The organism is Streptomyces sp. NPDC001980 (assembly GCF_040296885.1).
In the GTDB taxonomy this organism is placed as follows: domain Bacteria; phylum Actinomycetota; class Actinomycetes; order Streptomycetales; family Streptomycetaceae; genus Streptomyces.
On sequence record NZ_JBEOYD010000019.1, the window covers coordinates 1 to 57,497 of the forward strand.

Below are 57,497 nucleotides of genomic sequence, written 5' to 3' on the forward strand. Positions count from 1 at the left end.
CCGGACCGCTTCGACCCCGACCGGCCGGACAACCAGCACCTCGGCTTCGGCAGCGGCATCCACCTCTGCTTCGGCGGCCCACTGGCCCGCCGCGAAGCCCAGATCGCGCTGACCGAACTGGTCCGCCGCCTCGACGGCCCCACCCTGGTCACCGACCCGCCGCCGTACCGGCGCAGCCCCGTTCTTCGGGGTCCGATCCATCTGCAGGTCGAGCAGAACTGAGCGCTCCGACATGCCGTCTGCCGACTGCGGCGCCGTCGTGGCTGGTCGCGCAGTTCCCCGCGCCCCTTCGGGGCGCTGCGGTTCCCTCAACTCTCCTTAATTCCTGGCGCCGTGACCCTGTGGGTGCGCAGCCTCGACCGGGCCCTCAACCCGTCGGAAGCCACCAGCTACCGGTTCTACGTCAGTCCCACGCCGCCCACCATCACCCCGGCCGACCCGTCGCCCGAGTTCGGCGACACGACCACGTTCACGCTCCGGCCCGACGCCGCGCTCCAGTCGAAGAGCCCGGTCGTCAGCTACTCCGTGCACACCATCAACGGCCCGGGCGGCGACAAGACCTTCGACGTCGCGGCGGCGGCCGACGGCACCGCGACGACGGAGCTCACCATGGACGGCATCAACGGCGAGCATGTCGAGGTGACCAGCAGGAGCGCCAACGGCTGGGTCAGTGATCCGGCGTTCTGGGACATCGACTACGACACGACACCCACCGTCGCCTCCGACGTCTACCCCGAGAACGGTTCCGGCGGCGGTGCGGGCGTCCCGGGCACCTTCACGTTCACGCCGAAGGTGAAGGGCGTCGTCAGCTACACGTACACCTTCAACGCGGAGCCTGAGGTCACGGTCGCCGCGGGAGCCGACGGCACCGCGCGCATCGACTGGACTCCGGACTCGGCCGGTCCCTACGACCTCCAGGTCTACGCGACGACCCGCTCCGGCATCCAGCTGGTCACCTACGACTACTCCTTCACCGTGAACTGACCCCGCGAACCGGCTTCCTCACCTTCCCGTGCGTCCGGTGTCCTGCTGCGTGTCGATGCGGTATCCGGCGCCGGGGACGGTGGCGATGATCCAGGGTTCGCCGAGCCGCTTGCGCAGCGCCGAGACGGTGATGCGCACGGCGTTGGTGAACGGGTCGGCGTTCGCGTCCCACGCGCGTTCCAGGAGTTCCTCGGCGCTGACGACTCCACCTTCGGCGCCGACGAGGACTTCGAGGACGGCGAACTGCTTCCGGGTCAGCGCGACATACTGCCCGTCCCGGTAGACCTCCCTGCGGAACGGGTCCAGCCGCAGTCCCGCGATCTCCCGTACGGGGGGCCTGCTGTGGGCGCGTCTGCGGTCGAGCGCTCGGAGCCTGAGCGCCAGTTCCTGGAGCTCGAAGGGTTTCGTGAGGTAGTCGTCGGCGCCGAGTTCGAAGCCGGACGCCTTGTCGTCGAGGCGGTCGGCCGCGGTGAGCATGAGGATCGGCATCCCGCTGCCGGAGGCGACGATGCGCCGGGCGATCTCGTCCCCCGACGGTCCGGGGATGTCGCGGTCGAGGACGGCGATGTCGTAGCTGTTGACGCCCAGCAGTTCCAGCGCCGTACCGCCGTCCCCCGCGATGTCGGCGGCGATCGCCTCCAGGCGCAGGCCGTCGCGGATGGCCTCCGCCAGATAGGGCTCGTCCTCCACGATCAGCACACGCATGCCATCGAGGCTACGAGCCGGCACCTATGGCCGGCGTATCGGAATCCGCATACGCGCCGGCAACACCGCGCCGCCTTGGCTGGAGGCATGTCCTACAGCGAACCAGCACGAACAGCGGCCGGTGCGGCCGGCGGACCACCGGGCCCGACCGCGCACCACCGAGGCGCCCGGGCCGCGGACGGGCGGCTGAGCGTCGGGCCGATCAGCGCCACCGAGCACCTGGCGTTCGTGCGGGCACAGCGGTCCGTCAGCTTCCTGCAGACCCCGGCGTGGGGCCGCGTCAAGACCGAGTGGCGCAACGAGTCCCTCGGCTGGTTCGACGGCCGGCGGCTGGTCGGTGCCGGGCTCGTCCTGCACCGCCCGGTGCCGCGGCTGGAGCGCTTCACGCCGGCCTACCTGTCCGGCGGGCCCGCCGACCCGGTCGGCGCCCACGTGACCGGCGGGCTCCGGGACGCCGGCTGGCTGCCGCAGAGCCCCGGGGACGGCTTCGGGGTCGGGCATCCGCAGTTGGTTACCGCCCGCAACGCGCCGTGGACTGCTTTCTGCGCTGGTCACAGCAGCCGGAGGACGGCCGGACGAAACCGCGGCACTATCCGAACATCGACAGGGCCCAGATGTTCGACAGGGGATACGTGGCCGCCAGGTCGGGCCACAGCCGGGGAAGCACCGTCGACCTGACCCTGTACCACCTGGCCACGGGTGACCTCGCTGCCATGGGCGGCGGCCATGACCTGATGGATTCGATCTCACATCACGGAGCGCAGGGGATCACGCGGGCCGAGGCGGCGAACCGGCAGTGTCTGCGCTCGGTCATGGCGGCCTCCGGTTTCGGCTCGTACGCGTGCGAGTGGTGGCACTACACGCTGAAAGACGAACCTCATCCGGACACCTATTTCGATTTTCCCGTCACCTGCTCGACCGCCTCCGGAATGACCTCACCGCTCCGGGGAACCCGGCAACCCGACAGAGATCACAGAGCTCATGGAACGCACTAGGAGGTACGGTCATGATTGCTCTCGGCATCATCCTGCTCGTCGTCGGATTCTTCACGGGCATAGCGATCCTGTGGACGCTGGGCATCATTCTGCTCGTCGTCGGGGCCGTCTTCTGGATCATGGGATCCATGGGGCACGCGGTCGCCGGCCGACGTCACTACTGGTGAGCGTGACAGCGTTCTGCCACCCGGCTGTCAGGAGGTGAGGACCGAGATGCCGTCTCCCAGCAGCTTCAGCCCGAGGACGAAGAACAGGACCGCCATCACGGCCACGTTGTGCTGAGCCGCCCAGTCCTTCCAGTTGCCGAGCGTGGTCCTGGCCCGCTCGCCCCCGAGCAGGAAAACCCCCAGTGGGACGAGCAGACCGAGGGTGGCGATCACGACGAAGACCGCCAGGGCCCCGATCTGCTGCCCCACCGGCAGTCCGGCCGAGCCGATCGCGGCGCCCGCGGCGATCGTCAGCGGGGCGTTCTTCGCGTTGAGCGCGGCCAGGGCCACTCCCAGTGCGAAGACCTTGACCGGGGTGAGGCGGTCGATGGCGCTCATCCACTTCGGCAGCCGGGCCTGTGAGGGGTCCCTCGGGCGCCGGTGCCACTGCAGGGCACCGAAGACGACGAGGAACAGGCCAAGGGCGAGCTTGAGGGCGCCCACCCAGGTGGCCGGGTGGCTGTGCGCGGAGGCGTGCGCGGGGGAGGCGATCGCCAGCATGATCGCGCCCAGCACCGCGAGCCCCAGGATCCAGCCGACGGTGAAGAGGACGCCGTTGAGGCGTCCCCGGGGCGTGGCGAGGATCAGGATGATCGCGATGATCGGGAGCGGGCTGACCGCGACGGCGGCCGCGAAACCCAGGACGTCACCGAGAACCGCGCCCATGGTTGCCTCCGACGTACTCGGCACACTCCATCACCTCCATCCTCCTGCGCCCGGCCGGATCTGTCCTCGGGAGCCTGCCGGGCGCCCGGGCCGCACGTCGTGAAGGTCAGCTCCGGGAGCTGTCGCAGAGGTCGAGGATCCTGCTGAACGGCCTGCGGAGCACCACGGCCATCGGCTCCCTGTCGGCCTCGGCGTACCGGGCCAGTCCGGCGCGGGCGGCGGCCGTGTCGGCGCGCGGATCCCGCCCCGCGAGGATCGCCTGCAGGGCGCGCCCGGTGGCCTCGGCGACCGGGAGGAGAGCGGCCCGGGCCCGGGAGAGCGCCGGGGCGGGCCCGTCGCGCACGCTGAAGAACTCGGCCTCGGCGGCCAGGGAGAGGAGTTGGGGCACTGCCCGGACGGCGAGGTCGATCCGGTCGCCCAGTTCGGTCACCTCGGCGCGGTGGCGCCGCCGCAGCGGATTGAACCGCATGGCCTTCTCCGCCTCCCGGGCCTGTATCCCGTAGCCGCGCAGCCGGTCCGCCGCCGCCTGTGTCGCCGCCCGGTTCGCGCGGGCCGCGTCCGGTGACCCGATCGCGCGCGTGCTGTCCACGAGGCCCTCCGTGAGACCGTCCGCGCACTCCCGGGCCAGCGCCGCCACCTCCCTGCGGGGGTCCCGCGGCCAGAGCACCGGAGCGAGGACGGCGGTGACGGCACCGCCCAGCGCGTTCTCCCACAGCCGGGCGACGCCGTACGACTCCGGCGAGGGGTTGGCGAAGACCAGCAGCGAGGTCACGGCGACCTGCACGTTCAGCGTCGTCCCGGAACTGATCACGGTCCCGCAGAGCAGGGCCAGCCCGATCACGACGGCGAGGACGAGCGTGCTCGGCCGGAAGAGGCCGACCACGATGACGCCCAGGGCCACGCCGGCCATCACGCCGAGGATCCTCAGCAGCAGTGCCGTCAGGGACGAGGCGGAATCACCGCGCAGGCACAGCAGCGGAACGATGGCGGCGAACACCGGCGGCTGGTCGGCACCGGCCCACAGCGCCGTCTGCCAGCAGAGCACCGCGATCACCAGGATCCGGGCCGCCGTCGGCCCCTGCACCCGGAGCCTGCGGCCCACCCGCGCCCACGGGGAAACGCCCGTCACCTGCCCACTTTAGGCACACGTCACGACCTGTCGCCCTCCGGTGACACCCCGTGGCATCGAGTCGGCTCAGTCGCGCGCGGAGGCCGGCGTGATCGGCTGAAGGAGCCGTCGTGGGGTGTTGATCGCGTCGGAGACGGGGTCGCCGCCGGTGCCTGCCGGCCGGTGGCCGGGGCCGGGTTCGATCCGGATCTCCGGGACCGGGACGGCCGTACCGCAGTCCCGGCAGCGCCCTTCGGGGTCGAGGAGTCCGCCGTCCAGGTCGTGCCGGAGGAGGCGCTTGACCCCGTTCGGGGAGTAGAAGGCCTCGCCCCAGTTCATCAGGGCGCGCACGGCCGGCCACAGCGCGACGCCCTTGTCCGTCAGCCGGTACTCGACGCCGGCGGCCCCGTCGCTCTCGCGGCTGAGCACGCCCTCCTGGACCAGCGACTTCAGCCGGCTGGTCAGGACGGCCCGCGGGATCCCGAGCTGGGTGGCGAAGTCGCCGAACCTGCGCACCCCGTAGAACGCGTCGCGGACGATCAGGAGCGTCCACCGCTCTCCGACGACCTCCAGCGTGCGTGCGAGGGGGCAGTTCCCGTCCGCGTAGGTGTTGGGGAGGGTCATGCCCGCAATGCTACCAGCGGCGGTTCACTCACTGAACTGGCGATGCTACGGTGTTCACCAGGAGCAGTTCAGTCACTGAACCAGCGGGCTGGACTGTGTCGACCGTGAGGAGAGCGGCCCATGTACCAGTTCCTCGTTTCCTTCACCGTCCGGCCGGACCGCCGCGACGACTTCGTCCGGGCGGCCCGCAGGACCGCTCGTGACTCTCTCGCGAACGAGCCCGGCTCCCATCGCTTCGAGGTCATCGCGGACGAGGAGAACCCGGACGTCTTCTACCTGAACGAGGTCTACGCGGACGTCGACGCGTTCGAGGCGCACGCCGCCGGCCCGTACTTCGCCGCGTTCTTCGCCGAGGCCGGCGCGTACGCCGAGGGCCCGACGTGGCTCATGAGGGGCAACCTCGTCGGCGACAAGGCCACCGCCTGAGCCACCGGCCACGCAGCCGTCATCCACGCAGCCGATTTCCACGCAGCCGATATCCACGAAAGACGAGGCGCATCATGTCGTCGTCCGTGCTCATCACCGGTGCGTCCAGAGGCATCGGCCGGGCCATCGCCGTCGAGCTGGCGGGCCGGGGCCACCGGGTGGTCGCCACCGCCCGCCGGCCGGAGACCCTGGCCGACCTCCCCGTCGACCGGCGGCTGCGCCTCGACGTCACCGACCAGGAGAGTGTCGACGAGGCCGTCCGGGCCGCCGGTGACATCGACGTCCTGGTCAGCAACGCCGGCGACACCATCCGCGCGCCCCTGGAGAGCGTCCCGCTCGCGGAGGTCGAGCGGCTCTTCCAGCTCAACACCCTGGGTGCGCTGCGGGTGACCCAGGCCGTGCTGCCCGCCATGCGGGAGAGGAGGGCGGGCCGTCTCGTCTTCGTCTCCAGCATCCAGGGGCGCCTGGTGCTCCCCCTGATCGGTCCCTACGGCGCCAGCAAATGGGCGCTGGAGGCGCTCGCCGAGACGCTCGCCCTGGAGACGGGCCACTTCGGCGTCAGAGTGAGCGTCGTACAGCCCGGCGCGGTCTCCTCGGGCGGCGCCGAGCGCGCCAGGGTGTTCCTGGGGGAGGACGATCCCTACGCCCCGCTCGCCGCGGCGCTGCCCGTGCTCCGCGGCGAACTCGTCACCCCCGAGGAGGTGGCAGCCACGGTGGCCGACACGATCGAACATCCCGAACCCCCGCTGCGCGTCCCGGCCGGCGCACCCGCCGAGCGGATCCTGCGGGCCCGCAAGGAGGCACCGGAGGACGCGCCCTTCCTGGCGGCCGAGATCGGTTGGTAGGCGTTCCCGCGTTCCGTCCGGCCTACCCGCGGCGGCGGACCGCCGCGGCCTGTGGCAGGTTGTCCGTGCCGCCCAGGACGACGACCTGGAAGGCGGCGCGGAGATAGGCGGTCACGAAGCGGGAGATCCTGCGGGTGCTGCGCATGGCGGGTCACCTTCCTGCCGGGGCGGTCCGAGGGCCGGTGCTGCGAACGAGTGCCGGTGCGTTCGTCACCAGTTGATGGCGTCGTCCATCGACTGCTGCCAGTACGTGACCTTGAGCGAGTCGTCGACGTAGACGCCCTTCGCGGGCAGCGACGGGTGGGCGCCCGTGCCGACGCTCTCGTTGCCGGAGCGGCCGTGGAAGTAGACGTCCAGGGAGTTGACGGTGTGGCCGTTCGTGCCGCTGCCGTCGGTGGCGGACAGGTTCACCGAGGCGTAGCCGGACTCGCCCGGCGCGAGCGTGACGACGGCCTGCGGCTGCGAGTCCTCGATCACCGGGGGGACGGACTGGGCCTCGCCGAAGCGGACGGCCGGGTAGAAGTAGAGGTAGCAGGTCCTGCTGCCGGTGTTGGTCACCGTGAGGAGCATGTGGTTCACCGGGCGGTTCAGCGGGGCCGCGACCGTCTTGGTGTTGGACCCCTCACAGGTGACCGGCTTGCCGGCCGAGGTGGGCGCCTTCGCGGCGGGGGTGCCCGCGGCGGACTTCGGCGTGCCGGTGGTGGTCCCGGCCTCCGGGGCGGAGGTGGCGGAGCCGGAGGACGGAACGGAGGACGGAGCGGAGGAAGAGGCGTGCGCGGTGGGGGTGGTGGCCGCGACGCTCTCGGCGTGGACGCCCGTGCCGTCGTTGCACGCGGTCAGGGACAGCGCGGCGAGTGCGACGGTCGTGGCGGCGCCGGCGAGACGGATGCGGGAGGTGCGGAGGCTGGACATGTGGACGTGCCCCTTCGGTGTTCGGGTGGCGGTGGTGATTGGATGACCGAAGCCTGCGCGGCGATCTGTCCCAACTGCCAGGCACGGCGGGCAGTTGGGGACACTGGAACGCGGAAACGGGCTCCGACCAGGGCGAACACCGTGGCCCTGGAACGTGGGACTGGAACGCGAGGGGATGGGGGAACGGGTGTCAGGGGCAACAGGGGCCGACGCGACGGAGGCGTTCGCGCTGCTGCTGCGCGAGCTCAAGGACCGCTCGGGGCTCAGCTACGGGGTGCTCGCCAAGCGGCTGCACATGAGCACGTCGACGCTGCACCGGTACTGCAACGGCACGGCGGTGCCCGTCGAGTACGCACCGGTGGAGCGCCTCGCACGGCTCTGCCGGGCGACGCCGGAGGAGCTGGTGGAGCTGCACCGGCGCTGGATCCTGGCGGACGCGGCACGGGGGAGCCGGGCGGACCAGGCCACGGCGACGGGTGCGCCGCAGAAGGCCGATGCCACTGCGTCACCCGGACCTGGCGACGGCGGTGAGCCGGTCGCCGTCGGCTCCGACGCGCCCGGAGTCGGCGACGGCGGTGAGCCGGTCGTCGTCGACCTGCCGCGGGAGCCCGCGGCGCCGCGTCGGCGCCGTACCGCACTGATCGCCTCCGTCGCGGTGGCCGCCGTGCTGGGGGCCGTCGTGTTCGCCGCGCAGCTGTCGCTCGGCGGCGGGCACGGCGGCGCGGGCGACCAGCAGGCGGCCGGCGACGCCGCCGCCGTCAGCGGTACACCGGATACCGGGAAGACGTTCCTCTCCCCGCCCCCGAGTGCGACCGGACGCAAGCCCTCCGCATCGGCCTCCGCCACCCCCACCGAGTCCGCGGGGACCGGCTCCGGCGGTTCGGCGGACGACGGCAAGCAGGGCGGCGGAGCCCAGGACACCGACGGCGGCACCACCGGCACCGCCGTCCCGCTCACCGTCAACACGCGTCCGTACGTCTACGACGACCCGTGCAGCCAGCACTTCCTCGTCGACAGCGAACCCGCGCAGGTCGGCCCGCCGGCGAGCGAGCAGGACGCCCCGCGCTGGGCCGCGGCGTACGGGGCGGTGTCCTCGGGCGAACAGGAGATCGCCCTCACCGTCCAGGGCACCGGCACGGAGACCGTCGTCCTGGAGGCGCTGCACGTGCGCGTGCTCAGCAAGGGCGCACCGCTCGCCTGGAACGACTACTCGATGGGCGTCGGCTGCGGCGGTGGCGTCGGGACCAAGTCGTTCGACATCGACCTCGACAACGGCAGCCCCATGGTCACCGCCAAGAACGGCCAGCGCGACTTCCCGTACAAGGTCAGCGAGTCCGACCCGGAGGTCTTCTACGTCTTCGCCCGCACCAAGGCCCACGACGTCCGCTGGGACCTCACCCTGGACTGGTCCAGCGGCAGCCGCCGCGGCACCGTCCACGTCGACAACGCCGGCACCGCCTTCCGCACCAGCGGCGACGCGGGCCGCCCGGGCTACGACTACCCGCTGGGCGGCAGCGAGTGGATCCCGCGGGAGGGGGGCTGACGGCGCGCGGCGCCGTCAGCTCACGTGTCGTAGCCGCCCGGACGCGGAGCGCGCCGGCGGCATGAACGGATGCGGCCCGGGGGTGATGGAGCCTTGCCGGTTTGGTGTTATATGAGCCCTATGCGCCATATGCTCCGGCAGCTGCGGTCCTCGTACGGGATACGCAGCGTTGCCGGTCAGATGTTCCTTCTGCAGGTCGGAGTCGTCCTGGTTCTCGTGGCGACGGCGGTCGCCGCCCTCCTGCTCCAGTCGCGGACCGACGCCGAGCGGGAGGCCCGGAACCGCACGCAGGCCGTAGCCTCCTCCGTCGCCGCGGACCCGACCGTGCGCCAGGAACTGGCCGGCGCCCATCCGACGGCCGCGCTCCAGCAGTTGGCCGAGGAGACCCGCCGGCACACCCACGTGGACTTCGTCGTCGTGATGAGCCCCGAGGGCATCCGCTACACCCATCCGAACCCCGCCGAGATCGGCCGCCGCTACATCGGCAGCATCGGGGCGGCGCAGCGCGGCGGCACCGTCACCGAGACGACGACCGGGACGCTCGGCCCCTCCGTCCGGACCGTCGTGCCCGTGACCACCGCCGAGGGCAAGGTCGTCGGGCTGGTCTCCGCGGGCATCACCGTCCACCAGGTGAGCCTGGCGGCCGCCCGGCAGGTGCCGCTCGTCGTGACGGGCACGGGGCTGGCGCTCGCGGCCGCCACCAGCGGCACGGCACTCATCGGCAGGCGCCTGTGCCGCCAGACGCGCGGTCTGGGGCCGGCGCAGATCACGCGCATGTACGAGCATCACGACGCCGTTCTGCACTCGGTGCGCGAAGGCGTCCTGATCGTCGACCGGCAGGGCCGGCTGCTCCTGGTCAACGACGAGGCGCGGCGGCTGCTGGGGCTGGCCGCGGACGTGGACGGCCGGCCCGTCACCGACCTGGGGATCGCCCCCAGGGCCGAGGAGTTCCTCGCGTCCGGCAGGCCGGCCACGGACGAGGTGATCGAGGTCGGCGACCGGCTGCTGGCCGTCAGCCAGCGCCCCACGGACGGGCCGCCCGGACCGGGCGGCTGGGTCGCCACCCTGCGGGACACCACCGAACTCACCGCGCTGACCGGCCGGATCGAGGTGGTCCAGGAACGGCTCACGCTGCTGTACGACGCCGGACTGCGCATCGGCACCACCCTCGACGTGACCCGCACCGCCGAGGAACTGGCGGAGTTCGCCGTGCCGGGATTCGCCGACTACGTCACCGTCGACCTGGCCGACACCGTGCTGCGCGGCGAGGAACCGGACGAGGCGGACGCGGCCCAGCTGCGCCGGGTCGCCCTGCACGGCATCCGGCAGGGCGTGCCGCTCTATCCGCCCGGCGCGCTCATCCACTTCGACCCCTTCACCCCGCAGGGCGAGGGCTTCGGTTCCGGGCGGATGGTGCTGGAGTCCGACATGGCGGCCTTCTCCGGCTGGCAGGCCCAGGACCCCGACCGGGCCCGCCAACTGGTGGCCTACGGCATCCACTCCATGATCGCCGCTCCGCTGCGGGCCCGCGGCGTGGTCCTCGGCGTGGCGACCTTCTGGCGTTCCAAGGAGCCGACCTCCTTCACCAGGGAGGACCTCTCACTCGCGGAGGAGCTGGTCGCCCGCGCGGCCACCAGCATCGACAACGCGCGCCGCTTCACCCGGGAGCGCACCATGGCGGTCACCCTGCAGCGCAGCCTCCTGCCGCACGCCCTGCCGGAGCAGAACGCGCTCGACGTGGCGTACCGCTACCTGCCGGCCGGGGCGGGGCTGGGCGGCGTCGGCGGCGACTGGTTCGACGTGATACCGCTGCCCGGAGCGCGCGTCGCCATCGTGGTCGGCGACGTCGTGGGCCACGGACTGCACGCCGCCGCCACCATGGGCCAGCTGCGCACCGCCGTGCACAACCTCTCGACGCTCGACCTGCCGCCCGACGAACTCCTCTGGCACCTCGACGAGTTGGTCACCCGCATCGACCAGGACCGGGACGGCGGAGGCGGCACCCGCACCCTCACGGGCGCCACCTGCCTGTACGCGATCTACGACCCGGTCTCCCGGGTGTGCGCCATGGCCAGGGCGGGTCACCTGGAACCGATCATCGTGCTCCCGGACGGCGACGCCCACCTGCCCGGCGTACCGGCCGGGCCGCCGCTCGGGCTGGGCGGGATGCCGTACGAGACGAGCGAGGTGCAGCTGCCCGAGGGCAGCGGCATCGTGCTCTACACCGACGGCCTGATCGAGGACCGGCGCGAGGACATCGACGAGGGCATCGAGCGCCTGCGCCGGTCCATGGCCGTGGTGGGACGCACGCCGGACCAGATGTGCCGGGCGGCCATGGACGCCATGCTGCCCGGGGCGTCCCGGGACGACGTGGCCCTGCTCGTCGCCCGCACCCGGGCGCTGGACGACGAGCACACCGCGTACTGGACCGTGCCGTCCGATCCCTCGGCCGTCGCCGGGGTCCGGGCCGCGGCCACCGACCTGCTGCGGGACTGGGGCCTGAAGGAGGAGGCGTTCACCCTGGAGCTGATCCTGAGCGAGCTGGTCACCAACGCCATCCGGCACGCGACGGGCCCCGTCGGGGTACGCCTGATCCACGACCGCTGCCTCATCTGCGAGGTCTCCGACGGCAGCAGCGTCTCCCCGCACCTGCGCCGGGCCGCCACCATGGACGAGGGCGGCCGCGGCCTCTTCCTGGTGGCCCAGTTCGCCGACCGCTGGGGGACGCGCTACACCCCGGCCGGAAAGGTCATCTGGACCGAGCAGTGGCTCGGCACGGGGTCCTGAACCGGCACGGCGCCGTCGCCGGACCGGTCCCGCGCAGCGGTTGCGCACCCGGTCCGTAGCCAAGAAGTATGCCCGGAGGTCGATGTCCCGCGATCAAGACCGGAGGCGGCGCGGTGAGCAAGCCGGAGCTGGAGTTCCATGTCCCCGACGGACCGTGGCGGACCCCGGCCGGTGCCGGTCCGGGGGTCGAGGAGCGCGTCCTGGCCGACGACCCCGAGCGCGGATCCCGTACCGCGCTGGTCCGCTGGGCGCCGGGCACGGACACCTCGGCGGACGGGGTGACCCGCCACGACTTCTGGGAGGAGGTCTACCTCGTCGAGGGGGCCCTGCACGACCTGACACTGGACCGCACCTTCACCGCCGGCATGTACGCCTGCCGCCCGCCCGGCATGCCGCACGGCCCCTGGACCGCCCCGGACGGCGTCACCATGCTGGTGATCACGTATCCCGCCTAGACGCTCCGCTGGAATTGCCGCGATGCGCCGTCGTTCGTCTGCGGCGCCGTCGTGGCTGGTCGCGCAGTTCGCCGCGCCCCTTCGGGCCGCGGGTCCCAGTGGTTGACGGTCCGCACGTAGTCGTAGACCACCGAGGCCGTCGCCAGGACGAGCAGCGGGCCGGCCACCCAGCGGTGCGTGGCCATCTCCAGCGGCAGCCAGCGGTAGGAGACCAGGAGCGCGGCGAAGACCGCCGTACCGTGGGCGACCAGCCGGACGCCCGAGCGGTCCCAGCCGCGGTCGAACGTGCGCAGGGCCGCCTCTACCGTGAGCGCGAACACCGCGCCGGCGAGGAGATCCGCGCCGTAGTGGTAGCCGAAGCCCAGCGTCGCGGTGACCGTGGCGACCAGCCAGAACGTGCCCGCCCAGCGCAGCGCCCGGGGGCCCCGCCGGGAGTGCACGAAGATCGCGGTGGCCCACGCCGTGTGCAGGCTGGGCATGCAGTTGCGCGGGGTGAACCCGTCGTACGACACGGGGTGCGGGGCGGTGATCCGCGGCACCGTGCGCGGCCACAGGTCGGGGACCGGCCAGTGCCCGCCGTGCGGCGGCCGCTCCGGCCAGAGGCTGACCGACGCCCAGTGGTCGGCGCCGGTGCCGTAGGCGAAGACCGGTCCGACCACCGGGAAGATCATGTAGACGGCCGGCCCGAGCAGGCCTATCACCAGGAAGGTGCGGACCAGGTGGTGGCGCGGGAAGCGGCGGTCGGCCGCCACGTCGCGCAGCTGGTACAGCGCGACGGCGACCGCCGCCACGGCGAGCTGGCCGTAGACGACGTCGAGGAGGTTGAAGCCGACCGGGCCGGTGGCCGTGACGATCCGGCCCGCCAGCCACGAGGGGTTGCCCAGGGCGTGGTCGGCGGTGGCCACGTACTGGTCGAGCACCGCCGGGCGGGTCTTCGAGGTGATGAGCAGCCAGGTGTCGCCGGTCTTGCGGCCGGTCACCAGGAGCAGGCCCAGTCCGACGCCCTTCAGCAGCAGGACGCGCTCCGGGCCGGTGCGGCGGGTCACGGCGACGACCCCGCAGCCGAGCAGCACCCACAGCGCGCCGTTGCCGAACGGCTGGCCGTGGGTCACCCCGGCCCCGGTCGCCCACCGGACCGCCGCGAAGGCGAGGTCGATGCCGATCGCGGCGCCGAGCGCGACGCACCGCTGCCGCCAGGTGAGCACCACCATCGTCAACGCCAGCCCGGCGTACAGCAGGAAGCCGGACTTCGGGGCGCATATCACCTCGCGGGCCTGGTTGGTGAGTGGACCCGGCAGACCGTAGTGACGTGCGGCGACCTCCAGTGCGACGAGGAACGCGAAGGCCGTGGCAGCCGCCACGGCCCAGGGTCTCAGTGATGTGTGTCTCAAGTTCCGGCCGATTTGCTAGAGGTTGAAGGAGAGTTGAGGTCCTGTTCGACGAGGGAAGACGGAAAGACCGCGGTCGGGGTTCCAGTTCTGTCCTCGACGGCGGGAAGGCTAACGGCGGGACAACGCGGGGTAAAGGGTTCGGCATCGTCGGTTCAACGCGCTTGATCTGTGCATGACCTGTCCGGTGTGATGCGCGGAGACCACGTCGAGATCACTTCGTGAGACTCCGAACCACAGGGGGATCCATGCAGATAGCCCGTACCGGGCGGGGCGTCGCGGCTGCCACGTCCGTCGCCGCCCTGGCGGCCACCGCGCTCACGGCCGCCGCGCCCGCCGCCGCACCGCACACCCTCGCGGTACCGGCCGTCGTCGGGCACACCCTGGCGCACCGGGTGAGCAGCCCGCTCTCCAGCGCGCAGTGCCAGGCCAAGTGGCAGATCAACTGCTACACCCCGCTCCAGTACCGCAGCGCGTACGACCTGAACGCCCTCTACCGCAAGGGCGTCACGGGCAAGGGCCGCACCATCGTCATCGTCGACTCGTACGGCTCGCCGACCGTCCAGCACGACCTCGACGTCTACAGCAAGCAGTTCGGTCTGCCCAGCACCAAGGTGAAGGTCGTCAAGTGGGGGCACGTCCCCGCCTTCGACCCCAAGAACTCCGACATGACCGGCTGGGCCGGCGAGACCACCCTGGACGTCGAGATGGCGCACGCGGTGGCGCCCGCCGCGAAGATCGTCGTCGTCGAGACGGCCGTCTCCGAGACCGAGGGCACCACCGGTCTGCCGGAGATGATGGACGCCGAGAAGTACATGATCGACCACGGCGTCGGCGACGTCATCAGCCAGAGCTTCGGCGCCACCGAGAACACCTTCCCCGGCTTCGCCAAGGGTGACTTCTCCAGCATCAAGAAGCTGCGGTACGCCTTCCAGGACGCGAACCGCAAGCACGTCACCGTGCTCGCCGCCTCCGGTGACGGCGGCGCCACCGACCTCCAGGCGGACGGCAAGACGTACTACAAGAAGCGCGTCAACTCCTGGCCCTCCTCGGACCCGCTGGTCACCTCGGTCGGCGGCACCCAGCTCCACCTCGACGACAAGGGCAACCGCGTCAAGCCGGACAGCGTCTACAACGACTACGGCTCCGGCGGTGGCGGCCAGTCCCACGTGTTCACCCGCCCGTCCTTCCAGAACGGCGTGAAGAAGGTGGTCGGCACCCGCCGCGGCACCCCGGACATCTCGATGTCCGCCGCGGTCGACGGCGGCGCCTGGATCTACTCCAGCTTCGACCCGACCGCCACCGGCTGGGACGTCAGCGGCGGCACCAGCGAGGCCACCCCGCTCTTCGCGGGCATCGTCGCCCTCGCCGACCAGGCCGCCGGCCACCGCCTCGGCAACATCCAGAAGCGGCTGTACGACCTCTCCTCCTACCGCTCCAAGCTCACCGGCATCGTCGACGTCAACGACGGCACGAACAACAGCTACCAGGGCGTGACCGGCTACAAGGCCGTCAACGGCTACGACCTCGCCACCGGCGTCGGCACCGTGGACGCCCTGCGCTTCGTCCCGGCCCTCGTCAAGCAGAAGCCCTGACGCTGCCGGCACCGCACCGCACGGACGACGGCCCGGGTCCCGTACCCGGGCCGTCTCCCGTTTCCGCCCCGGCCTCGTGAGCGGGGGCGCGGTGAGGGCGGCGGAGGTGCGGAGGTGACGTGCCGGGGTGGGCGAAGGACGATGGAGGAGAGGTGTGAGGGCGACGCGGTGAGACCGGTCGGCTCCGGGGCCCATGGCCTCCTCGGCGTTCGCCCGGGGCCGGGGCGGACGGGCCGGCAGAACGGGCGGTGACCGGCATGCGTGATGCCACCCCGAGCGGCGGGAGCGGCGCCGTACCGCCCGAGCCACCCGTCCCGCGCGATCCGCCCGATCCGCCCGATCCGCCCGATCCGGCGGACCCGGCGGACCCGGCGGACCCGGCGGATCCGCCCGATCCGGTGGATCCGGCGGATCCGCCCGATCCGGTGGATCCGGCCACGGCGGTCGTCGACGACCGGGGAGTCGTGACGGGATGGAGCGCGGGTGCCGAGCGGCTGCTCGGCTACCCCAGCCAGGAGGCCGTCGGCAGCCCCGTCAGCAGGCTGGTCGCCTCGGACGGCGGCACCGGGGACGGCCTCGCGGCCCTGCGCGGGACCGCGACGACGGCCCTGTTCCGGCACCGGGACGGCCGCTCCGTGCCGGTGCGGGTGCGGGCGTATCCGTCGGTCGACGGCGAGGGCCGCGCCCAGCGGCTCCTCGTGGTGACGTCACCGGAGTCACCGGAGCCGCCGCAGCCGGACGGGGTGACCGGGGACGAGGCGTTCGCCCAGTGCAGGCTGGCCCTGATGGTGTACGACTCCGCGCTGCGGGTCGTGAAGGCGAGCGCCGGTGCCGTGCGCGAACTCGGCCTGCGCGAGGAGCGGATGCGCGGCCGGCACGTCACCGAGATCCTGCCGCGGCACCTGTGCCACCAGGTCGCGGACGGCATGGTCCGGGTGCTGGCGACGGGCGAGCCCGAGGAGTTCCGCCTCCGGGGCCGGGTCCGGTCGGACGGCCCCGAGCGGGTCTGGTCGGTCACCGTCTCCCCGCTCGTCACACCGGCGGGGCAGGTGCGGCACGTGGAGGTCTCCGCGCTGGACGTCAGCGAGCAGTACCTGGCCAGGGAGCGGCTCGCGCTGCTCAACGACATCAGCGCCCGGGTGGGCAGCACCCTGGACGTGATGCGCACGGCGCAGGAGATGGCCGACGTCACGGTGGAGCGGCTGGCCGACTTCATCACCATCGACCTGCTCGACTCCCTGTACCGCGGCGTCGAGCCGAAACCGTCCGGGACGGGCCGGGTCCCGCTGCGGCGGGCGGCCCAGCAGTCCGTGCTGCGCGGTGCGCCCGAGGCGGTGATCGAGCCGGGAGACGTGGACGACTACCCCGCGTCCGCGCCCCCCGTCCGCTGCCTGGCCACCGGCAGGTCCTCGCTGCACACCACCGGGGACGCGGCGATCCGGAACTGGGAGCTCGCCGATCCCGGGCGGGCGGGTGTGGTCCGCAGGTTCGGGATCCACTCGGTCATGGTCATTCCGCTGCGCGCCCGCGGCATCACCCTCGGTGTGGCGGTCCTCGTCCGGCACCGGCGCGCGGAGCCCTTCACCCACGACGACCTGCTGCTGGCCGAGGAGATCGCCGCGCGCACCGCCGTGGCCGTGGACAACGCCCGCCGCTACACCCTCGAACGCGGCACCGCCCTGGCCCTGCAGCGCAGCCTCCTGCCGAGCCGGCTCTCGGCCCAGGACGCGGTCGAGGCGGCCCACCGCTACCTGCCGGCCCGTACCCGGGCGGGGCCGGGCGGCGACTGGTTCGACGTGATCCCGCTCTCGGGCGCCCGGGTCGCCCTGGTGGCGGGCGACGTGGTGGGCCACGGGCTGCGGGCCTCGGCCACCATGGGACGGCTGCGGACCGCCGTGCGCACCCTGGCCGACGTCGACCTGCCCGCCGACGAACTGCTCACCCACCTCGACGACCTGGTCACCCTCCTCGCGGCCGAGGAGGAGAGCACCGCGGAGCACGAACCCGACGTCGAGGCCTGCACCGACCTCATCGCCACCTGTCTGTACGTGGTCTACGACCCGGTCTCCCGCCGGTGCACGGCCGCCAGCGCGGGCCATCCGCCACCCGTCGTCGTCGGCCCGGACGGCCCGGCGGACTTCCTCGACGTGCCGCCCGGACCGCCGCTGGGCGCGGGCGGGCTGCCCTTCGAGACCGCCGAGCGGGTGCTGCCCCCGGGCAGCCTCCTCGCGCTGTACACCGACGGCCTGGTCCAGGACGCCACGCACGACCTGGCCGGCGGTCTGGCGCGGCTGCGCCGTGCCCTCGGCCGGGCCGCCTCCCGGCCGCTGGAGGAACTGTGCGACGAACTGCTGCGGACGCTGCTGCCCGCGCAGCCCCAGGACGACGTCGCCCTGCTCCTCGCGCGCACCCGGGCGCTCGACGCCGACCGGGTCGCCACCTGGGACCTGCCCTCCGACCCGGCCCGGGTGGCCGACGCCCGCGCCCAGGTGCTGGCCCGGCTGGAGGACTGGCACCTGCCGGACATGGCGTTCACGGCCGAGCTGGTGGTCAGCGAGCTCGTCACGAACGCGATCCGCTACGGGCAGCCGCCCGTCCAGCTGCGGCTGATCCGGGGGACCACACTGCTCTGCGAGGTCTCCGACGGCAGCGGCACCGCCCCGCACCTGCGCCGGGCCCGCACCTACGACGAGGGCGGCCGCGGCCTGCTGCTCGTCGCCCAGCTCGCCCGCCGCTGGGGCACCCGCCACCAGGCCGGCGGCAAGACCATCTGGGCCGAGATCGAAATCCCCGGTCCGGACAGGTGACGGCGGCGGAGACGGTGGCGGTGACGACGGTGGAGGTGGCGGCGGAGACGGCGGTGGAGACGGCGAGGGCGGGACCGCCGCCGGGGAGGCGGCGGCCCCTGTCTCAACTCCGCCCGTCGCGTCCGACCGTCAACTCGGCCGGCTGGTAAGCGACATAGGCCGCCCCGTCCAGGCCGAGCGCGGTGGCGGACCGCTGGAGCGCGGCCGGGGTCGCCGCGTCGTCCCACCGGCCGGTGTCCACGCGGTGTTCGAGGGCGTGCAGGGCGGCCACGGTCTCGGCGGTGGTGAACGTGCAGTGGCCCTGCCGTGCGACGTACGCCTGCCGCAGCAGCGCGCCGTCACCGGAGGCGCGCACCCGGTCGGCGAAGCGGTTCTCCTGCTCCACCGGAACCAGGTTGTCGGCGGTGGTGTGGACGTCGAGCAACGGCACCCCGAGTCCCTGGCCCGCGGAGGACGTGCGCTGCGCGGTGGCGACCGCGGCGGGATCGGCGTCGATCGTGGCGCCCTCGGTCAGCGTCCGCAGGTCGGCGTCCAGGTCCAGCCCGGCCGCCCCGTACAGGGCGCGGACCTGGGGCGCGTGTGCGGAACCGGCGAGCAGGCCGGCGTAGTCGACGCCCCGGTTCCAGGAGTTGTTGCCGCCGACGGACTGCTCGACGGCGTACCGGCCGCCCTCGACGAACGCCAGGATGCCGTGCGCGAACCAGTCGTACTGCTGCGCCTCCTGGCCGGCCCAGTCGGTCGCGGCGGGCTCGGTCTTTCCGGGCGACCAGGCGGGCAGGTTGAGGAAGGCGGCGGCGAGCGCGATCCGGGCGCGGCCCTGCGGGGTGGCCTGGGCGGCGGTGACGGCGGCGCTGAGCGTGTCCGCGGTGGCGGCGGCCGCACCGGCGGAGCCGAATCCCACCAGCTGCACGGACTGGGGCGGCAACAGCAGCCGGGCGATGGCGTATTCGGCGTCCAGCTGGTAGTTGTCCAGGTCCGTCGCGCCCGCGACCAGGCCGCACTGGCCGAGCGCGCCGTCGATGCGGCCGGCACCGTCCCGCGCCAGCTGCGCGTTCACGAGCCCACCCATGGACTGCCCCATGGTGAGGGTGCGCCGCGGCGTGCCGATCTGCGCGGTGACGGCGTCGAGGGTGGCGAACTGGTCGCGTTCGGCGCTGTTCAGGGCCCACATCGAGCCCTGGGGGTCGTACGACGATCCCGCCAGCGCGTAGCCCTCGGCGAGCAGTTCGGTGCGCACGGCGTCGGTGGGGGCGTCCTGGGCGACGGTGGGTCCGAAGCCGTGGCTGAACAGCAGCAGGGTGCCGTTCCAGTGCTCGGGCACGTCCGCGATCCAGGTGGCGCCGTCGGAGAGGGTGCCGGTGAGGCTGCCGGTGACCGGCGTGTCCGCCGCGGCGGCGGGTGCGGGCAGGGCGGTGAGAGCCGTGGCCGCCAGCGAGGCCAGGGCGGCGAGGGCGATGCGCAGGCGGGTGCGGGAAGTGCGCGGGCGGGTGCTGACGGGCATGGAGACGGCTCCTTGGGCGTGGGGGCGACGGGCGGGGGAGCGGTGCTCAGTGCACTGAACGAAGGCATCGAGGAATGTAGGGCTCATTCCTCACGGCAGTCAACGCAATGCACAACATTGCCCCGCGGACATGCCCCGCCCGCTCCTCCGACTGTGAAGGCCGAGTAGCAACTGCGAAGACTCGGTGAAGTCCCCGACATGGGCGGCCCGTTGCCCACCCCGGCCCCGCCCCTCCGCGACCCCCGGTCCGCAGTCCTTGCCGAACTCCCGCCGCACCGGCCTGACCTGGTAGAACGACCCCCTGTCGCGCACCCCGGGATCATGCGCGGGACCGGCCCCAACTGCCGTGTTGTCCATACGTCTTGACGTATCCGGCCGCTACGCGTTTGCTTCCTTCACACCATCGGTTGCGCATGACGCTCCCCCCACCCGGAAGGCGCCTGATGTGAGCGTTCCCACCCTCCGCGGGACCCCCCTGCCCCGCCTCGCGATCACCCTGGCCGCCTCCGCGTCCGCTCTCGCGCTCAGCGCGTGCGGCGTCGTCGACGGCATCGGCGGGGGTGGCGACTCCGCGTCCGCGACGAAGGGCGACGACATCACGGTCGGGCTGCTCCTGCCCGACAAGGACACCGCACGGTTCGAGAACTTCGACCGCCCCATCATCGAGAAGGAGGTCGCCTCCCTCACCCACGGCAAGGGCAAGGTCGACTACGCCAACGCCGAGGCCAGCCCGGTCACGCAGAGCGGGCAGTTCCGGCAGATGGTGGACCGGAAGGCCGACGTCATCCTGGTCGACGCGGTGGACGCCAAGGCCATCGCACCGGACGTCCGGAAGGCCAAGGCCGCCGGCATCCCCGTCATCGCCTACGACCGGCTCGCGCAGGGCCCGATCGACGCCTACGTCTCGCACGACAACGAACTCGTCGGCGAGGTCCAGGGCCGCGCCATCATCGGGGCGCTCGGCAGCAAGGCGGCGACCAGCGAGGTCGTCATGATGAACGGCGACCCCGCGGACCCGAACACGGCGAGTTTCAAGGAGGGCGCCCTCAGCGAACTGAAGAACAAGGTCCGCATCGCCGAGGAGTACGACACCGACAAGTGGTCGCCCGCGGTCGCCGGGGCGAACATGAAGAAGGCGATCCGGGCCGTCGGCCTGAACAACATCGCCGCCGTCTACTCGGCCAACGACGGCATGGCCGGCGCCGTCATCGACGCCCTGAAGGCGGCGGGCGCCACCACGATCCCCCCGGTGACCGGGCAGGACGCGAACCTGGACGCGGTGCAGCGGGTCGTCTCGGGCGAGCAGTACATGACCGTGTACAAGTCGTTCCTGGACGAGGCCACCGACGCCGCGCAGATGGCGGTGTACAAGGTGCAGGGCCGCGACATCCAGTACGACGCGCTGGCCCAGGACAAGGTCGACAGCCCGACCGACAAGGACATCCCCGCGACGCTCGTCCCGGTGGTCGCCCTCACCAAGGACAACATCGAGGACACGGTGATCGCGGACGGCGTCTACACCGTCGCCCAGATCTGCACCCCGAAGTACCGGTCGGCGTGCTCCGCGATCGGACTGAAGTAGCCGGGGGAAAGGGGGGCGTTCAGACCGCTGAGCCCGGCCGACGGCCGTGCACCTCCGTGCGGAACCGCCCCGGAGTGGCTCCGAACTCCCGCTTGAAGGCGTGCGAGAGGGCGTAGGGAGTGCCGTAGCCGACCCGGCGGGCGATGGCGGCCAACGGCTCCTCGGTGTCGCGGAGCAGTGTCGCGGCGAGGGTCAGGCGCCACCAGGTGAGGTACGTCATCGGCGCCCGGCCCACCAGGCCGGTGAACCGGCGGGCCAGGGTCGGCCGGGAGACGCCCACCTCGGTGGCGAGCCGGTCGTTGGTCCAGGCGGCGGCCGGGTCCGCGTGCAGCGCGCGCAGCGCGGCGGCGGTGACCGGATCGGTCAGCACGGCCGGCCAGGCACCGGTCGCGCCCTCGGCCATCCAGGACCGGATCATGTAGACGAACAGCAGGTCCAGCAGGCTGGGGACCACCGTGCCCGTGCCGGGCCGCCGCGCCTCCAGCTCCCGGCCCAGCAGGTCGATCGCCGCCCGGAGTTCGGGGTGGCTGCCCACCCGGTTGGGCAGGTGGACGGCCTCGGGCAGCTCCGCCATGAGCGGGTGGGCGTGGCTGCGGTCGAGCCGGTACTTGCCGCACAGCAGCTCGACCCCGCCGTACGTCCCGTACGCCGTCCGGTCGTCCGGCCCCTCGTCCCCCGCCCAGCGCTCGAACGGCACCGCGTGCCGCACGGCCGCCGCGTCGGCGGCGGAGTCGGCGAGCACGTGCCCTGTGCCGTGCGGGAGCAGCACCGCGTCTCCGGTGCCCAGCTGGACCGGGGCGCCGCCGTCGGGAAGCAGCCAGCAGGTCCCCTTCAGTACGACGTGGAAGCCCGCGCCCTCGTACGGAGCCAGCCGTGTGCACCAGGTGCCGCTCACCCGCACCCGGTTGGACGAGGGCTGTCCGACCCTGACGGCCGCGATCGCGTCGCTCAGCACATCCACGGCGGCAGGCTATCCCACAGGGCTCGGAGGTGAGCCGGGCACGTATTTCGATGAGCCGGATGAGCATTGAGACGCTCGCCGGCGCTCCCTAGGGTCGATTCCATGGAGAGCGAGAATTTCCCGAGCATCCCGAGCATCCCGAGTATCCGGAGCGGCCCGAGTATCCGGAGCGAGAGTTCCGGTCGCGACGATTTCCGGCGCGAGGGCTTCGTGCAGCGCACCGTGCTGGGTGATGTCGAGGTCATCCGCGTCGTCGAGTGGCAGGGGCCGTTCACGCCGGCCCGTACCCTCGTGCCGCAGTCGTCCGCCGGGGTCTGGGCGGACAACGCGGACTGGCTGGCGCCGGACCACTGGGACCCGACGGCCGACCGGGCGGTGGCCGCACTGGGCACCTGGGTGCTGCGCAGCGGCGGGCGGACCGTGCTGGTCGACACCCCGGTGGGCAACGGCCGCGAGCGGCCCGGCTGGCCCGGATTCCACCAGTGGCAGGGCGACTTCCTCGGGCTGCTGGCCCGGGCCGGGGTGCGGCCCCAGGACGTCGACGTCGTCGTCAACACCCATGTGCACGCAGACCACGTCGGCTGGAACACGGTCGGCGTCGAGGGCGGCTGGGCGCCCGCGTTCCCCAACGCCCGGTACCTCGTCCCGACCGCCGACGACTTCCACTTCGGGCCGGAGAACGGATACGGAAACGGGGTGCGGGAGGACGACCGGCTCGTCTACGAGGACAGCATCGCGCCGGTCCACCGGGCCGGTCAGGTCGTCCTGTGGCACGGCGCCCACCGCATCGACGAACACCTCACCCTGGAGTCGGCACCCGGTCACACCCCCGGCTCCTCGGTGCTCCGGCTCGCGTCGGGGAGCGACCGCGCGGTCTTCGTCGGCGACCTGCTGCACAGCCCGGTCCAGATCCTCCGGCCGCAGTGGAACAGCTGCTTCTGCCTCGACCCCGTGCAGGCGGAGGCCAGCCGCCGCCGGATCCTCGAACGGGCCGCCGCCACCCGCGAACTGGTCGTCCCCGCGCACTTCGGCGGACCGGGCGCGGTGGAGGTCCGCAAGGCGGGCGAGGGGTTCGCGCTCGGCCCCTGGGCGGCCTTCGCGCCCTGACGGTCCGCAGATCCCCCGACCGTCCGCGGCGGCGCCGGCCGTCGGCCGGATCGTCAGGCCGGCGACGCGGCCGGGGTCTCTCCCCCGCCCTCGGCCGGGGGCGGGGGCGCCGCCAGGAACTCCACCACGGCCAGCACGAACAGCAGGCACAGGGCGATGCCGACCACCACCCAGCCGGTGGGGTACGGCCACAGCAGGTAGACCAGCACCGCCACGGCCACCAGGACCCAGATGATCCAGGCGCGGTACCGGCGGACGAAGGGGCCGACCGGCCCGGTGCGCAGTCCGGCGCGGTCGGCGGTGCCGCGTACCGCGCCGATCCCGGACGTCCACAGGCCCCGGACCAGCCCGGCGTACCGGCCGGGGCCGGAGAGCCAGGCGGCCACGGCGACGACGATGCCGAGGGCCACCACCATGCGCACGCCGGTGCGCAGGAAGTGGGTCAGCGCGTCGTAGACGGCGGCCGCCGCGCCCGGCGAGACGCTCGCGGGCAGCCGGTCCAGGTAGAACACCCGGAACACGCGCAGCCCGATGCCGAGCAGCCCGGTGGTGACGGCGACCCCGAGGCAGCCGGTCACCAGGGCCCGGCGCCGCCGGACCGCCAGCAGCACCCCGGCGGCGACCAGCAGCACGGCCAGCACGGGCAGCCAGTTCCCGGCGAGTTGCAGCAGCCGTACGTAGGTCTTGACCTTGCCGACCTGGTCGGACCTGGCGAGGGTGAAGTCGGTGTGCACGGCGGGGATGTGCGCGGCGGGGGTCAGCCCGGCGTCGACGAGGCGCTCCTTGACCTGGTCCACGACGGGGCCGATGTCGAGGGTGACGCTGTCGCCGGTCAGCTGCACCGCGCCGCCGCCGCTCCCGGTGAGGGCCTTGTCGAGGCTGCTGTGGATCCGGCGGTTGGCGTCGGTCCAGACGGTCCGGAACGCGCCGGACGCGGCGACCTCGCGCGCCTTGTCGTGGACGAAGCTGCGCACGGCCCCTTCGAGCGCGTCGCCGAGTCTGCCACCGAGTGCCTGCTGCAGGCGGGGCCGGTCGGCGGGGGCCACGTCGGCGAGCAGGGCGGGCAGGTCGAGGTGGGTCATGAGGGCGTCGGTGGCCCGGTTGGCCACGGCGTTCTGCACGTCGGGATCGGAGGCGAGCGGGGCGACCGTGCTGACGTAGCGGTCGGTGTCGCCCACCTGGTCCGCCGCCCACGAGGCGACCACGGCGAGCGGGGCGAGCAGGCAGCCGACGACGACCAGGACGACGGCGAGGAGGGACCTGACGCGGTGCCGGGGCGGCCGGGCCCGTTCGCCCTCCAGGGCCGCGACCCGGGCCCGCAGTTCCCGCACGTCGTCGGACCGGTCCCCGTCACCGTCGTCGTGCGCGCTGTCCTCCGCCACGCGTACCTCCCGCTCGATCCGGCCCTCCTGCCAGCCGAACCGCAGGAGAGCGCGCACGCGAGCAGGAGAGGGCCGTCCGGGGTACGGACGCGACCGGCCGGCCCCCTCGCGGGCGGGAGGCGACGGGCGCCCGGCCGGGTGCCGAGAGCCTGCCGGAACACCCGGCGCCCGGGCCGGCCGGCCAGGACGCTCCGGTGAGACGGACGTGCGGCCCGCCCCGGCATACGACGGCGCCCCGTACCCGGCGAGGGCACGAGGCGCCGTGACGACCGTGAGAACTACTTCACCGGCTCCGGCTCCGGCTCACTCTCCTGCTCCGCCTCGCCCGCCGGGTCGACCGGGGTCCGGACCGAGTCGAGCAGCAGCTGGGCCACGTCCACCACCTGGATGGACTCCTTGGCCTTGCCATCGTTCTTCTTGCCGTTGACCGAGTCGGTCAGCATCACGAGGCAGAAGGGGCAGGCGGTGGAGACGATGTCGGGGTTCACCGACAGCGCCTCGTCGACGCGCTCGTTGTTGATGCGCTTGCCGATCCGCTCCTCCATCCACATCCGCGCACCGCCGGCGCCACAGCAGAAGCCGCGCTCCTTGTGGCGGTGCATCTCCTCGTTGCGCAGGCCCGGGACGCTGGCGATGATCTCGCGCGGCGGCGTGTAGATCTTGTTGTGGCGGCCCAGGTAGCAGGGGTCGTGGTAGGTGATGATGCCCTCGACCGGGGTGACCGGGACCAGCTTGCCCTCGTCGACCAGGTGCTGGAGCAGCTGGGTGTGGTGGATGACCTCGTAGTCGCCACCGAGCTGCGGGTACTCGTTGCCGATGGTGTTGAGGCAGTGCGGGCAGGTGGCGACGATCTTCTTGGCCGACTTCGGCTTCTTCGTCGCCGGGTCCTCGTCGTCCTCGCCGAACGCCATGTTCAGCGCGGCCACGTTCTCCATGCCGAGCTCCTGGAACAGGGGCTCGTTGCCCAGGCGACGGGCGGAGTCGCCGGTGCACTTCTCGTCGCCGCCCATGATCGCGAACTTGACGCCCGCGATGTGGAGGAGCTCGGCGAAGGCCTTCGTCGTCTTCTTGGCGCGGTCCTCCAGGGAGCCCGCGCAGCCGACCCAGTACAGGTACTCGACCTCGGTGAGGTCCTCGATGTCCTTGCCGACGACCGGGACCTCGAAGTCGACCTCCTTGAGCCACTCAAGGCGCTGCTTCTTGGCCAGACCCCAGGGGTTGCCCTTCTTCTCCAGGTTCTTGAGCATCGTGCCCGCCTCGGACGGGAACGCGGACTCGATCATCACCTGGTAGCGGCGCATGTCGACGATGTGGTCGACGTGCTCGATGTCCACCGGGCACTGCTCGACACAGGCGCCGCAGGTGGTGCAGGACCACAGCACGTCCGGGTCGATGACGCCGTTCTCCTCGGCGGTGCCGATGAGGGGGCGCTCGGCCTCCGCGAGAGCCGCCGCGGGGACCCCGGCCAGCTGCTCCTCCGACCCCTTCTCCTCGCCCTCGGCGGTCTTGCCGCCACCCGCGAGCAGGTAGGGCGCCTTGGCGTGCGCGTTGTCCCGCAGGGACATGATCAGCAGCTTCGGGGAGAGCGGCTTGCCGGTGTTCCAGGCCGGGCACTGCGACTGGCAGCGACCGCACTCGGTGCAGGTCGAGAAGTCGAGGAGGCCCTTCCAGGAGAACTGCTCCACCTGGGAGACGCCGAAGACGTCGTCCTCGCCCGGGTCGGTGAAGTCGATCGGCTTGCCGCCCGAGGTCATCGGGAGCAGCGCGCCCAACGAGGTCTCACCCGTCGCGTTCCGCTTGAACCAGATGTTCGGGAAGGCGAGGAAGCGGTGCCAGGCGACGCCCATGTCGGTCTTGAGGGCGACCACGATCATCCAGATGAAGGAGGTCGCGATCTTCAGGCCGGCGAAGAAGTAGGTGAGGTTCTGCAGCGTGGAGACGTCCATGCCCCGGAACCAGGACACGACCGGGTACGAGATGAAGAACGACGCCTCGTAGGAGTCCACGTGGTGCTGGGCGCCCTCCAGCGCGTGCAGCGTGAAGATGCAGACGCCGACGATCAGGATGACCGTCTCGACGAAGTAGGCCTGGCCGAAGTTGGAGCCGGCGAACCGGGACTTGCGGCCCGGCCGGTTCGGCTTGCTCAGCTGGCGGATGACGATCAGCACGAGGATGCCGAGGACCGTCATGGTGCCGATGAACTCGACGAAGACGTTGTACGGCGCCCAGTCGCCGATGACCGGCAGGATCCAGTCGGCCTGGAACAGCTGGCCGATGGCGTTGACGATCGTCAGCAGGAGGGAGAAGAAGCCGACCGCGACGAACCAGTGCGCCACGCCCACGATGCCCCAGCGGTTCATCCGGGTGTGGCCGAGGAACTCCCTGACCACCGTGACGGTCCGCTGGACGGGCTCGTCGGTACGGGTGCCGGCGGGCACGTTCTGGCCGAGCCGCAGGAAGTTGTAGATCTGCAGGACGGCGCGCGCGAACAACGCCACGCCAACCACGATCAGAACCAGCGACACGATGATCGCGGCGAGTTGCATGGGGGCTCCTCGGGCCTGCGAGGGGTGGTCTCTTCGGGTCTCTTCGCAGAGGGTTCCCGAAATTACTAAGCGGTAACTTATGCAGTCGGTTCGAGACTACCCGCATCTTTACTCGCACTGTAGCCAGGTGCGGGGTGATCTGGATCGCTGAGGTCTGCCTGGGCGGTACGCCCCAACCCGATCGTGTTATTCGTACATAATTGTTACATTTAGGTCTAATTTGGACCCGTGCTCTACGGGATCGCCGCCGCCACCACCGCCTTCCTGCTCGCCGCCTTCCTCGCCGCGCTGATCCGGCCGTGTGCCCTGCGGGTCGGGCTGGTCGACCGGCGGCGGGCCCGGCGGGTGCCCGCGCTGGGCGGCCTCGCCGTGGTCGGCGCCACCTGCCTGGTCGCGTTCGCCGGCGACTGGACGGCCGTCGCCCCGCTCGGCACCGGCGTCGGGGAGCTGGTGGCCGCCGGGGGAGCGGTGGCGCTGCTCGGGGTGGTCGCCGACGTGTGGCGGCTGAAGACGCGGTTCCTGCTGTTCGGTACGGCGGTGGCGGCCGCGTGCGTGGTGCCGTACGGCGAGTTCGGGATCGTCGGCGGGGTGCTCGGCGCGGGCTGGATCGCCTTCGTCGCCGTCGCCTTCAAGGGGCTCGACCATGCGGACGGGCTGGCCGGGACCGTCGGGGTGGTGACCGCCTTCGGGGTCGGGGCCTGTGCCGCCGCCGAGGTGATGGACGGGCTCGCCGTGCTGCTGAGCGTGCTCGCGGCCGCGCTCACCGGGTTCCTGCTGCACAACTGGGCTCCCGCGCGGATCGCCCTCGGCGCCGCGGGCTCGCTGTTCACCGGGTTCGTGCTGGCCGCCGCCGCGCTGATCACCCGGTCCGGGTACGACCCCGCCGCCAGCGCGGGCGTGCTGTTCGCGCTCACCGCCCTGGCGAGCGCCGACGTCCTGCTCGTCGTGCTCTCGCGGCTCCTCGCCGGGCGCCCGGTGCTGCGGCGCGGGCCCGACCACCTCGCGCACCGGCTGCGGCGCCTCGGGCTCACCTCGCAGCGGGCAACCGTCGTCCTCGGTGTCGCGTCCTTCGCCGGGGTGCTCGTCGCGGTGCTCGTGCACGGCGGCTGGGTCGCCCGGACCGGCGCCACCTGCGTCGCCTGCGTCACCTTCAGCATCGTGCTGCTACTCCTTCGGGTTCCGGTGTACGGGCCCCGGAACGCCGTGTCGACGCAGGTCAGCGGGCACTTGCGTGTAAGGAACGGATAAGACTTGAGTCTGTTCCACTCAGGTCTGTTGACCCAGGACGAAGCTTGATGCACACTTGAGCCCGTTCCACTCAAGTCAGCTGGAGGAAATCACCATGGCACGTGCGGTCGGCATCGACCTGGGCACGACTAACTCCGTCGTCAGCGTTCTTGAAGGCGGCGAGCCCACCGTCATCACCAACGCCGAGGGTGCCCGGACCACGCCGTCCGTCGTCGCCTTCGCGAAGAACGGCGAAGTCCTCGTCGGCGAGGTCGCCAAGCGCCAGGCGGTCACCAACGTGGACCGGACGATCCGGTCCGTGAAGCGCCACATGGGCACCGACTGGAAGATCCAGCTGGACGGGAAGGACTTCAACCCCCAGCAGATCTCCGCGTTCATCCTGCAGAAGCTCAAGCGGGATGCCGAGGCCTACCTGGGCGAGAAGGTGACCGACGCGGTCATCACCGTCCCGGCCTACTTCAACGACTCCGAGCGCCAGGCGACGAAGGAGGCCGGCGAGATCGCCGGTCTGAACGTCCTGCGCATCGTCAACGAGCCCACCGCCGCCGCGCTGGCGTACGGCCTCGACAAGGACGACCAGACGATCCTCGTCTTCGACCTCGGTGGCGGCACCTTCGACGTGTCCCTCCTGGAGATCGGCGACGGCGTCGTCGAGGTGAAGGCCACCAACGGCGACAACCACCTCGGTGGTGACGACTGGGACCAGCGCGTCGTCGACTACCTGGTCAAGCAGTTCGCGGCCGGCCACGGCGTGGACCTCGGCAAGGACAAGATGGCCCTCCAGCGCCTCCGCGAGGCCGCCGAGAAGGCCAAGATCGAGCTGTCCAGCTCCACCGAGACCTCGATCAACCTGCCCTACATCACCGCCTCCGCCGAGGGCCCCCTGCACCTCGACGAGAAGCTCACCCGCGCCCAGTTCCAGCAGCTGACCGCGGACCTCCTGGAGCGCTGCAAGACGCCGTTCCACAACGTCATCAAGGACGCCGGCATCCAGCTCGGCGAGATCGACCACGTCGTCCTCGTCGGCGGCTCCACCCGTATGCCCGCCGTCGCCGAGCTCGTCAAGGAGCTGACCGGCGGCAAGGACGCCAACAAGGGCGTCAACCCGGACGAGGTCGTCGCCATCGGCGCCGCCCTCCAGGCCGGTGTCCTCAAGGGTGAGGTCAAGGACGTCCTGCTCCTCGACGTGACCCCGCTGTCCCTCGGTATCGAGACCAAGGGCGGCATCATGACCAAGCTCATCGAGCGGAACACGACGATCCCGACCAAGCGGTCCGAGATCTTCACCACCGCCGAGGACAACCAGCCCTCCGTCCAGATCCAGGTCTACCAGGGCGAGCGCGAGATCGCGGCGTACAACAAGAAGCTCGGCATGTTCGAGCTGACCGGTCTGCCGCCGGCCCCGCGCGGTGTCCCGCAGATCGAGGTCGCCTTCGACATCGACGCCAACGGCATCATGCACGTGACCGCGAAGGACCTCGGCACGGGCAAGGAGCAGAAGATGACCGTCACCGGCGGCTCCTCGCTGCCGAAGGACGAGGTCGACCGGATGCGCCAGGAGGCCGAGCAGTACGCGGAGGAGGACCACCGCCGCCGCGAGGCCGCCGAGACCCGCAACCAGGGCGAGCAGCTCGTCTACCAGACCGAGAAGTTCCTCAAGGACAACGAGGACAAGGTCCCGGGCGAGATCAAGACCGAGGTCGAGGCCGCCATCGAGGAGCTCAAGGAGCACCTCAAGGGCGAGGACACCGCCGAGATCCGCACCGCCACCGAGAAGGTCGCTGCCGTCTCGCAGAAGCTGGGCCAGGCCATGTACGCCGACGCCCAGGCCTCGCAGGCCGCGGCCGGCGGTGCCCCCGCCGGTGACGCCGCCGACGACGTGGTGGACGCCGAGATCGTCGACGACGAGCGCAAGGACGGTGCCGCGTGACGGAGGAGACCCCGGGCTTCGAGGAGAAGCCCGACGTCCCCTCCGGCGCCACCCCCGACGACGCCGCGCCGAAGGCCGCTCCCGCACAGGGGGCGGCCCCGGCCGGGGACTCAAGCGCACAGCTGGCCGGTCTGACGGCGCAGCTGGACCAGGTGCGCACCGCGCTCGGCGAGCGCACCGCGGACCTCCAGCGTCTCCAGGCCGAGTACCAGAACTACCGCCGCCGGGTGGAGCGCGACCGGATCACGGTGCGGGAGATCGCCATCGCGAACCTCCTGACCGAACTCCTGCCCGTGCTCGACGACATCGGCCGCGCGCGGGAACACGGCGAACTGGTCGGCGGTTTCAAGTCGGTGGCCGAGTCGCTGGAGACGGTCGCGGCGAAGATGGGCCTGCAGCAGTTCGGCAAGGAGGGCGAGCCCTTCGACCCGACGATCCACGAGGCGCTGATGCACAGCTACGCGCCGGACGTCACCGAGACGACGTGCGTGGCCATCCTGCAGCCCGGGTATCGCATCGGCGAGCGCACCATCCGCCCCGCGCGGGTGGCGGTCGCCGAACCGCAGCCGGGAGCGACGGCGGCGAAGGCCGAGGGGACCGAAGAGGCCCCGGCGGCCGGGGACGAGAAGGACAACGGCCCTGAGGAGGGCTGAAGTCGTAGGTAACACGTGGAAGGAGGGGCGTCGGGGATGAGCACCAAGGACTTCATCGAGAAGGACTACTACAAGGTCCTCGGCGTCCCCAAGGACGCCACCGAGGCCGAGATCAAGAAGGCGTACCGGAAGCTCGCCCGCGAGTTCCACCCGGACGCCAACAAGGGCAACGCCAAGGCCGAGGAGCGCTTCAAGGAGATCTCCGAGGCGAACGACATACTCGGCGACCCCAAGAAGCGCAAGGAGTACGACGAGGCACGCGCCCTCTTCGGCAACGGCGGCTTCCGCCCGGGGCCGGGCGCGGGCGGCGGCAACTTCAACTTCGACCTGGGCGACCTCTTCGGGGGCAACGCCCAGGGCGGGGGCGGCGGCTTCGGTGGTGGCGGCGGCGGCTTCAGTGACGTCCTGGGGGGCCTGTTCAACCGGGGCGGCGGCACGGCCGGCCGTACCCAGCCGCGGCGCGGCCAGGACATCGAGTCCGAGGTCACGCTGAGTTTCACGGAGGCCATCGAGGGCGCCACGGTCCCGCTGCGGATGTCCTCGCAGGCCCCCTGCAAGGCCTGTTCGGGCACCGGCGACAAGAACGGCACCCCACGGGTGTGCCCGACCTGCGTCGGCACCGGCCAGGTGGCGCGGGGATCCGGCGGCGGCTTCTCGCTCACCGACCCCTGCCCCGACTGCAAGGGCCGCGGCCTGATCGCCGAGCACCCCTGCCTCGACTGCAAGGGCAGCGGCCGGGCCAAGTCGTCCCGGACCATGCAGGTCCGCATCCCCGCCGGGGTCACCGACGGCCAGCGCATCCGCCTGCGCGGCAAGGGCGCACCGGGCGAACGCGGCGGCCCCGCGGGCGACCTGTACGTCATGGTGCACGTGGACGCCCACCCGGTGTTCGGCCGCAAGGACGACAACCTCACGGTGACCGTCCCGGTGACCTTCACCGAGGCGGCGCTCGGCGGCGAGGTCAGGGTCCCGACCCTGGGCGGACCGCCGGTCACCCTGAAGCTGCCCCCGGGCACGCCCAACGGCCGCACCATGCGCGCCCGTGGCAAGGGCGCGGTCCGCAAGGACGGCACCCGCGGCGACCTCCTGGTCACCGTCGAGGTGAGTGTCCCGAAGGACCTGTCGGGGAATGCTCGTGACGCACTGGAGGCGTATCGCGAGGCGACCGCGGGCGAGGACCCGCGGGCCGAGCTGTTCGAGGCCGCGAAGGGAGCATGACAGAGATGGACGGCCGTCGACGTAACCCGTATGAACTGACCGAGGAGACCCCGGTCTACGTCATCTCGGTGGCGGCCCAGCTCTCCGGACTGCACCCGCAGACGCTGCGCCAGTACGACCGCCTCGGCCTGGTCTCCCCCGACCGCACGGCCGGGCGCGGCCGCCGCTACTCGGCCCGCGACATCGAGCTGCTCCGCCAGGTGCAGGCGCTGTCGCAGGACGAGGGCATCAACCTGGCCGGCATCAAGCGCATCATCGAACTGGAGAACCAGGTCATAGCGCTCCAGCAGCGCGTGGCCGAGCTCCAGGCGGCGGTCGACGGCGCGGCGACCGCGATGCAGCAGCGCGAGGCCGCCGTCCACGCGTCCTACCGCCGCGACCTGGTGCCGTACCAGGAGGTCCAGCAGACCAGCGCGTTGGTGGTGTGGCGGCCGAAGAAGGCCAAGGACTGAGCAAGGGACTGAGCAAGGGACCGAGCAAGGACCGAGCAGCAGTGGGAAAGGGCCCGGAGGCGCACCTCCGGGCCCTTTCGCATGCCGGTCACGGCTCCAGGATCGCCCACTCCGCGCCCGGTGCCGACTCCGTGCCGTCGGCGTACAGCGCGGTCACCCAGTAGTAGTGGGTGGTGCCGCGGGCGGCCGTGGTGTCGTCGTACGAGCGGTCGGTGGTGGCCGCCAGCTTCTCGTACGTCTGCGTGGCCGGGTTCCAGCGGTAGACCTGGTAGCCCGTCGCCGAGTCGACCGCGTTCCAGGCGAGGTGGACGCCGCCCGCGTCGGGGGTGTCCGCCGTCAGGGTGAGCGGGGAGCCCTCCGGGGTCGCCACCGACGGGGTCAGGTCCAGTTCGTCGACGGCGACCGCGGTCACGGGCCCCAGCCATCTGCTGGAGTTGTTCGCGTTGTCGATCGCGTCGACCCAGTAGCAGGCGTGGTCGCCGTCCGGCGTCCGCACGTCCCGGAAGTGCGAGGTGCCGGCCGGCAGATGCGCCCACTCACCGGCGGAACAGACCTGCTCCTCGCCCTCCTCGCCGAGGACCGTGCCCCGGTAGACCGCGTACCGCTTCAGGTCGGGCTCGGTGTTGTCGTCCCAGTCCAGCTCGATGCCGTACTCCGTGGCCGTCGCCGTCAGACCGGTCACCTGCGCGGGCGGCTTGTCCGATTCGAGCGGGGTGACGGTGACCGGGTCCGTGGGCAGCGAGACGCTGTTCGCCTGGTCCTGCGTCGTCACCACGTAGTGGTACGTGGTGCCCTCCTGCGCCGAGTCGTCGTCGCAGCTGTACCGCCGTGATCCGTCGGCGAGTTCGGTGTAGGTGATGTAGCACGACACCGGCTCGCCCGTGGTGCTGACGGGCAGGGTCGTCGAGCGGTAGACGTGGAAGGCGAGGACGTTGGCGTCGCCCGGCTCGACCGTCCAGCTCAGCAGCGCGGCACCGGCCTCCGCCGTCGCCGTGAGATCGCGCGGCGCGGCGGGCGGACGGTGGGCGCTGGTGGTGTCGCTGTACGGCGACAGGTGACCGGAGCCGTCCACCGCGGCGACCTTGTACGTGTAGGTGTAGCTGCGGTGGAGCGTGTCGTCGCTGAGGTGGTTCCAGTTGACGACGGTGGCCTGCTCGGTGCCGTTCGGATCGGTGCGCACCACCCGGTACTTCACCGCGCCCGGCACCGCCCGCCAGGACACCTCGGCCGTGGTGTCCGTGACCGACGTGCCGAGCCCGCCCGGCGTCGCCAGGGTGATGCTGGTGACCTGCTGGTCTGCGGTGCCGGTGGACTCGTTTCCGGCCTTGTCGTAGGCGCGGGCCTCGTAGTAGTAGACGGCGCCGGTGGCCGGCGGGGTGTCGGTGGACGAGGTCGCGGTGGTGGTGGTCAGCCGGGTCCAGGTCGTGCTGCCCCGCAGGCGGCGGTAGACCCGGTAGCCCGCGAGGTCCATCTCCGTGTTCCTGACCCAGCTGAGCTTCGTGGTGTTGCTCGCCGTGTCGTACGACACGAGCGGGTCCCTGGGGGTGAGGGGCCTGACCTTGTCGACGGAGGCCGAAGTGCGGGGTGTGTACGTGACCTTGACCTTGGCGCTGCCGGTCCAGTTGACGTAGTCGACGCGGAGGGTGTGCTTGCCGGACGGGACGGTCACGTTGACGGTTCTGCTCACCGTCCCGGTGGTGTTCTTCCACAGGTCGATCCTGCGGCTGCCGTCGAGGTAGACGCGGATGCCGTCGAGGCCGGAGGCGGCGAGGGCGAAGGGGCCGCCGGAGCCGAAGTCCCGGGTCACGCTCCAGCGCACCCCGAAGTTGTCCTTCGGGAGGCCGGACGCCGGAGCGCCGCTCCAGCTCTCGTTGACCGAGGAGTCGCAGTCCGTCTTCTTCGGGGTGCCCTTGAACGTGGTGTTCGCGAACAACTGCCTTTTGAAGACGGGGGAGGAGCAGGTTGTGGCCGCCGAGGCGGTGACGACGGCGCCGCCGAGCAGCGTGCCGGCGGTGGCTAGCACCACGGCGGCGGCCGCGGCGCTTCTGGCTGGGTTCATTCGATCCTCTGGTCGTATCCGTACGACGGGGAAGGTCGTTCCGGATGTCGACTCGTGAGGAACCGCGTTGGTTGTACTGATCTTTGCCTACCCGTGAACTCCCTTTGGATGGAGGGTCCGTAAAGGGTGTTTGGAGGCGATTCCGCTGAGCCTTCACAGATGCAGCGGAGCGTGGTGTTGCGCACTCGTTAAGTAGTTCCGCTTGACGCCGGGTGTGGCGTACGCGTTGTCTTTTCAGACATCTGGGTCGCAAAGCAGCCCACGTCCGGAACGCACCTGAAGTGAGCCCCCGTATGCGTCGTATAGCCATGTTTGTGGCCGCGTCCACGATGACCCTTTCGCTTGCCGGCTGCGGCGTGCTCAACGCGACAGGATCGTCGACGTCCGCGAGCCCGACGAAGGGCAACGACATCACGGTGGGCGTGCTGATGCCGGACAAGATCAACACCCGGTACAGCAACTTCGACTACCCGATCATGCAGTCGAAGATCGCCGAGCTCACCAACAAGCAGGGCAAGGTCGACTACCAGAACGCCGCGTCGTCCGCCTCCACGCAGGCGACGCAGATGCAGAAGATGATCGACGACAAGATCGACGTGATCATCCTGGACGCCGTCGACGCGCACGCCATCGCGGGCACGGTGAAGAAGGCCAAGGCCGCGGGCATCCCGGTCATCGCCTACGACCGCCTCGCCGAGGGCCCGATCGACGCCTACGTCTCCTTCGACAACGAGCTCGTCGGCGAGGTGCAGGCCCGCACCCTGCTGGAGGCGCTCGGCTCGAACGTCGACACCTCCGACAAGGTCGTCATGATCAACGGCTCGCCGACCGACCCCAACGCCAAGCAGTTCAAGACGGGCGCCCTGTCCGAGCTGAGCGGCAAGGTGACGACCGCGAACCTCTCGTACGACACCAAGGACTGGAACCCGGACATCGCCGAGCAGGAGGTCACCAAGGCGATCGGCGCGATCGGCAAGGACAACATCGCCGCCGTCTACTCCGCCAACGACGCGATGGCGGGCGGCGTCGTCAAGGCCCTCAAGGCGGCGGGCGTGACCACCATGCCGCCGATCACCGGCCAGGACGCGGACCTCGACGCCATCCAGCGGATCCTCGCCGGCGAGCAGTACATGACGGTCTACAAGCCGTACCCGGACGAGGCCGAGGCCGCCGCCCAGATGGCCGTCTACAAGGTGCAGGGCAAGGACATCCAGTTCGACGCGCTCACCCAGGACACCGTCGACAGCCCGACCAACAAGAACATCCCGTCCCAGCTGGTGCAGGTCAGCGCCGTGACCAAGAGCAAGATCAAGGACACCGTCGTCGCGGACGGCATCTACAAGATCTCGCAGATCTGCACGGCCGCGTACAAGACCGCTTGCGCGGAGGCGGGTCTCAAGTAGGGCCCTGCCGACGGCCCCGTTCCCGGCTCAGGGAACGGGGCTGCTGTGGGTGCGCCCAGCTGCGGGAGGCACGCCTGCCCGCAGCTGGGTAGCTGAAAAGGGACGGCTGGGGGAGGAACTGCGCGACCGGCCCCCCACCGGCCGGCAGACGGCCCGACTACGCGACCCGAGTGAACTCCACCGTCACCTCCGGCGCCCCTCCCGGCACCCCCCGGTAGATCCCCTTGTGCGGCGTGACGTCGTCGTAGTCGCGCCCCCGCCCCACCACCACGTGATCCTCCCCGGCCCGCACCCGGTTCGTCGGGTCGTACCCGCACCAGCCGCCGGCCCAGTACTCGATCCACGCATGGCTCTGCCCGGCGACGGGCCGGTTCGGCTCCGCCTCCCGCTCCGGGTGCAGGTACCCGGAGACGTACCGGGCCGGCAGCCCCAGCCCCCGCAGCAGGGCGATGGTGAGGTGGGTGATGTCCTGGCAGACGCCCGCCCGCTGGGCCCACGCCTCCGCGGGGGAGGTGTTCACGCCGGTCGCGCCCGGCAGGTAGGTCACGCGGTCGGCGACCAGCCCCGAGACGGCCACCGCGGCCTCGTGCGGCCCCAGCCCCGCCGCGGCGCCCAGCGCCTTCTTCACCAGCTTCTTCGGCACCGACGTACGCCCGGTCGGCGTCACGAACTCCAGCAGCCGTGACCCCGCCGCCCGTTCGGCCAGCTCCGCCCACCCCGGCGCGGCCGGCAGCGGGCCCGGCGCCGCCGTCTCCACCAGGCTGGACGCGGTGATCGTCAGGTCCTCGTGCGGCTCAAGGAGGTCGAAGCCGGTGACCTGGGTGCCCCAGTAGTCCCAGTACGACCAGACGGCGGTCGCCGGCTGCACCGTGACCCGTGCGTCCAGGGTGGTCTGTCCCGGCAGGGTCAGCGGGGTCATCCGGACCTCGTTGTGCGAGGAGGCCGCGGGCTGCGCGTAGGAGACCCGGGTGGTGTGCCGGATCCGGAGGCGACGAGCCATCTCAGGCTCCTTCCTGGGCCCACTGGACGAGCCCCTGGTACGGGAAGAACCGCTCGGCCACCGCGTCGGCGGACGCCATGCAGGCCTGCTGGAGGTCGCGCAGCAGGACCGGCAGCTGTTCCTCCAGGGAGGCGGTGTCGAGGTATTCGAGCCGGGTGCGGGCCCGGCCGATCGGGGAGCGGGCGGGGTCCTGGCGGGGCCGGCCGAGCGCGGCCAGGCACTCCTCGGCCGTGGTCAGCGCGTGCAGCGCGGAGCGCGGGAAGTCCCGGTCCAGGAGCAGGAATTCGGCCACTCTCGGGGTGTCGCCGAAGCCGGTGTGCACCCGTGCGTACGCCTCGTCGGCGCCGCTCGCGCTGAGCAGCGTCGGCCAGTCCGGCGCGTGCGCCGCGTCCAGCACGCGCACCGAAAGCAGCCGTAGGGTCATGTCCACCCGCTCCAGGCTCCGCCCGAGGACGACGAACCGCCAGCTGTCGTCCCGGCTCATCGTCGAGTCGGCCAGCCCGAAGAAGAGCGCGGCCCGGCTGCGGACCAGCTCCAGGTAGGCGTAGGGGCCCGTGCGGCGGGCCGCGCGGCGCCGGTCGCCGAGCGCGTGCCAGGTGGAGTTGAGGCACTCCCACATCTCCGAGGAGACGGCCTCGCGGGCGCTGCGCGCGTTCAGCCGGGCGGCGCCCAGCGCGCCCTCGATGGAGCAGGTGGAGCGGGCGTCGAAGGCGAGCTGGTCGAGGACCTGCTGCATGTCCACCCGGTCCGCGCCGGCGTCCACGCCGAGGATCGCGTACAGCGACCGGCAGGCGGCGTCCTCGTCGCGCCAGGGGTCCTCCAGCATCCGGTGCAGATAGGCGTCGAGGATCCGGCCGGTGGCGTCGGCCCGTTCGACGTACCGCCCGGTCCAGGTGAGCGACTCGGCGATACGGGAGAGGATCACGTCGTTCACTGCTGCTGCGCTCCTTCCGGTACGACCGCACGGGTGCCGTCGGGGCCGAGGCGGCGCGGGGCGACGGCGGGGATCGGGCCCGCGTCGACCGGCTCGGGGCGTTCGGCCGGGCCCTCGGCGAGCACCCAGGTGTCCTTGGAACCGCCGCCCTGGCTGGAGTTGACGATCAGGTTGCCCTCCTGGAGGGCGACCCGGGTGAGGCCGCCGGGCAGCACCCAGATGCCGTCGCCGTCGTTCACGGCGAACGGCCGCAGGTCAATGTGGCGCGGCGCCATCCGTTCACCCGAGAGGGTGGGGGAGGTGGAGAGGGCGACCGGGCGCTGCGCGATGAAGCCGCGCGGGTCGGCCGCGACGGCTTTGCGAGTGCGTTCCAGGGTCTCCTTGTCGGCCTTCGGGCCGATCACGATGCCCTGCCCGCCGGCCCCGTCGACGGGCTTCACGACCAGCTGGTCGAGCTGGTCGAGGACGGCCTCCAACTGGCCTGGTTCGTCGGGCCGGTAGGACTCGACGTTGGGGAGGACCGGTTCCTCCCCGAGGTAGTAGCGGATCAGGTCCGGGACGTAGGTGTAGAGGAGTTTGTCGTCCGCGATGCCGTTGCCCACGGCGTTCGCGAGTGTGACGTTCCCCGCGATGGCGGCGCTCAGGATGCCGGGGCAGCCGATCACCGAGTCGGGGCGGAAGTGCAGCGGGTCGAGGAAGTCGTCGTCGAGGCGCCGGTACACGACGTGCACGGGCACCTCGCCGCGGGTCGTGCGCATCCACACCCGGTTGCTCCGGCACACCAGGTCGTGCCCCTCGACCAGCTGCACGCCCATCAGCCGGGCCAGCAGGGCGTGTTCGAAGTAGGCCGCGTTGCTGGGCCCGGGGGTGAGGACGACGACCCGGGGATCGCTCGCCGCCCCGCCGGGCGCGGCCGCGCGGAGGGCGGCGAGCAGCCGCCCCGCGTATCCGTCCACCGGGAGCACGTGCTGCTCGGCGAAGAGCGAGGGGAAGATCCGGGTCATCGCGCGCCGGTTCTCGATGACGTACGACACCCCGCTCGGCACCCGCACGTTGTCCTCGAGGACGCGGAAGGCCCCCGCCTCGTCCCGGACCAGGTCGATTCCGGCCACATGGATGCGCACCCCGCCGGGCGGCTCCACCGCGTGCGCCGCCCGGTGGAAGTGCGGCGAGCCAAGGAGCAGCCGCCAGGGCACCACCCCGTCCTCGAAGGCCCGCGCGGGTCCGTAGGCGTCGGCCAGATAGGCCTCCAGGGCCCGCACCCGCTGGGCCACGCCTCTTCGTAGGAGATCCCATTCCAGGGCGTCGAGGATCCTCGGCACCAGGTCCAGTGGCCAGGGCCGTTCCTCGCCCGCGAAGGCGTAGGTCACCCCCCGGTCGGTGAAGGCCCGGGCCATCTGGTCGGCCCGGAACCGCAGTTCACTCGGTTCGATCGGCTGGAGCGCAGCCAGTACCGGCTCATAGGCGGTCCTGACCTCACCCGGCCGTACAAACATCTCGTCCCACGCGTCGGCCAACGCGTACGCGTCGAATATGTCCGCCATGGAGGGACGTTAGAGCGGGCACGTAACGCGGCGATCACTGGCGGATTTCGGGGATTCGCCGGGACCGCCGCGCCACGCGCCCGCGAGCGACCCTCCCTGCAACGCACCTCCCCCGTGGGTGCGTTGCACGGGGCCCCGGCCCGATCGGGGGAGGATGGACCGGGGCCCCGCCGGGTGCACGGCGGCACCCGTGGGAAGCGGCTCCCACGATGCCGCGCACACCCCCCTGCCACCACCGTCAGCTTGTTGCAACGCGGCCGGCGGAGGCGGTGTGATATCCGTTCACATCCGGTCATTACGGCCCCCCGCGTGAGGGGAGCCGTGTTGCGGACCCGGTCCGGACCGCTCATAGTTGCGCTGCGGAAGAGGCAGCAAACCGGGGGTGGAACGGTCGATGGCCGGGCACGGGACGGAGGAGCATCCACACGGTGCCGACCGGCTGTGCGCCGTCGGGGACCGTGTGTACTCCCGGGCCGTGCGCCGGGGCCGGGTGCCGCGCACGGACGCCGACACGGTGCCCTGCCTGCTCGAGCTGGCGCTGCTGCACCCCGACCCCGATGACATGGACTGGCTGGTGCCGACCGCACCGCAGGAGGTCATGACCCGGCTGCTGCGCGGGGTGTACGACGAGGTGACGGACAGCCAGCGGCGGGTGGGGTCGGCGGTCGAGGCGTTCGAGTGGTACGCCGGTCTGGGACGGCAGTTGCAGGCCGTGTCGGCCTCCGCGGAGGGCACCGCGGCCATCCGGGTGCTCGACGGGCTGTCCCGGATCCAGGCGGCCATGGACGAGGCGACGGAGGCCTGCACGCAGGAGGTGCTGACCGTCCAGCCGGGCGGTATCCGGCGGGAGTCGGAGCTGACCGAGGGGCTGCACCGGGCCGTCGCCCTGCGCGGGCGGGGCGTGCGGATGCGCGACCTGTACACGCACGTCGCCCGGCACGGCCAGGGCCTGCTCAACTACCTGGAGCTGATGGGCGACGCGGTCGAGGCCCGCACGCTCGACGAGGTCATCGACCGCCTCATCCTCTTCGACCGCACGGTGGCGTTCATCCCCGCGAACGCGGACCGCACGATGGCCCTGGAGCTGCGCCACCCCGCCCTCGTCGAGTACTTCGTCACGGTCTTCGAACGCCTCTGGCGCCTCGCGATCCCGCTCACCGCCCCGCTCCCCGACACCGGCATCGAGGGCATCTCGCACCGGGAGCAGTCCATCGCGGCGCTGCTCGCGGAGGGCCACCAGGACGCGGTCATCGCCGAACGCCTCGGCATCAGCGTGCGCACCTGCCGGGCCCACATCGCCCGTCTCTCGGAGACGCTGGGCGCGGCCAGCCGTACCCAACTGGGCGTGCGGATAGCGCAGGTGGGGCTGGACCGGCCGCCGGGCGGCACGACCGCGGCCCCGGACACGGCCCCGGACACGGTCAGCCTTCCTGATCAAGGATCCCCGAGCGTCCGATGAGGTAGCCGAGCTGGGCGCGGCTCTCGCTGCCGAGCATGGTGGCGAGCTTGGCGATGTGGACCCGGGCGGTACGGATGTTCATGCCGAGGCGTTCGGCGATGACGGCGTCCGTGTGACCCTCCACGAGGAGGGCGGCGATGGCCTGCTGGCGGGGAGTGATGCCGTTGACGGTGGGGCGTTGCTCAAGGGTGGGGTAGAGGGGGGAGGCCAGGCGCCAGAGGCGGTCGAAGGTGGTCACGAAGTACTTGATCAGCGCGGGGTGCCGGACTTCGAGGGCGAGGCCGCCGTCGCCGTCGGCCGGGAGGAAGGCGACCTCGCGGTCGATCACGATCAGCCGGTCCGGCAGTTCGTCGAGGCCACGGACCTCCATGTCACCCCGCAGCCGCTCGAAGCCGCCGTACACGGCCGGGACATGGCGCAGGGTGTGCTGGTAGAGGGCGCGGATGCGGGCGCCGCGATCGAGGATCGCCTGGTCGCGCTCGCGGGCGGCCGCGACGGCGGCACGGGCCCGGGGGCCGGTGAGCCCGGCGTGCGACTGGATGCAGAGCACTTCCCGGCCCGCCTCGGCCATGGCGTCGGTGATGGCCTCGTTGATGGGCTTGGTGCCGCTGTGCAGCCGCAGGGTGGGGGTCTCGCCGCCCGCGCCCGGCTCGACGGCCCGCAGCAGCGGTTCGAACTGGGCCACCAGCCGTTCCTCGCGGCGCCGTTCGTCGGCGATCCGGGCGGCGGAGGAGCGCAGCAGCCGGTGCAGGGCCGCGGCGGGGGCCACCGGCTCCAGCCGGCCCAGGTCGTCGAGGGCCGGGTGCAGCAGACCGGAGTCGGTGAGGCAGGGGGCCTCGGCAGCCTCCTCGGCGCCGACGTGCCCGGCGCGCAGCGCGCGTTCGTACAGCTTCGCGCCGGCCGGGCACAGCTCCTCGACACCGTGCTCGCAGCGGCTCACAGCCCGCCCTCACGGTCCTTGAGGATCCCGGACTGCCCGATGAGGTAGCCGAGCTGGGCGCGGCTCTCGCTGCCGAGGGTGGTGGCGAGCTTGGCGATGTGGACGCGGGCGGTGCGGATGTTCATGCCGAGGCGGGCGGCGATGACGGCGTCGGTGTGGCCCTCGACGAGGAGGGCGGCGATGGCCTGCTGGCGGGGGGTGACGCCGTTGACGGTGGGGCGTTGCTCCGCTTTGGGGAACAGCGGGGTGGCCAGGTGCCAGAGCCGGTCGAAGGCGGTGGCGAAGTAGCCGATGAGTGCGGGGTGGCGGACTTCGAGGGCGAGGCTGCCGTCGCCGTCGGCGGGGAGGAAGGCGACGGTGCGGTCGATGACGACCAGCCGGTCGGGGACCTCGTCGAGGCCGCGGGCCACGTTGTCGCCCTTCAGGGACTCGGTGTAGGTGTAGACGGCCTGCACATGGAACAGGGTGTGCTGGTAGAGCGTGCGGAACCGGCCGCCGCGGTCGAGAAACGCCTTGTCGCGCCCGTAGGCGGTGGATTCCGCGGCGGTGCCGCGCGCGCCGACCATGCCGGCGTGCGGCTGGATGCAGAGGACTTCCTCCCGGGCCTGTGCCATGGCCTCGCCGATGGCCTGGTTGATCCGCCGGGTGCCGCTGAGCAGCCGTAGGGCCGGGGAGGCCGGCACCGTGCCGGGTTCCGGTGCGATGTGCATCAGCGGTGCGAAGAGCTCCGCCAGCCGCTCCTGTCGCCGCCACTCGCCGGCGATACGGACACGGGCCCCGCGCAGCATCCGGTTCAGGGCGACGGCGGGCGCCACGGGCTCCATCCGGCCGGGGTCGTCCGGCGCCGGGTGCAGCAGGCCGAGGTCGACGAGGCAGGGCACTTTCGTGGCGTCCTGGGCGGAGACGTGCCCGTCGCCGAGGGCACACCCGTAGAGTTCCGCTCCCGCGGCGCACAGGTCCTCGACGCCGTGCTCGGCATGAGGGTCGGGGGTCACGGCCTGCCGGCCTCTTCGGGAGGCGTCTGTTCCAGGATTCCGGACTGGGCGATCAGGTAGCCCAGTTGCGCGCGGCTGCCGCTGCCCAGGAGCTGGGCCAGCTTGGCTATGTGGGCCCGGCAGGTGCGGACGTTCATGCCCAGGCGCCGGGCGATCGCCTCGTCGACATGGCCCTCGATGAGGAGCTTGGCGATGGAGTGCTGGATCTCGGTGATGCCGTCGGGGGCGGTCTCGTAGGGCGCGCCGGCGCTGAGCGGGACCGCGCGGTTCCACATGAACTCGAAGACCTTGACCAGGTAGCGGACGAGTCCCGGGTGACGGAGTTCGAGGGCGATCTCCCCGTCGTCGCGGGTCGGGATGAAGGCCACGGTCTCGTCGCAGATGATCAGCCGCTCGACGAGTTCGTCGATCGTGCGGTACTCCACCTTGCCGTCGGTGAACTGGGCGACGTAGGCGAGCGTCTCGGGGCTGTAGCGGGCAGGATGCTGGTAGAGCGTGCGGATGCGGCAGCCGCGTTCGATCAGCGGGCGGTCGCGGTTCAGTCCCTGGGCGAGGGTGTGCTCCAGGCGGCGGCGGCTCGGCTGCACGGTGAGCATCTCGGTCTGGCACTGAGCGGTGGCCAGGTCGAGGGCCGCGTTGATCCGGTCCAGCCCCTCCAGCACCGTGATGGAGTGCGTGGTCCCCGTCGACTGGGCGCTCAGGGTCATGAACGGCTCGAAAGCGTCGGCGAGTTCGATCGACATCCGCCTGCGTTGGGTGATCTCGTTCTCGATCGGGTTCAGCCGCTGGGCGAGGGCGACCGAAGGGGGGACCGGGCGCAACCAGTTCGGGTCGTCAGGATCGGCATGAAGGAGGGCGAACTCCATCAAACAGGGCGCCGGTTCCACATCCGTACGGGCGACTCGTCCCGTCCGGAGAGCGTTCCCGTAGAGACGGCGCCCGTCCTCGCACAGGTCGGTCAGCCCGTGAGGATGTGTCCGGTTAGTCTCATTTATTGTCAAATCTCCACCCCCCAGGGTCCTGAACGTGCAGGAACATGATGCATCGATTGTGTGGCCACGACGTGCCGGAATGGGCCATCGTCGTATTCGGACGGGGGAGAGGTGACCTTCAAATGAGGACGAAGCCGACTATGCATAAGAGAATGCTTCGCTCGGCGCTAGTCGCCGCCTTCTCCGCCGTTGTGGCTTTCGGGGCGCTGAGCGGCTCTGCGGGCATCGGCAGTGCCAAGGCGGGCGACAGTACCTGGCGCACCAACACAGTGACGGCCGCCGGGGTCGGCGACAGCACCTGGATCGTCACGGCGTCCGACGTCCCGGGTGACAGCACCTGGGTCGCTCCGAGCGACAGTACGTGGGTCGCCGAGTCATGACCACCCCACCCGACGACCGCTCCTTCCGCCGCGAAATGGCCACGGCCTACCGCTCCGGCTGGCACTTCATCGACCTGGTCACCGCCATCCCCCACAGCGGTGACTCGCTGATGGTGACCGTCTTCGGTGAGCCGGTCGTCGTCACGCGCGACGAGGATGAGGACGTACGGGCGTACCGGTGCCTGCGTAAGCCCCGGGGTGCGCCGCAGCCCGTGCGGTGTGCGATCCGGTACGGAATGATCTTTGTGAACCTGGACCAACGGGACCACCGGCTGGCTGAGCCGGATGTCCCGGACGTGAGGACCATCTCGGCCACCCCCCGCAGTGCCTGACGCGATTCCCCCGTCGTAAAAGATCGCTCAGGTGCTTCCCCCCGCAGCGGCGTCACCGTGACCTGAACACGGTGACGCCGCTGCAGTTTTGGGCGGACATTTCGCCGTATCGACTGGTTTCGGCCACCCCTCACCGTGGCTGAATTTAGCCTTCGGAACAGGGTGACCGCCCCGGCCCCGCACCCGCCCTCACCCGCACCCCGCGTTCCCGCCTGTCCCGCCGCCCGCCTGTCCCGGCGCCCGCCCCGCCGTGCTCTCGGCCGCCGCCCGGGACGGGTTCTCCCCGGGTGCTCTCCTGTGCAGGGGACACCTGTGCGCTCACCTTCTTCACGATCACCCGGCCGGCTCCGCCTCCGGGTCGTTCCTGGCAGTCCCCGGAAGGGCTCCCGCTCGTACCTTGAGTGGAATAGACTCAACTTTGTGTACGTTGGCTGAGTCAGCCGAACGACGCCGAGGAGGAGAACGCGAACGTGGACGCCGAGCTGACCAACAGGAGCCGGGACGCGATCAACGCGGCCAGCAGCCGGGCCGTGACCGAGGGGCACGCGGACCTCACCCCTGCCCACCTGCTGCTGGCTCTGCTGGCCGGGCAAGGCCAGCGGCAGGATATTGCGAACATCACCGACCTGCTCGCGGGGGTCGATGCCGACCAGGCCGCCGTACGCCAGGGCGCCGAGCGCGTGCTGGCCGCGCTGCCCAGCGTGACCGGTTCCACGGTCGCGCCCCCGCAGCCCAACCGCGAGCTGCTCGCGGTCATCGCCGACGCCGGCGAACGCGCCAAGGACCTCGGTGACGACTACCTCTCCACCGAGCACCTGCTCATCGGTATCGCCGCGAAGGGCGGCGCGGCCGGCGAGGTCCTTGACCGCCAGGGTGCCACCGCGAAGAAGCTGGTGGAGGCCTTCCAGAAGGCCCGCGGCGGGCGCCGGGTGACCACCGCCGACCCCGAGGGCCAGTACAAGGCGCTGGAGAAGTTCGGCACCGACTTCACGGCCGCCGCCCGGGACGGCAAGCTCGACCCGGTCATCGGCCGCGACCAGGAGATCCGCCGGGTCGTGCAGGTGCTGTCCCGCCGTACGAAGAACAACCCGGTCCTCATCGGCGAGCCCGGCGTCGGCAAGACCGCCGTCGTCGAGGGGCTCGCGCAGCGGATCGTCAAGGGGGACGTCCCCGAGTCGCTGAAGGACAAGCGGCTCGTCTCGCTCGACCTCGGGGCCATGGTCGCCGGGGCCAAGTACCGCGGCGAGTTCGAGGAGCGGCTGAAGACCGTCCTCGCCGAGATCAAGGACTCCGACGGGCAGATCATCACCTTCATCGACGAGCTGCACACGGTCGTCGGCGCGGGCGCGGGCGGCGACTCCGCCATGGACGCCGGCAACATGCTGAAGCCGATGCTGGCGCGCGGCGAGCTGCGCATGGTCGGCGCCACCACCCTCGACGAGTACCGCGAACGCATCGAGAAGGACCCGGCGTTGGAGCGCCGCTTCCAGCAGGTGCTGGTGGCGGAGCCCACGGTCGAGGACACCATCGCCATCCTCCGCGGTCTGAAGGGCCGTTACGAGGCCCACCACAAGGTCCAGATCGCCGACAGCGCGCTGGTCGCCGCCGCGACCCTCTCCGACCGGTACATCACCTCCCGCTTCCTCCCCGACAAGGCCATCGACCTCGTCGACGAGGCGGCCTCCCGGCTCCGCATGGAGATCGACTCGTCGCCCGTCGAGATCGACGAACTCCAGCGCTCCGTCGACCGGTTGAAGATGGAGGAGATGGCGCTGGAGAAGGAGACCGACCCGGCCTCCCGGGAGCGCCTGGAGAAGCTGCGCCGCGACCTCGCCGACAAGGAGGAGGACCTGCGCGGCCTCAACGCCCGCTGGGAGCGCGAGAAGCAGTCCCTGAACCGGGTCGGCGAGCTGAAGGAGAAGCTCGACGCCCTGCGCGGCACCGCCGAACGCGCCCAGCGCGACGGCGACTTCGACACCGCCTCCAAGCTGCTGTACGGCGAGATCCCGCAGCTGGAGAAGGAGCTGGAGGCCGCGTCCGAGGCCGAGGAGGAGACCTCCCGGGACACCATGGTCAAGGACGAGGTCGGCTCCGACGACATCGCCGACGTGGTGGCCGCCTGGACCGGCATCCCGGCCGGGCGCCTGCTGGAGGGCGAGACCCAGAAGCTGCTCCGCATGGAGGACGAGCTGGGCCGCCGGCTGATCGGCCAGACCGAGGCCGTACGCGCGGTCTCCGACGCCGTCCGCCGCTCCCGCGCGGGCATCGCCGACCCGGACCGCCCCACCGGCTCCTTCCTCTTCCTCGGTCCGACCGGCGTCGGCAAGACCGAACTCGCCAAGGCCCTCGCCGACTTCCTCTTCGACGACGAGCGGGCGATGGTCCGCATCGACATGTCGGAGTACAGCGAGAAGCACAGCGTGGCCCGGCTGGTCGGCGCCCCGCCCGGGTACGTCGGCTACGAGGAGGGCGGCCAGCTCACGGAGGCGGTCCGCCGCCGCCCGTACACGGTGGTGCTCCTCGACGAGGTGGAGAAGGCGCACCCCGAGGTCTTCGACATCCTGCTCCAGGTGCTGGACGACGGCCGCCTCACCGACGGCCAGGGCCGCACGGTCGACTTCCGCAACACCATCCTGGTGCTGACGTCGAACCTGGGCAGCCAGTACCTGGTCGACCCGGTCCTCGGCGAGGAGGAGAAGAAGCGGCAGGTCCTGGAGACGGTCCGGCAGTCCTTCAAGCCGGAGTTCCTGAACCGCCTGGACGACCTGGTGGTCTTCTCCGCCCTGGCCAAGGACGAACTGGCCCGGATCGCCCGGCTCCAGATCGACCGGCTCGCCAAGCGCCTCGCCGACCGCCGGCTCGCCCTGGAGATCACCCCGGAGGCCCTGGCCTGGCTCGCCGAGGAGGGCAACGACCCGGCGTACGGCGCCCGCCCGCTGCGCCGCCTGGTCCAGACCGCCATCGGCGACCGCCTCGCCAAGGAGATCCTGGCCGGCGAGGTCAAGGACGGCGACACGATCCGCGTGGACGCGTTCGGGGAGGGGCTGATCGTGGGGCCGGTGACGGCGGAGGAGGCCGTGGAAAGCGCCGGTCAGGAGACCGGGAAAACGCTCTGAGCGGAATTCCGCCAACGCGAGATGAACCCGCCGGGGCGGGGGTTGCCACCCCCCTCCCCGGATGGGGGAGGATGGCGGGGTCCAGACGAAGGGAAATTCACGGTGACCATCGACCCGTCCTCGATTCCGAACTTCGGGGGCCAGCCCGAGCCGCAGCCCCAAGGACCGGCGGGCCCCGTCGTCCCGGATCAGGATCTTGTGAAGCAGCTCCTCGACCAGATGGAGCTCAAGTATGTCGTCGACGACGAGGGCGACCTCGCGGCGCCGTGGGAGCAGTTCCGTACGTACTTCATGTTCCGCGGTGAGGACGAGCAGGCCGTCTTCTCGGTGCGGACGTTCTACGACCGCCCCCACAAGATCGACGAGAAGCCGCAGCTGCTCGAGTCGATCGACGACTGGAACCGGCGGACCCTGTGGCCCAAGGTCTACACCCACACCCACGACGACGGCACTGTCCGTCTCATCGGTGAGGCCCAGATGCTGATCGGCACGGGCGTCGACATCAACCACTTCGTCTCGTCCACGGTCAGCTGGGTGCGGGCCGCGATCGAGTTCGACAAGTGGCTGGTCGAGCAGCTCGGCCTGGAGGAGGCCGTCAACGAGGCCGAGAAGCCCGAGGACGACGAGTAGTCCGTCCTCCTGTCGCTTCCCGCAGTCTTCCTACAGCGGTGTGTGCGCGTACACGACGAGGTACGTGCCGTAGCCGAACGAGAGCCCGGCCAGGGCCGTGACCACCACCGTCGCGTGCCAGGGCCGGGCTCTCGCCGTGCGGACCAGCGCCCGGGCCAGTGGGAGCAGCAGCGGGAAGGCCGGGAGCAGGAAGCGCGGCTTCGACTCGAAGAAGCCCGAGCCGCCGAGCGCGATCAGCAGGAGCACGGCGGTGTAGGCGAGCAGCGGCAGCGGGGCGCGGTCCAGGGCCAGGAGGGCGAACAGGACCACCGCGGCCGCCACGATCAGCAGGGACATCGGGAAGACGAAACGGTCGCCGCGCAGCAGCAGCGTACGGACGAAGGCCAGCGAGCCCCGGCCGAAGTCGAAGCGCGAGCCCCACAGCCGTTGTACGCCGAAGTAGCCGCCGAGCGCGTCGCCGGTGCGGCGGCCGACCCAGAGGACGTACGCGGTCCAGCCCAGCGGGGCGAGCGCCGCGCCCGTCCACAGCCTGTGGGTAACCCGGCCGCGGGCGCGGCGCAGCTCGCAGGCCGCGGCGAGCAGGACGGCCGCCGCGACCGCGAAGCCGTTGGGGCGGGACAGCCCCGCCAGGGCGGCCAGGGTGCCCGCCCACACCCAGTTCCCGGCCAGGACCGCGTACAGCGACCAGGCGGCGAAGGCGGTCAGGACCGGTTCCGTGTACGCCATGGACAGCACCACGGAGTGCGGAAGCAGCCCCCAGAGCAGCACCAGGGCGGTGCCCACCGCACGGCCGTGCAGCCGGGCGCCCACCGCGTAGATCCCGCCCGCGGCGACGGCGGCGGCCGCCCACGACACCAGCAGCCCCGCGCCGGCCCCGCTGAGCGGGGTCACGGCCGTCAGGGTCCGGATCAGCGCCGGGTAGAGCGGGAAGAACGCCAGGTCGCTGTGGACGATGCCGGGACCGAAGTACAGGGTGCGGCCGTAGCCGTGCGCCGCGATCCCCAGGTACCACGCCGCGTCCCACGACCTGCCGAGCAGCGTCAGCGGATGCCGGCCGCCCGCCCAGGCGGCCAGCGCCAGCACGGCCATGCCGGTGAGCCGGGCCGCCGCGAACAGCCCCACGGCCACCCCGCCCGCCGTGACGACGGACAGCCGGGTGCCGGGCCGCTGCGCGACGGGCGGGGCGAGGGCGGTGGTGCTGGCGTGGCTCACATTCGCACAGTGCCGGGGGATCGGGGCGGGTGCGAGAAATGTACGCCCGATGGGGGACGCACCCCCGTAGAGGCGCGAGCCGCAGCGCCCCGTAGGGGGAGCCGCGAAATGACTGTGCCCCGCCAGGATCGACCTGGCGGGGCACAGTGTCGAGAGAAGCGGTCAGCCGGTCGAATATTGCGTGCGCTGGTCAGGCACACGTCCCCCGCCGCCCGCGGCTACGACAGCTGCCGCAGCCGCTCCGCCGCCTCCTTCAGCACCTCGGCACGCAGGCCCGCCGCGAGGATGTCCCGCTTGGTCTGCATGTCCCGGCGGAACCTCTCGAAGTACGCGTCCGGGAGGGCGAGGGCCTCCGCGACCGCGTACTGGAAGGGGCCCGAGGCGACGTACGTCAGGAACTGCTTCGCCGAGCGCACCGCCGTGACCAGCTCCGGCGTCGACGTCACCCAGCCGACACCGCGTTCGTGCACTCATTCGAGGGTACGTGCGACACCAGAACTGCCCTGGCAGGGGTTTCAGAACAGGGCCGTCACGCTGTGCTGGATGGCCGCCACGTCCGCCGCCACCGTGGCGGTCGCGTGGACCCCGGGGGCGATGAAGCCGAGCCAGCGCAGGAGCGTGCTGCGGCGGGGCTCGTCACGGGCGAGCTCGGCCTCAACCTGCTCGGCGGCCTCGACCAGTTCCGCCCCGTCGTCGTACCGCTCCTCGTTGCGGCGCAGTCCGTCCAGCAGCAGGCTCACCGCAGCGCGGAGTTCCGCCACGGCCGCGGCGTGCTCGGCCGGAGTCGGAGCGCCGGTCGCCGTGGCGTGTCCCACGGCGACCGTGCTCTGCTCGATCCGCACGTCCCGGCCGGCCTGAATACCGCTGACGTGACCCGCCGCCCCATGAGCCTCGTGATCGGGCATCATGTCACCTCTGCTTGGCCGGCTGCGGCGGGTTGTTCCACTGGCCGCCGCCTCCGGCGCGGACGGCGGAGCGGGTGATGGAGATGTCGCGTCCGGCGAACAGACCGGAGTTGTAGATGGTCGTCTGCCGCTGGATCAGGTCGCTGGAGTCGATGTTGTGGTTCTCCAGGAACTCCACCAAGGCGTCCAGCACACGGTGTTCGATCGTCTTGGCATACAACTCTCGGTCCAGCGACTGGAAGTAGCGGTGGTAGAGCTGGTCGCTCGCCTCCTCCCGGAGGCTGAACTCCGCGCCGTAGTCGAAGGAGCGCAGGCGGATCCTGCGCTCCTGCCGACGTTGCTCGCGCCGCTGCGCGAGCGGTGCGAAGAGATCTCCGACGACCGCGAACGGAGCCCGGACCAGAAGGATCGGGGTGCGCAGAGCCGCCTCTCCCACCAGTCGGCACCACTGCCGGAAAGTGGGGGAGTCCAGCAGCACGTCCACGGTCCGGTACCGCTCACGTACGGGTGCGAGCAGACAGTTGGTGCCCTCGATGAACGCCATGTCGCGGTCGGGCAGAAGCGCACACCTCAGGAGCAGGGTGCTGACCAGCTCGCCGCTCCATCCGGCGACGCGAATCGCCAGATAGGGCCGCGCCCTGCCCTTGCCGTCCTCGCGCAGATCGCGCAGGAGGGCGTCCGAGACCTGCGCTCCGGGTGGTCCGGCCTGGTTGCGCAGCACCTCGGCCCGGGTGCGGTCGTCGATTCCGATCAGCAGGTCGGCCCCGTTGACCAGGAGCACGTCGGCGATGTCCATGCCGGGCAGCTTGAGCGCCCCGACCCGGGCGGAGATATGGGCGTTGAGCTCGTGGACGGTGAAGGGGATGACCTGCTTGCCGGTCTCGGGGCGCCCGGTGTTCAGCGCGAACGACCATGTGCTGTAGGTCAGGCCGTGCCCGACGAAGGGCTCGAAGCGCGAAGAGACCACGACATTGCCACGGTCACGGAGTTCGATCGCCTCGATGCGTGCGGCCTCCATGGCCGTCGGCGGTCTGGGTGCTTGCCTGGGGTCGAAGTTCTCCCGCTTCAACTGCCGCGAGACGACTCGGTAGTGCACGGACAGCAGTTCGGCGGCCACGATCACCCAGGCGGCGAACAGACCTAGGAGCAGGGATCCGCCGAAGGTGAACGGCAGGGTGACCACTACGACGAGCAGCAGAAGGAGGAGTACGACATCCCGCCGTTGCTGCCGGCCGCGGGCGGCCAGCGCGTGCCGCAGCACGCAACCGAGGTCCACTCCGGGCGAGGAGGCTGCGGCACGGCGCGGCTCGTGCACGATCCGGGCCACGGCCTTGCGGGCGAGCCCGATGTCGGTGTGCATCGCGGCGCACAGATACCGGGTGACGTCGTAGGTGAAGGGAGGGGGCGCTCCCTCCGGGGGTGCCGACTGCGGCAGGGGCGGGAAGTGAGCCGGCGTCCGCACGGCCTCGGACGCGGGCGAGACGGGTCGCGTGGACCGCGGAGGAACGGGTGAGTGGCCGCCGGAGGCGTCATCAGGTGGATCAATGGACGAGTTCATCGCTACTGCCTAGGGGATTTCCGGCAACTGCGGCGGACGCGCGCTGAGGCGCTGTGCCTGATCAGCAGGCTACCCAGGGCGCCACCCACTTTACTCCGATTTTTCTCTTTCGCAGCTTTTGTCACATCAGGCTCGAAGGCCGCACAAGCCCTATCGGCGTCTGCATCGAGATGCCACGTGCCGCTTCGAACTGTGGGCGGAACACGAGCTGTTGTGCCTTCGTCGCGGGCTGGAGGGGCTGTCGGGCGCGCTTGTCACCAGCCCGGCACCGCCCCGGCCCGGCCGCCACTGGAGCGGGTCCGACCGCGACGCCCCCTCCGCCCAGTCGGAGACGGTGATCCGCAGCCTCCTGCACCTGAGGACGGCCGTGTGCTCAGGTGGCGTACTGGGGTGATGTGCAGTTTGTGTTGCCGAAGCTCCGGCCGAAACCGAAACCGAAACCGAAACCGAAACCGAAACCGAAACCGAGGCCGAGGCGCGCGCCGCGAAGGTGCCTGCTGACACGCGACTCACGTGGCTCCTCCGGTGCGGGGCGCGGTTCCACGGAGCGGCCCCGGACCGTGCGGCTGTTACGCGGCCAGCGACTTGAGCCGGGAGGCCGCCTCCTCCAGCACGCTCGTCCGCTTGCAGAAGGCGAACCGTACGAACGGGGCGCCGGCCTCTCGGTGGTCGTAGAAGACCGCGTTGGGGATCGCCACGACTCCGCAGCGCTCGGGCAGCGCACGGCAGAAGGCGAAGCCGTCGCTTTCGCCGAGGGGGCGGATGTCGGTGGTGATGAAGTACGTGCCGGCCGAGCGGAAGACCTTGAACCCGGCCCGCTCCAGACCCGCGCCGAGCAGTTCTCGCTTGGCGAGCAGATCGGCGCGCAATTCGTCGAAGTAGCTGTCGGGGAGGCGCAGCGCTTCGGCGACGGCGTACTGGAAGGGGCCGGCCGAGACATACGTCAGGAACTGCTTGGCCGAGCGCACGGCGGAGACGAGGGCGGGCGTCGACGTCACCCAGCCGACCTTCCAGCCGGTGAAGGAGAAGGTCTTGCCGGCCGAGCCGATGGTGACCGTGCGCTCGCGCATGCCGGGGAGGGTGGCGAGGGGCACGTGTTCCGCCTCGTCGTACACCAGGTGCTCGTACACCTCGTCGGTCACCACCAGCAGGTCCCGCTCCACGGCCAGTTCGGCGACCGCGGTCAGCTCGGCGCGGGTGAGGACCGTGCCGGTCGGGTTGTGCGGGGTGTTGACCAGGAGGAGCCGGGTGCGCGGGGTGACGGCGGCGCGCAGCTCGTCGAGGTCGAGGCGGAAGGCGCCGGCGTCGGGGCGCAGGGTGACCGGGACCCGGGTGCCGCCCGCCATCGCGATGCTCGCCGCGTAGGAGTCGTAGTACGGCTCCAGGGCGACGACCTCGTCCCCGGGTTCCAGGAGGGCGAGCAGGGCGGCCGCGATGGCCTCGGTGGCGCCGGCGGTGACCAGCACCTCGGCGTCCGGGTCGTAGGAGAGGCCGTACCGGCGCTGCTGGTGCGCGGCGATCGCGGTGCGCAGCTCGGGGACGCCCGGGCCCGGCGGGTACTGGTTGCCGCGCCCCTCGCGCAGCGCGCGTACGGCGGCCTCCCTGACCTCCTCGGGTCCGTCGGTGTCCGGGAAGCCCTGCCCCAGATTGATGGAGCCGGTGCGCAGGGCGAGGGCGGACATCTCGGCGAAGATCGTGGTGCCGAACTCGGCCAGCCGGCGGTTCAGGAGCGGGCGTTCGCTGGAGGTCATGCCGGTCATCCTGCGCCCAGGCTCCGGACTTCCTCAACCCGGCTTCCGGGCGGGCACCTGCGGCAACACCCTGACGGCGGTGCGGGCTGCAGTCGCGGTGCCGAGGGATTGCGGCCATGCTGGCAGGAGGGCATGGCCGACTTCGCGCGGGCACGGTGCATCGGTGACCGCGCCGCACAGGAAGGTTGCTGCCATGACAACGGTGCCGAGCAGGCCAGAGCGAGGACACGGGGAGCCCGGCGGCAGCGGAACGTTCACCGCGTCCATGTTCGCCGGGAGCATGATGATGCTCAGCGGCCCCCTCAGCATTCTGATGGGCGCATCCGGTATCGCACAGGACACGCTGTTCGCCGCGTCCCGGTACTCCTACCGGTTCGACCTGACGGCCTGGGGCTGGATTCACCTCGTGATCGGAGTGGCACTCGTCATCGCCGCCCTGGGAGTGCTGACGGACCAGGGCTGGGGCCGCGGGGCCGGTATAGGGGTGGCGGCGGTCAGCCTGATCACCCAGTTCATGTTCGTTCCGTACTACCCGTTGTGGGCCATCCCGGTGATGACGATCGACCTCCTGATCCTCTTCGCGCTGACGCGGGGCCGGCTGTCCTGAGGGACCCTCAGAAGTTCCTCAACTCCGCTTTGGCCGCCGTGACGGCGGGGCATCCCCAGTCCACGCCGCGCTCTCGCGGTGGCCGGGGCGCCCACGGGGGGTCGCCTTCGGGGGAACGGAAAGAAGGTGACGCCATGGGCACCGTCTTCATCGTGGTGGTGGCCGCGGTCATCTGCCTCGCGATCGTCGCGTCGGCGGTCCGCCGGGGCGGCGGGACCAAGGGGGCGTACCGCGACGGCGGTTCCTCGTCCTACGACAGCTCCGGCAGCTGGTGGGCCGGGGACTCGGGGTCGTCCTCCTCGCACGGCGGCGGTCATCACGGAGGTGGCCACTCCTGCGGCGGCGGGCACTCCTCGTGCGGCGGCGGGTCGTCCTGCGGGGGCGGTTCGTCGTGCGGCGGGGGCGGCTGCGGAGGGGGCAACTGAGCCACCGGGCGGTGGCGGGGGCCGGGGCGTCCGGACGGAGGGCGGGGGGAGCTCTCTCCGGGCGCCCCGGCGTGCGCCGGAAAGAGTGGGGCGCACAACTTGGTTGAACAGTTGAGCTGTGGAGCCCTCTGAGGGATGGAAACCCCACGAAGTTGGGTAAAAACGCTGTGGCGGCACCACAGTTCATGATTCCCTCTAAATCACCAAAGCGGCGCCTCGGACGTCCTGACGACACCCTCCCCCGGCTGGGCCGGCCGGGCCGATCTCCCGGTGTCGACCGAGGTGCGCCGGACCACACTCCTCCCTCTTTTGCGTGTTAGCGGAGCCGATCCATGCTCACGACCCTGAACACCACCTACACCGATACGCGCGCGGCCGACCTCGCCTGGGCCCTGGGGCGCGAGCCGCTGCCCGCCCTGGCCACCCTCGACCTGGAACTGACCGGGGCGAAGCTGCAGTTGAGACTGCTCGGCGCGTCCCACCAGGTACTCCTTGAGGAGAGGTGCGGCGGCTGTTCGGAGACGGTGGCGTGCATCCCGGGGTCCAGCACCCCCCTGCCGCTGGGCGTCGCCAAGCGCAACGGCGACTGGGAGTACGAGTTCGCGGCCCGCGTCGAGGTGCTGTCACCGGGCTCCTTCGCGGGCCGCGCCCAGGAGCTGCTGGCCCTCGTCTCCGAGCATCCGCACGGCCTCGCCGGGGTCTTCCCGGGCAGCCCGCACGCGTTCACGGCGATGCTGGCCCAGCGCCACGAGGGCCAGGTGCACTGGCGCACCTGGCACGCGTACCCGCAGGACGGCCAGCTGGTCGCGACCCGGACCCGGGTCGGTGTGCGGGTCCCGGTGCACCAACCCGTCGCCGGATGACATAAACCAACGAGGCGTCAAAGGGCCCCGAGTTCCACACGTGTGGGTGACGAAGCGTACCGAGCGAGTGACGTAACGTCGCAGAGTGATCGATCCGCACGCACCCGCCCCGCCCGGCACACCGCCGCCCTGGGGCGCCCCCGCGCCGCTGCCCGTGCGGCCGGGGACGGGCCGCTTCCTGGTCCTGGCGTGCGTGTTCGTCTGCGCGGCCTGCGGATTGGTGTACGAACTCGAACTCGTCGCCATCGCCTCGTACCTGATCGGCGACTCGGTCACCCAGGCCTCCGTCGTGCTGTCCGTGATGGTCTTCGCGATGGGCGTCGGCTCACTCGCCGCGAAACGGCTGCGCTGGCACGCGGCGGCCGGGTTCGCCGCCGTGGAGGCCGTTCTGGCGCTGATCGGCGGCTGCAGCGCCATGGCGTTGTACGCCGTCTTCGCCTGGACCGGCGGCTGGGGCGGCCTGTGGGCCGCCGGCCCGCGCTGCCTCCTGGTCGCCTTCTCCCTCGCCATCGGCCTGCTCATTGGAGCGGAGGTGCCGCTGCTGATGGAGCTCATCCAGCGCATCCGCCGCCAGGACGCGGGCGGCGCGGTCGCCGACCTGTTCGCGGCCGACTACGTGGGCGCGCTGGTCGGCGGCCTCGCCTTCCCGTTCCTGCTGCTGCCCTTCCTCGGCCAGCTGACGGGCACCCTGCTCACCGGCACCGTCAACGTCGTCGCCGGGGGCGCCCTGGTCCTCGGCCTGTTCCGCCGCGACCTGTCCGGCCGGACCCGCTGGATCCTCCTCGTCGCCAACGTCACCGTCCTCGGCCTCCTCGCCGCCGCCGCCGTCCTCGTCGACGACTTCGAACGGGCCGCACGGCACGCCGTCTACGGCGCCGACGTCCGGGTCGCCCTCCAGACCGACGTCCAGGAGATCGTCCTCACCGGCGGCACCCACGGCCGCCCCCTCGACCTCTTCCTCGACGGCCGGCTGCGGGTCGGCGGCCGCGACGAACGCCGGTACCACGAAGCCCTCGTCCACCCCGCGATGACCGGCCCGCACGCCCGCGTGCTGATCCTCGGCGGCGGCGACGGCATGGCCGCCCGCGAGGTGCTGCGCCACCCCGGCGTCGACCGCGTCGACATCGTCGAACTCGACGCGGGCCTGGTCCGCCTCGCCCGCCACGACCGGGCCCTCGCCGCACTCAACGGGTACGCCTACGACGACCCGCACGTCCACGTGTTCACCGCCGACGCCTTCCACTGGCTCCGCGAGGCACCCCGCTCCGGTTACGCCGGCTCCTCCGGTTACGCCGGTTCCTCCGGTTCCTCCGGTTACGACGTCGTCATCGCCGACCTGCCCGACCCCGGCATCACCGCCAGCACCAAGCTGTACTCCCAGGAGTTCTACGGCCTCGTCCGCCGCGCCCTCGCCCCCGGCGGCCGCCTGGTCGTCCACGCCGGACCGGTCCAGGCCCGCCCCCACGCCTTCTGGACGGTCGCCGCGACCATGCGGGCGGCGGGCCTCGCCACCACCTCCTACCGGGTCCTCGGCCAGGACGCCGGTTTCACCCCGGGCCCCGACCGCTCGGCGGGCGAGTCCAGGGCCCCGCACGACTGGGGCTTCATCCTCGCGACGGCGGGTTCCCGCGGGCCGCCGCTGCGACTCCCGGCCGACGGACCGCGGCTGCGGACGCTCACGGAAGGGGGACTGGAGCGGGACGCGCTCAAGACGCCGGCGGCCGGGCTGCCGCCGCCGTCGACGCTGGTGCACCCGCGGTACTGAG

General features: G+C 71.7%; 48 protein-coding genes and 3 pseudogenes. 28 read left to right on the forward strand and 23 right to left on the reverse strand.

From position 1 onward, the window contains the following. Together ABT137_RS27115 and ABT137_RS27120 are read left to right on the forward strand one after the other, a co-directional pair. Positions 1-222 (forward strand): cytochrome P450 (locus tag ABT137_RS27115; RefSeq protein WP_351713303.1); only part of this gene is annotated, 222 nt, incomplete at its 5' end. Between the two features lie 111 nt (positions 223-333). Beyond that, entirely contained in the window at positions 334-984 is a 651-nt protein-coding gene (locus tag ABT137_RS27120; protein ID WP_351713305.1) for a hypothetical protein, read from the forward strand. Between the two features lie 18 nt (positions 985-1,002). On the opposite strand, the gene ABT137_RS27125 is transcribed toward ABT137_RS27120, so the two are convergent. After that, a complete protein-coding gene (locus tag ABT137_RS27125; RefSeq protein ID WP_351713307.1) occupies positions 1,003-1,689 on the reverse strand; it encodes a response regulator transcription factor in 687 nt (228 codons plus the stop codon). Positions 1,690-1,776: 87 nt separating this feature from the next. Between ABT137_RS27125 and ABT137_RS27130 the strand changes: the two are divergent. The 3 genes and pseudogenes from ABT137_RS27130 to ABT137_RS27140 all read left to right on the forward strand — a co-directional run. Further along, positions 1,777-2,196: pseudogene (locus ABT137_RS27130) on the forward strand (peptidoglycan bridge formation glycyltransferase FemA/FemB family protein); the annotation flags it as partial. A gap of 2 nt (positions 2,197-2,198) precedes the next feature. After that, a pseudogene (locus ABT137_RS27135) lies at positions 2,199-2,684 on the forward strand (M15 family metallopeptidase); the annotation flags it as partial. 11 nt (positions 2,685-2,695) lie between these two features. Further along, positions 2,696-2,851 carry a DUF6131 family protein gene (locus ABT137_RS27140; protein ID WP_351713309.1) on the forward strand — a complete coding sequence of 52 codons (156 nt, stop codon included), beginning with the start codon at positions 2,696-2,698 and terminating at the stop codon, positions 2,849-2,851. Positions 2,852-2,878: 27 nt separating this feature from the next. Here ABT137_RS27140 and ABT137_RS27145 read toward each other — a convergent pair whose 3' ends face one another. The 3 genes from ABT137_RS27145 to ABT137_RS27155 form a co-directional block, all read right to left on the reverse strand. After that, complete coding sequence (locus ABT137_RS27145) at positions 2,879-3,556, reverse strand: GAP family protein (RefSeq protein WP_351713311.1); 678 nt, start codon at positions 3,554-3,556, stop codon at positions 2,879-2,881. Positions 3,557-3,662: 106 nt separating this feature from the next. After that, positions 3,663-4,685, reverse strand: coding sequence for an FUSC family protein (locus ABT137_RS27150; protein ID WP_351713313.1), 1,023 nt, complete (start codon positions 4,683-4,685; stop codon positions 3,663-3,665). A 66-nt stretch (positions 4,686-4,751) separates the two neighbouring features. Continuing rightward, entirely contained in the window at positions 4,752-5,288 is a 537-nt protein-coding gene (locus tag ABT137_RS27155; RefSeq protein WP_351713315.1) for a winged helix-turn-helix transcriptional regulator, read from the reverse strand. 120 nt (positions 5,289-5,408) lie between these two features. Here ABT137_RS27155 and ABT137_RS27160 point away from each other — a divergent pair, with 120 nt between their 5' ends. Beyond that, positions 5,409-5,714, forward strand: coding sequence for a putative quinol monooxygenase (locus tag ABT137_RS27160; RefSeq protein ID WP_351713317.1), 306 nt, complete (start codon positions 5,409-5,411; stop codon positions 5,712-5,714). Positions 5,715-5,788: 74 nt separating this feature from the next. Continuing rightward, the gene (locus tag ABT137_RS27165) at positions 5,789-6,559 is read left to right on the forward strand and encodes an SDR family oxidoreductase (protein WP_351713319.1); all 771 of its coding nucleotides are present in this window, start codon (positions 5,789-5,791) and stop codon (positions 6,557-6,559) included. Between the two features lie 22 nt (positions 6,560-6,581). Here ABT137_RS27165 and ABT137_RS27170 read toward each other — a convergent pair whose 3' ends face one another. Then, positions 6,582-6,704, reverse strand: coding sequence for a hypothetical protein (locus ABT137_RS27170; protein ID WP_351713321.1), 123 nt, complete (start codon positions 6,702-6,704; stop codon positions 6,582-6,584). Between the two features lie 65 nt (positions 6,705-6,769). Then, positions 6,770-7,471 (reverse strand): DUF4232 domain-containing protein, encoded by a 702-nt coding sequence (locus ABT137_RS27175; RefSeq protein ID WP_351713323.1) that lies wholly within the window; start codon positions 7,469-7,471, stop codon positions 6,770-6,772. 187 nt (positions 7,472-7,658) lie between these two features. Here ABT137_RS27175 and ABT137_RS27180 point away from each other — a divergent pair, with 187 nt between their 5' ends. The 3 genes from ABT137_RS27180 to ABT137_RS27190 all read left to right on the forward strand — a co-directional run bounded on the left by ABT137_RS27180 (position 7,659) and on the right by ABT137_RS27190 (position 12,256). Continuing rightward, on the forward strand, positions 7,659-9,014 hold the full coding sequence (locus ABT137_RS27180) for a helix-turn-helix domain-containing protein (protein ID WP_502984582.1): 1,356 nt from the start codon (positions 7,659-7,661) through the stop codon (positions 9,012-9,014). 120 nt (positions 9,015-9,134) lie between these two features. Then, entirely contained in the window at positions 9,135-11,801 is a 2,667-nt protein-coding gene (locus ABT137_RS27185) for a SpoIIE family protein phosphatase (RefSeq protein ID WP_351713327.1), read from the forward strand. 113 nt (positions 11,802-11,914) lie between these two features. After that, the gene (locus ABT137_RS27190; RefSeq protein WP_351713329.1) at positions 11,915-12,256 is read left to right on the forward strand and encodes a cupin domain-containing protein; all 342 of its coding nucleotides are present in this window, start codon (positions 11,915-11,917) and stop codon (positions 12,254-12,256) included. Here ABT137_RS27190 and ABT137_RS27195 read toward each other — a convergent pair. Continuing rightward, positions 12,253-13,617, reverse strand: coding sequence for a phosphatase PAP2 family protein (locus tag ABT137_RS27195; protein ID WP_351713331.1), 1,365 nt, complete (start codon positions 13,615-13,617; stop codon positions 12,253-12,255). The two genes, ABT137_RS27190 and ABT137_RS27195, sit on opposite strands and share 4 nt — an antisense overlap. A gap of 275 nt (positions 13,618-13,892) precedes the next feature. Between ABT137_RS27195 and ABT137_RS27200 the strand changes: the two genes are divergently transcribed. Together ABT137_RS27200 and ABT137_RS27205 are read left to right on the forward strand one after the other, a co-directional pair. Beyond that, the gene (locus ABT137_RS27200; protein WP_351713333.1) at positions 13,893-15,239 is read left to right on the forward strand and encodes a S53 family peptidase; all 1,347 of its coding nucleotides are present in this window, start codon (positions 13,893-13,895) and stop codon (positions 15,237-15,239) included. Positions 15,240-15,496: 257 nt separating this feature from the next. Then, positions 15,497-18,046, forward strand: a complete 2,550-nt coding sequence (locus ABT137_RS27205) for an ATP-binding SpoIIE family protein phosphatase (protein WP_351713335.1) — start codon at positions 15,497-15,499, stop codon at positions 18,044-18,046. Positions 18,047-18,149: 103 nt separating this feature from the next. Here ABT137_RS27205 and ABT137_RS27210 read toward each other — a convergent pair whose 3' ends face one another. Beyond that, complete coding sequence (locus tag ABT137_RS27210; protein ID WP_351713337.1) at positions 18,150-19,547, reverse strand: alpha/beta hydrolase; 1,398 nt, start codon at positions 19,545-19,547, stop codon at positions 18,150-18,152. 445 nt (positions 19,548-19,992) lie between these two features. Between ABT137_RS27210 and ABT137_RS27215 the strand changes: the two genes are divergently transcribed. Then, positions 19,993-21,129, forward strand: coding sequence for a sugar ABC transporter substrate-binding protein (locus ABT137_RS27215; RefSeq protein ID WP_351713339.1), 1,137 nt, complete (start codon positions 19,993-19,995; stop codon positions 21,127-21,129). 19 nt (positions 21,130-21,148) lie between these two features. On the opposite strand, the gene ABT137_RS27220 is transcribed toward ABT137_RS27215, so the two are convergent. Then, a complete protein-coding gene (locus ABT137_RS27220; protein WP_351713341.1) occupies positions 21,149-22,090 on the reverse strand; it encodes an AraC family transcriptional regulator in 942 nt (313 codons plus the stop codon). A 102-nt stretch (positions 22,091-22,192) separates the two neighbouring features. On the opposite strand from ABT137_RS27220, the gene ABT137_RS27225 reads away from it, so the two are divergent. Further along, positions 22,193-23,197: an MBL fold metallo-hydrolase gene (locus ABT137_RS27225; RefSeq protein WP_351713344.1), complete on the forward strand. Its 1,005-nt coding sequence runs from the start codon at positions 22,193-22,195 to the stop codon at positions 23,195-23,197. A gap of 53 nt (positions 23,198-23,250) precedes the next feature. Here ABT137_RS27225 and ABT137_RS27230 read toward each other — a convergent pair whose 3' ends face one another. After that, positions 23,251-24,579: a hypothetical protein gene (locus tag ABT137_RS27230; RefSeq protein ID WP_351713615.1), complete on the reverse strand. Its 1,329-nt coding sequence runs from the start codon at positions 24,577-24,579 to the stop codon at positions 23,251-23,253. Positions 24,580-24,857: 278 nt separating this feature from the next. Further along, complete coding sequence (locus ABT137_RS27235) at positions 24,858-27,125, reverse strand: (Fe-S)-binding protein (protein ID WP_351713346.1); 2,268 nt, start codon at positions 27,123-27,125, stop codon at positions 24,858-24,860. Positions 27,126-27,353: 228 nt separating this feature from the next. On the opposite strand from ABT137_RS27235, the gene ABT137_RS27240 reads away from it, so the two are divergent. The 5 genes from ABT137_RS27240 to ABT137_RS27260 all read left to right on the forward strand — a co-directional run bounded on the left by ABT137_RS27240 (position 27,354) and on the right by ABT137_RS27260 (position 32,626). Then, positions 27,354-28,373, forward strand: coding sequence for an MraY family glycosyltransferase (locus tag ABT137_RS27240; RefSeq protein ID WP_351713347.1), 1,020 nt, complete (start codon positions 27,354-27,356; stop codon positions 28,371-28,373). Positions 28,374-28,467: 94 nt separating this feature from the next. Further along, a complete protein-coding gene (gene dnaK, locus ABT137_RS27245; protein WP_089100116.1) occupies positions 28,468-30,303 on the forward strand; it encodes a molecular chaperone DnaK in 1,836 nt (611 codons plus the stop codon). After that, the gene (gene grpE, locus ABT137_RS27250; RefSeq protein ID WP_351713350.1) at positions 30,300-30,956 is read left to right on the forward strand and encodes a nucleotide exchange factor GrpE; all 657 of its coding nucleotides are present in this window, start codon (positions 30,300-30,302) and stop codon (positions 30,954-30,956) included. The genes dnaK and grpE overlap by 4 nt, the downstream gene beginning before the upstream one ends. A gap of 36 nt (positions 30,957-30,992) precedes the next feature. Then, positions 30,993-32,174, forward strand: coding sequence for a molecular chaperone DnaJ (gene dnaJ / locus ABT137_RS27255; RefSeq protein ID WP_351713352.1), 1,182 nt, complete (start codon positions 30,993-30,995; stop codon positions 32,172-32,174). Positions 32,175-32,179: 5 nt separating this feature from the next. Then, positions 32,180-32,626 (forward strand): heat shock protein transcriptional repressor HspR, encoded by a 447-nt coding sequence (locus ABT137_RS27260; RefSeq protein ID WP_351713617.1) that lies wholly within the window; start codon positions 32,180-32,182, stop codon positions 32,624-32,626. Between the two features lie 88 nt (positions 32,627-32,714). Here the strand turns inward: ABT137_RS27260 and ABT137_RS27265 are convergent, their stop codons facing one another. After that, positions 32,715-34,685 carry a PA14 domain-containing protein gene (locus ABT137_RS27265; RefSeq protein ID WP_351713354.1) on the reverse strand — a complete coding sequence of 657 codons (1,971 nt, stop codon included), beginning with the start codon at positions 34,683-34,685 and terminating at the stop codon, positions 32,715-32,717. Between the two features lie 293 nt (positions 34,686-34,978). On the opposite strand from ABT137_RS27265, the gene ABT137_RS27270 reads away from it, so the two are divergent. After that, positions 34,979-36,088 carry a sugar ABC transporter substrate-binding protein gene (locus ABT137_RS27270; protein ID WP_351713356.1) on the forward strand — a complete coding sequence of 370 codons (1,110 nt, stop codon included), beginning with the start codon at positions 34,979-34,981 and terminating at the stop codon, positions 36,086-36,088. Positions 36,089-36,245: 157 nt separating this feature from the next. On the opposite strand, the gene ABT137_RS27275 is transcribed toward ABT137_RS27270, so the two are convergent. Genes ABT137_RS27275 through ABT137_RS27285 form a run of 3 tightly spaced genes read right to left on the reverse strand, consistent with a single transcriptional unit; the run spans position 36,246 to position 39,566 of the window. Further along, complete coding sequence (locus ABT137_RS27275) at positions 36,246-37,088, reverse strand: transglutaminase family protein (protein WP_351713358.1); 843 nt, start codon at positions 37,086-37,088, stop codon at positions 36,246-36,248. A gap of 1 nt (position 37,089) precedes the next feature. After that, a complete protein-coding gene (locus tag ABT137_RS27280) occupies positions 37,090-38,022 on the reverse strand; it encodes an alpha-E domain-containing protein (RefSeq protein ID WP_351713360.1) in 933 nt (310 codons plus the stop codon). Further along, positions 38,019-39,566: a circularly permuted type 2 ATP-grasp protein gene (locus ABT137_RS27285; protein ID WP_351713362.1), complete on the reverse strand. Its 1,548-nt coding sequence runs from the start codon at positions 39,564-39,566 to the stop codon at positions 38,019-38,021. The genes ABT137_RS27280 and ABT137_RS27285 overlap by 4 nt, the downstream gene beginning before the upstream one ends. 394 nt (positions 39,567-39,960) lie before the next feature. Between ABT137_RS27285 and ABT137_RS27290 the strand changes: the two genes are divergently transcribed. Then, a complete protein-coding gene (locus tag ABT137_RS27290; protein WP_351713364.1) occupies positions 39,961-41,025 on the forward strand; it encodes a helix-turn-helix transcriptional regulator in 1,065 nt (354 codons plus the stop codon). Here ABT137_RS27290 and ABT137_RS27295 read toward each other — a convergent pair. The 3 genes from ABT137_RS27295 to ABT137_RS27305 are packed head-to-tail and all read right to left on the reverse strand — an operon-like array spanning position 40,988 to position 43,961. After that, positions 40,988-41,965, reverse strand: coding sequence for a helix-turn-helix transcriptional regulator (locus ABT137_RS27295; protein ID WP_351713366.1), 978 nt, complete (start codon positions 41,963-41,965; stop codon positions 40,988-40,990). The genes ABT137_RS27290 and ABT137_RS27295 overlap by 38 nt on opposite strands. Continuing rightward, positions 41,962-42,960 carry a helix-turn-helix transcriptional regulator gene (locus tag ABT137_RS27300; protein ID WP_351713368.1) on the reverse strand — a complete coding sequence of 333 codons (999 nt, stop codon included), beginning with the start codon at positions 42,958-42,960 and terminating at the stop codon, positions 41,962-41,964. Before ABT137_RS27300 ends, ABT137_RS27295 begins: the two co-directional genes overlap by 4 nt. Continuing rightward, positions 42,957-43,961 (reverse strand): helix-turn-helix transcriptional regulator, encoded by a 1,005-nt coding sequence (locus ABT137_RS27305; RefSeq protein ID WP_351713370.1) that lies wholly within the window; start codon positions 43,959-43,961, stop codon positions 42,957-42,959. Before ABT137_RS27305 ends, ABT137_RS27300 begins: the two co-directional genes overlap by 4 nt. 367 nt (positions 43,962-44,328) lie before the next feature. Between ABT137_RS27305 and ABT137_RS27310 the strand changes: the two genes are divergently transcribed. The 3 genes from ABT137_RS27310 to ABT137_RS27320 all read left to right on the forward strand — a co-directional run bounded on the left by ABT137_RS27310 (position 44,329) and on the right by ABT137_RS27320 (position 48,410). Continuing rightward, positions 44,329-44,664, forward strand: a complete 336-nt coding sequence (locus ABT137_RS27310) for a Rieske (2Fe-2S) protein (protein ID WP_089100103.1) — start codon at positions 44,329-44,331, stop codon at positions 44,662-44,664. A 470-nt stretch (positions 44,665-45,134) separates the two neighbouring features. Continuing rightward, entirely contained in the window at positions 45,135-47,780 is a 2,646-nt protein-coding gene (gene clpB, locus ABT137_RS27315; RefSeq protein WP_351713372.1) for an ATP-dependent chaperone ClpB, read from the forward strand. 102 nt (positions 47,781-47,882) lie between these two features. Continuing rightward, on the forward strand, positions 47,883-48,410 hold the full coding sequence (locus ABT137_RS27320; protein WP_350784267.1) for a type III secretion system chaperone family protein: 528 nt from the start codon (positions 47,883-47,885) through the stop codon (positions 48,408-48,410). Between the two features lie 30 nt (positions 48,411-48,440). Here ABT137_RS27320 and ABT137_RS27325 read toward each other — a convergent pair whose 3' ends face one another. The 5 genes and pseudogenes from ABT137_RS27325 to ABT137_RS27345 form a co-directional block, all read right to left on the reverse strand. Then, positions 48,441-49,622, reverse strand: a complete 1,182-nt coding sequence (locus ABT137_RS27325) for a putative hexosyltransferase (RefSeq protein WP_502984583.1) — start codon at positions 49,620-49,622, stop codon at positions 48,441-48,443. Between the two features lie 266 nt (positions 49,623-49,888). Continuing rightward, a pseudogene (locus ABT137_RS27330) lies at positions 49,889-50,077 on the reverse strand (aminotransferase class I/II-fold pyridoxal phosphate-dependent enzyme); the annotation flags it as partial. 60 nt (positions 50,078-50,137) lie between these two features. Beyond that, positions 50,138-50,527, reverse strand: a complete 390-nt coding sequence (locus ABT137_RS27335) for a hypothetical protein (protein ID WP_351713374.1) — start codon at positions 50,525-50,527, stop codon at positions 50,138-50,140. A 4-nt stretch (positions 50,528-50,531) separates the two neighbouring features. Beyond that, on the reverse strand, positions 50,532-51,989 hold the full coding sequence (locus ABT137_RS27340) for an AbeC-like domain-containing protein (protein WP_351713376.1): 1,458 nt from the start codon (positions 51,987-51,989) through the stop codon (positions 50,532-50,534). 665 nt (positions 51,990-52,654) lie between these two features. Then, entirely contained in the window at positions 52,655-53,845 is a 1,191-nt protein-coding gene (locus ABT137_RS27345; RefSeq protein WP_351713378.1) for a pyridoxal phosphate-dependent aminotransferase, read from the reverse strand. A 184-nt stretch (positions 53,846-54,029) separates the two neighbouring features. Between ABT137_RS27345 and ABT137_RS27350 the strand changes: the two genes are divergently transcribed. From ABT137_RS27350 to ABT137_RS27365, 4 genes are all read left to right on the forward strand, one after another. Then, the gene (locus tag ABT137_RS27350) at positions 54,030-54,443 is read left to right on the forward strand and encodes a DUF7144 family membrane protein (RefSeq protein WP_351713380.1); all 414 of its coding nucleotides are present in this window, start codon (positions 54,030-54,032) and stop codon (positions 54,441-54,443) included. 134 nt (positions 54,444-54,577) lie between these two features. Next, positions 54,578-54,868 carry a hypothetical protein gene (locus tag ABT137_RS27355; protein ID WP_351713382.1) on the forward strand — a complete coding sequence of 97 codons (291 nt, stop codon included), beginning with the start codon at positions 54,578-54,580 and terminating at the stop codon, positions 54,866-54,868. A 332-nt stretch (positions 54,869-55,200) separates the two neighbouring features. Next, positions 55,201-55,731, forward strand: coding sequence for a DUF2617 family protein (locus ABT137_RS27360; protein ID WP_351713384.1), 531 nt, complete (start codon positions 55,201-55,203; stop codon positions 55,729-55,731). Between the two features lie 85 nt (positions 55,732-55,816). Beyond that, positions 55,817-57,496: a polyamine aminopropyltransferase gene (locus ABT137_RS27365; protein WP_351713386.1), complete on the forward strand. Its 1,680-nt coding sequence runs from the start codon at positions 55,817-55,819 to the stop codon at positions 57,494-57,496. Position 57,497 lies beyond the last annotated feature (1 nt).

What these genes read in the sequence shown, in the direction of transcription:
- ABT137_RS27125 (WP_351713307.1), bottom strand. Translation starts at nt 1,689, where the DNA reads ATGCGTGTGCTGATCGTGGAGGACGAGCCCTATCTGGCGGAGGCCATC.
- ABT137_RS27140 (WP_351713309.1), top strand. Translation starts at nt 2,696, where the DNA reads ATGATTGCTCTCGGCATCATCCTGCTCGTCGTCGGATTCTTCACGGGC.
- ABT137_RS27145 (WP_351713311.1), bottom strand. Translation starts at nt 3,556, where the DNA reads ATGGGCGCGGTTCTCGGTGACGTCCTGGGTTTCGCGGCCGCCGTCGCG.
- ABT137_RS27155 (WP_351713315.1), bottom strand. Translation starts at nt 5,288, where the DNA reads ATGACCCTCCCCAACACCTACGCGGACGGGAACTGCCCCCTCGCACGC.
- ABT137_RS27160 (WP_351713317.1), top strand. Translation starts at nt 5,409, where the DNA reads ATGTACCAGTTCCTCGTTTCCTTCACCGTCCGGCCGGACCGCCGCGAC.
- ABT137_RS27165 (WP_351713319.1), top strand. Translation starts at nt 5,789, where the DNA reads ATGTCGTCGTCCGTGCTCATCACCGGTGCGTCCAGAGGCATCGGCCGG.
- ABT137_RS27170 (WP_351713321.1), bottom strand. Translation starts at nt 6,704, where the DNA reads ATGCGCAGCACCCGCAGGATCTCCCGCTTCGTGACCGCCTATCTCCGC.
- ABT137_RS27175 (WP_351713323.1), bottom strand. Translation starts at nt 7,471, where the DNA reads ATGTCCAGCCTCCGCACCTCCCGCATCCGTCTCGCCGGCGCCGCCACG.
- ABT137_RS27185 (WP_351713327.1), top strand. Translation starts at nt 9,135, where the DNA reads ATGCGCCATATGCTCCGGCAGCTGCGGTCCTCGTACGGGATACGCAGC.
- ABT137_RS27200 (WP_351713333.1), top strand. Translation starts at nt 13,893, where the DNA reads ATGCAGATAGCCCGTACCGGGCGGGGCGTCGCGGCTGCCACGTCCGTC.
- ABT137_RS27205 (WP_351713335.1), top strand. Translation starts at nt 15,497, where the DNA reads ATGCGTGATGCCACCCCGAGCGGCGGGAGCGGCGCCGTACCGCCCGAG.
- ABT137_RS27210 (WP_351713337.1), bottom strand. Translation starts at nt 19,547, where the DNA reads ATGCCCGTCAGCACCCGCCCGCGCACTTCCCGCACCCGCCTGCGCATC.
- ABT137_RS27225 (WP_351713344.1), top strand. Translation starts at nt 22,193, where the DNA reads ATGGAGAGCGAGAATTTCCCGAGCATCCCGAGCATCCCGAGTATCCGG.
- ABT137_RS27235 (WP_351713346.1), bottom strand. Translation starts at nt 27,125, where the DNA reads ATGCAACTCGCCGCGATCATCGTGTCGCTGGTTCTGATCGTGGTTGGC.
- dnaK (WP_089100116.1), top strand. Translation starts at nt 28,468, where the DNA reads ATGGCACGTGCGGTCGGCATCGACCTGGGCACGACTAACTCCGTCGTC.
- dnaJ (WP_351713352.1), top strand. Translation starts at nt 30,993, where the DNA reads ATGAGCACCAAGGACTTCATCGAGAAGGACTACTACAAGGTCCTCGGC.
- ABT137_RS27260 (WP_351713617.1), top strand. Translation starts at nt 32,180, where the DNA reads ATGGACGGCCGTCGACGTAACCCGTATGAACTGACCGAGGAGACCCCG.
- ABT137_RS27265 (WP_351713354.1), bottom strand. Translation starts at nt 34,685, where the DNA reads ATGAACCCAGCCAGAAGCGCCGCGGCCGCCGCCGTGGTGCTAGCCACC.
- ABT137_RS27270 (WP_351713356.1), top strand. Translation starts at nt 34,979, where the DNA reads ATGCGTCGTATAGCCATGTTTGTGGCCGCGTCCACGATGACCCTTTCG.
- ABT137_RS27275 (WP_351713358.1), bottom strand. Translation starts at nt 37,088, where the DNA reads ATGGCTCGTCGCCTCCGGATCCGGCACACCACCCGGGTCTCCTACGCG.
- ABT137_RS27285 (WP_351713362.1), bottom strand. Translation starts at nt 39,566, where the DNA reads ATGGCGGACATATTCGACGCGTACGCGTTGGCCGACGCGTGGGACGAG.
- ABT137_RS27290 (WP_351713364.1), top strand. Translation starts at nt 39,961, where the DNA reads ATGGCCGGGCACGGGACGGAGGAGCATCCACACGGTGCCGACCGGCTG.
- ABT137_RS27310 (WP_089100103.1), top strand. Translation starts at nt 44,329, where the DNA reads ATGACCACCCCACCCGACGACCGCTCCTTCCGCCGCGAAATGGCCACG.
- ABT137_RS27335 (WP_351713374.1), bottom strand. Translation starts at nt 50,527, where the DNA reads ATGCCCGATCACGAGGCTCATGGGGCGGCGGGTCACGTCAGCGGTATT.
- ABT137_RS27345 (WP_351713378.1), bottom strand. Translation starts at nt 53,845, where the DNA reads ATGACCGGCATGACCTCCAGCGAACGCCCGCTCCTGAACCGCCGGCTG.
- ABT137_RS27350 (WP_351713380.1), top strand. Translation starts at nt 54,030, where the DNA reads ATGACAACGGTGCCGAGCAGGCCAGAGCGAGGACACGGGGAGCCCGGC.
- ABT137_RS27355 (WP_351713382.1), top strand. Translation starts at nt 54,578, where the DNA reads ATGGGCACCGTCTTCATCGTGGTGGTGGCCGCGGTCATCTGCCTCGCG.
- ABT137_RS27360 (WP_351713384.1), top strand. Translation starts at nt 55,201, where the DNA reads ATGCTCACGACCCTGAACACCACCTACACCGATACGCGCGCGGCCGAC.